The 57671-nt window shown below is 58.6% G+C and carries 50 protein-coding genes, 6 tRNA genes and 1 other annotated feature (1 of these 57 running past the window's edge); of the genes, 19 read left to right on the plus strand and 37 right to left on the minus strand.

Features of this window, described 5'->3' with window-relative positions:
• The first annotated feature begins 111 nt into the window (after window positions 1-111).
• The 3 genes from J3351_RS04130 (at window position 112) to J3351_RS04140 (ending at window position 3073) form a co-directional block, all read left to right on the plus strand.
• Window positions 112-1095, plus strand: coding sequence for a YifB family Mg chelatase-like AAA ATPase (locus J3351_RS04130; RefSeq protein ID WP_242699300.1), 984 nt, complete (start codon window positions 112-114; stop codon window positions 1093-1095).
• Between the two features lie 192 nt (window positions 1096-1287).
• Window positions 1288-1740, plus strand: coding sequence for a MarR family winged helix-turn-helix transcriptional regulator (locus J3351_RS04135; RefSeq protein ID WP_207697186.1), 453 nt, complete (start codon window positions 1288-1290; stop codon window positions 1738-1740).
• Window positions 1730-3073 (plus strand): MATE family efflux transporter, encoded by a 1344-nt coding sequence (locus J3351_RS04140; protein WP_207697187.1) that lies wholly within the window; start codon window positions 1730-1732, stop codon window positions 3071-3073. Before J3351_RS04135 ends, J3351_RS04140 begins: the two co-directional genes overlap by 11 nt.
• 71 nt (window positions 3074-3144) lie before the next feature.
• On the opposite strand, the gene J3351_RS04145 is transcribed toward J3351_RS04140, so the two are convergent.
• The 6 genes from J3351_RS04145 to J3351_RS04170 form a co-directional block, all read right to left on the minus strand.
• The gene (locus tag J3351_RS04145; RefSeq protein ID WP_207697188.1) at window positions 3145-4077 is read right to left on the minus strand and encodes a carbohydrate kinase family protein; all 933 of its coding nucleotides are present in this window, start codon (window positions 4075-4077) and stop codon (window positions 3145-3147) included.
• 88 nt (window positions 4078-4165) lie between these two features.
• Entirely contained in the window at window positions 4166-6211 is a 2046-nt protein-coding gene (locus J3351_RS04150) for a ComEC/Rec2 family competence protein (RefSeq protein WP_242699301.1), read from the minus strand.
• Between the two features lie 68 nt (window positions 6212-6279).
• Window positions 6280-6819 (minus strand): phosphoribosyltransferase family protein, encoded by a 540-nt coding sequence (locus tag J3351_RS04155; protein ID WP_117505307.1) that lies wholly within the window; start codon window positions 6817-6819, stop codon window positions 6280-6282.
• A gap of 45 nt (window positions 6820-6864) precedes the next feature.
• On the minus strand, window positions 6865-7197 hold the full coding sequence (locus J3351_RS04160; RefSeq protein WP_117476993.1) for a histidine triad nucleotide-binding protein: 333 nt from the start codon (window positions 7195-7197) through the stop codon (window positions 6865-6867).
• Window positions 7198-7379: 182 nt separating this feature from the next.
• A complete protein-coding gene (gene alaS / locus J3351_RS04165; RefSeq protein WP_207697190.1) occupies window positions 7380-10040 on the minus strand; it encodes an alanine--tRNA ligase in 2661 nt (886 codons plus the stop codon).
• 468 nt (window positions 10041-10508) lie between these two features.
• Window positions 10509-11222, minus strand: a complete 714-nt coding sequence (locus J3351_RS04170; protein WP_207697191.1) for a hypothetical protein — start codon at window positions 11220-11222, stop codon at window positions 10509-10511.
• A gap of 95 nt (window positions 11223-11317) precedes the next feature.
• Here J3351_RS04170 and J3351_RS04175 point away from each other — a divergent pair, with 95 nt between their 5' ends.
• Window positions 11318-12268 (plus strand): RluA family pseudouridine synthase, encoded by a 951-nt coding sequence (locus J3351_RS04175; protein ID WP_207697192.1) that lies wholly within the window; start codon window positions 11318-11320, stop codon window positions 12266-12268.
• A 63-nt stretch (window positions 12269-12331) separates the two neighbouring features.
• Here the strand turns inward: J3351_RS04175 and J3351_RS04180 are convergent, their stop codons facing one another.
• Both J3351_RS04180 and J3351_RS04185 read right to left on the minus strand, forming a co-directional pair.
• A complete protein-coding gene (locus J3351_RS04180) occupies window positions 12332-13078 on the minus strand; it encodes a nuclease-related domain-containing protein (protein ID WP_307862853.1) in 747 nt (248 codons plus the stop codon).
• A complete protein-coding gene (locus J3351_RS04185) occupies window positions 12979-13998 on the minus strand; it encodes an alpha-hydroxy-acid oxidizing protein (protein WP_207697194.1) in 1020 nt (339 codons plus the stop codon). Before J3351_RS04185 ends, J3351_RS04180 begins: the two co-directional genes overlap by 100 nt.
• Window positions 13999-14263: 265 nt before the next feature.
• Between J3351_RS04185 and J3351_RS04190 the strand changes: the two genes are divergently transcribed.
• The 4 genes from J3351_RS04190 to J3351_RS04205 all read left to right on the plus strand — a co-directional run bounded on the left by J3351_RS04190 (window position 14264) and on the right by J3351_RS04205 (window position 16588).
• Window positions 14264-14355: transfer RNA gene (locus J3351_RS04190), tRNA-Ser, on the plus strand.
• Between the two features lie 134 nt (window positions 14356-14489).
• Window positions 14490-15170 carry a gamma-glutamyl-gamma-aminobutyrate hydrolase family protein gene (locus tag J3351_RS04195; RefSeq protein WP_207697195.1) on the plus strand — a complete coding sequence of 227 codons (681 nt, stop codon included), beginning with the start codon at window positions 14490-14492 and terminating at the stop codon, window positions 15168-15170.
• A gap of 6 nt (window positions 15171-15176) precedes the next feature.
• Window positions 15177-15695, plus strand: coding sequence for an AAA family ATPase (locus J3351_RS04200; RefSeq protein WP_207697196.1), 519 nt, complete (start codon window positions 15177-15179; stop codon window positions 15693-15695).
• A 20-nt stretch (window positions 15696-15715) separates the two neighbouring features.
• On the plus strand, window positions 15716-16588 hold the full coding sequence (locus tag J3351_RS04205) for a hypothetical protein (protein ID WP_207697197.1): 873 nt from the start codon (window positions 15716-15718) through the stop codon (window positions 16586-16588).
• 49 nt (window positions 16589-16637) lie between these two features.
• On the opposite strand, the gene J3351_RS04210 is transcribed toward J3351_RS04205, so the two are convergent.
• From J3351_RS04210 to J3351_RS04230, 5 genes are all read right to left on the minus strand, one after another.
• Entirely contained in the window at window positions 16638-17513 is an 876-nt protein-coding gene (locus J3351_RS04210; RefSeq protein ID WP_207684514.1) for a hypothetical protein, read from the minus strand.
• A gap of 305 nt (window positions 17514-17818) precedes the next feature.
• Entirely contained in the window at window positions 17819-18784 is a 966-nt protein-coding gene (locus J3351_RS04215; protein WP_207697198.1) for a calcium/sodium antiporter, read from the minus strand.
• A gap of 75 nt (window positions 18785-18859) precedes the next feature.
• On the minus strand, window positions 18860-20158 hold the full coding sequence (locus J3351_RS04220; RefSeq protein WP_156059455.1) for a putative ABC transporter permease: 1299 nt from the start codon (window positions 20156-20158) through the stop codon (window positions 18860-18862).
• 70 nt (window positions 20159-20228) lie between these two features.
• Window positions 20229-21377: a lactaldehyde reductase gene (gene fucO / locus J3351_RS04225; protein WP_035394173.1), complete on the minus strand. Its 1149-nt coding sequence runs from the start codon at window positions 21375-21377 to the stop codon at window positions 20229-20231.
• A gap of 292 nt (window positions 21378-21669) precedes the next feature.
• On the minus strand, window positions 21670-22329 hold the full coding sequence (locus tag J3351_RS04230) for a GntR family transcriptional regulator (protein WP_005933151.1): 660 nt from the start codon (window positions 22327-22329) through the stop codon (window positions 21670-21672).
• Between the two features lie 293 nt (window positions 22330-22622).
• Between J3351_RS04230 and J3351_RS04235 the strand changes: the two genes are divergently transcribed.
• Together J3351_RS04235 and asnB are read left to right on the plus strand one after the other, a co-directional pair.
• Window positions 22623-23099 (plus strand): Fur family transcriptional regulator, encoded by a 477-nt coding sequence (locus J3351_RS04235; RefSeq protein WP_005933149.1) that lies wholly within the window; start codon window positions 22623-22625, stop codon window positions 23097-23099.
• Between the two features lie 13 nt (window positions 23100-23112).
• Window positions 23113-23375 (plus strand) — a binding site (T-box leader).
• 144 nt (window positions 23376-23519) lie between these two features.
• Window positions 23520-25094 carry an asparagine synthase B gene (gene asnB, locus J3351_RS04240; protein WP_207697199.1) on the plus strand — a complete coding sequence of 525 codons (1575 nt, stop codon included), beginning with the start codon at window positions 23520-23522 and terminating at the stop codon, window positions 25092-25094.
• Window positions 25095-25151: 57 nt separating this feature from the next.
• Here asnB and J3351_RS04245 read toward each other — a convergent pair whose 3' ends face one another.
• The 21 genes from J3351_RS04245 to J3351_RS04345 all read right to left on the minus strand — a co-directional run bounded on the left by J3351_RS04245 (window position 25152) and on the right by J3351_RS04345 (window position 47882).
• Window positions 25152-26021 carry a hypothetical protein gene (locus tag J3351_RS04245; protein WP_207697200.1) on the minus strand — a complete coding sequence of 290 codons (870 nt, stop codon included), beginning with the start codon at window positions 26019-26021 and terminating at the stop codon, window positions 25152-25154.
• On the minus strand, window positions 26015-26743 hold the full coding sequence (locus tag J3351_RS04250; RefSeq protein WP_207697201.1) for an ABC transporter ATP-binding protein: 729 nt from the start codon (window positions 26741-26743) through the stop codon (window positions 26015-26017). The genes J3351_RS04245 and J3351_RS04250 overlap by 7 nt, the downstream gene beginning before the upstream one ends.
• A complete protein-coding gene (locus tag J3351_RS04255; RefSeq protein WP_207697202.1) occupies window positions 26736-27116 on the minus strand; it encodes a GntR family transcriptional regulator in 381 nt (126 codons plus the stop codon). Before J3351_RS04255 ends, J3351_RS04250 begins: the two co-directional genes overlap by 8 nt.
• A 153-nt stretch (window positions 27117-27269) precedes the next feature.
• Window positions 27270-29414 (minus strand): polyribonucleotide nucleotidyltransferase, encoded by a 2145-nt coding sequence (locus tag J3351_RS04260; protein WP_207697203.1) that lies wholly within the window; start codon window positions 29412-29414, stop codon window positions 27270-27272.
• A 208-nt stretch (window positions 29415-29622) separates the two neighbouring features.
• Window positions 29623-29877: a 30S ribosomal protein S15 gene (rpsO, locus tag J3351_RS04265; protein WP_005933138.1), complete on the minus strand. Its 255-nt coding sequence runs from the start codon at window positions 29875-29877 to the stop codon at window positions 29623-29625.
• Window positions 29878-30024: 147 nt separating this feature from the next.
• Window positions 30025-30945: a riboflavin biosynthesis protein RibF gene (ribF, locus tag J3351_RS04270; protein ID WP_207697204.1), complete on the minus strand. Its 921-nt coding sequence runs from the start codon at window positions 30943-30945 to the stop codon at window positions 30025-30027.
• A 6-nt stretch (window positions 30946-30951) separates the two neighbouring features.
• The gene (gene truB, locus J3351_RS04275) at window positions 30952-31836 is read right to left on the minus strand and encodes a tRNA pseudouridine(55) synthase TruB (RefSeq protein WP_097772523.1); all 885 of its coding nucleotides are present in this window, start codon (window positions 31834-31836) and stop codon (window positions 30952-30954) included.
• Window positions 31836-32825 (minus strand): bifunctional oligoribonuclease/PAP phosphatase NrnA, encoded by a 990-nt coding sequence (locus tag J3351_RS04280; RefSeq protein WP_097772524.1) that lies wholly within the window; start codon window positions 32823-32825, stop codon window positions 31836-31838. Before J3351_RS04280 ends, truB begins: the two co-directional genes overlap by 1 nt.
• A gap of 17 nt (window positions 32826-32842) precedes the next feature.
• Window positions 32843-33232, minus strand: a complete 390-nt coding sequence (gene rbfA, locus J3351_RS04285; RefSeq protein WP_097772525.1) for a 30S ribosome-binding factor RbfA — start codon at window positions 33230-33232, stop codon at window positions 32843-32845.
• A gap of 137 nt (window positions 33233-33369) precedes the next feature.
• Window positions 33370-35847, minus strand: coding sequence for a translation initiation factor IF-2 (infB, locus tag J3351_RS04290; protein WP_097770980.1), 2478 nt, complete (start codon window positions 35845-35847; stop codon window positions 33370-33372).
• Window positions 35844-36221 (minus strand): hypothetical protein, encoded by a 378-nt coding sequence (locus J3351_RS04295; protein ID WP_005933129.1) that lies wholly within the window; start codon window positions 36219-36221, stop codon window positions 35844-35846. The genes infB and J3351_RS04295 overlap by 4 nt, the downstream gene beginning before the upstream one ends.
• Window positions 36208-36504: an RNase P modulator RnpM gene (gene rnpM / locus J3351_RS04300; protein ID WP_005933128.1), complete on the minus strand. Its 297-nt coding sequence runs from the start codon at window positions 36502-36504 to the stop codon at window positions 36208-36210. Before rnpM ends, J3351_RS04295 begins: the two co-directional genes overlap by 14 nt.
• A gap of 36 nt (window positions 36505-36540) precedes the next feature.
• On the minus strand, window positions 36541-37656 hold the full coding sequence (gene nusA, locus J3351_RS04305; protein ID WP_207697205.1) for a transcription termination factor NusA: 1116 nt from the start codon (window positions 37654-37656) through the stop codon (window positions 36541-36543).
• A 35-nt stretch (window positions 37657-37691) separates the two neighbouring features.
• The gene (rimP, locus tag J3351_RS04310; protein WP_097770978.1) at window positions 37692-38183 is read right to left on the minus strand and encodes a ribosome maturation factor RimP; all 492 of its coding nucleotides are present in this window, start codon (window positions 38181-38183) and stop codon (window positions 37692-37694) included.
• A gap of 178 nt (window positions 38184-38361) precedes the next feature.
• Entirely contained in the window at window positions 38362-38838 is a 477-nt protein-coding gene (locus tag J3351_RS04315; RefSeq protein WP_207697206.1) for a hypothetical protein, read from the minus strand.
• Window positions 38839-38872: 34 nt separating this feature from the next.
• Window positions 38873-39136, minus strand: a complete 264-nt coding sequence (locus tag J3351_RS04320) for a hypothetical protein (RefSeq protein WP_143405741.1) — start codon at window positions 39134-39136, stop codon at window positions 38873-38875.
• A 222-nt stretch (window positions 39137-39358) separates the two neighbouring features.
• Window positions 39359-40600, minus strand: a complete 1242-nt coding sequence (locus J3351_RS04325) for an aminopeptidase (RefSeq protein WP_207697207.1) — start codon at window positions 40598-40600, stop codon at window positions 39359-39361.
• A 498-nt stretch (window positions 40601-41098) separates the two neighbouring features.
• Window positions 41099-42520 carry a glycine--tRNA ligase gene (locus J3351_RS04330; RefSeq protein WP_207697208.1) on the minus strand — a complete coding sequence of 474 codons (1422 nt, stop codon included), beginning with the start codon at window positions 42518-42520 and terminating at the stop codon, window positions 41099-41101.
• A 239-nt stretch (window positions 42521-42759) separates the two neighbouring features.
• Window positions 42760-43245 (minus strand): 23S rRNA (pseudouridine(1915)-N(3))-methyltransferase RlmH, encoded by a 486-nt coding sequence (gene rlmH / locus J3351_RS04335; protein ID WP_097770974.1) that lies wholly within the window; start codon window positions 43243-43245, stop codon window positions 42760-42762.
• A 211-nt stretch (window positions 43246-43456) separates the two neighbouring features.
• A complete protein-coding gene (locus J3351_RS04340; protein ID WP_207697209.1) occupies window positions 43457-45706 on the minus strand; it encodes a DNA gyrase subunit A in 2250 nt (749 codons plus the stop codon).
• A gap of 184 nt (window positions 45707-45890) precedes the next feature.
• The gene (locus tag J3351_RS04345; RefSeq protein ID WP_097770972.1) at window positions 45891-47882 is read right to left on the minus strand and encodes a type IIA DNA topoisomerase subunit B; all 1992 of its coding nucleotides are present in this window, start codon (window positions 47880-47882) and stop codon (window positions 45891-45893) included.
• Window positions 47883-48208: 326 nt separating this feature from the next.
• Here J3351_RS04345 and J3351_RS04350 point away from each other — a divergent pair.
• The 7 genes from J3351_RS04350 to recG all read left to right on the plus strand — a co-directional run bounded on the left by J3351_RS04350 (window position 48209) and on the right by recG (window position 51955).
• Window positions 48209-48284, plus strand: a tRNA-Phe gene (locus J3351_RS04350).
• Between the two features lie 40 nt (window positions 48285-48324).
• A tRNA-Gly gene (locus J3351_RS04355) sits at window positions 48325-48400 on the plus strand.
• A 30-nt stretch (window positions 48401-48430) separates the two neighbouring features.
• Window positions 48431-48504: transfer RNA gene (locus J3351_RS04360), tRNA-Asp, on the plus strand.
• 36 nt (window positions 48505-48540) lie between these two features.
• Window positions 48541-48616, plus strand: a tRNA-Gly gene (locus J3351_RS04365).
• Window positions 48617-48645: 29 nt separating this feature from the next.
• Window positions 48646-48720 (plus strand) — tRNA-Cys (locus J3351_RS04370).
• A 104-nt stretch (window positions 48721-48824) separates the two neighbouring features.
• Window positions 48825-49829 carry a YhcG family protein gene (locus J3351_RS04375; protein WP_374222231.1) on the plus strand — a complete coding sequence of 335 codons (1005 nt, stop codon included), beginning with the start codon at window positions 48825-48827 and terminating at the stop codon, window positions 49827-49829.
• A 65-nt stretch (window positions 49830-49894) separates the two neighbouring features.
• Complete coding sequence (gene recG / locus J3351_RS04380) at window positions 49895-51955, plus strand: ATP-dependent DNA helicase RecG (protein ID WP_207697211.1); 2061 nt, start codon at window positions 49895-49897, stop codon at window positions 51953-51955.
• A gap of 85 nt (window positions 51956-52040) precedes the next feature.
• Here recG and J3351_RS04385 read toward each other — a convergent pair whose 3' ends face one another.
• The 3 genes from J3351_RS04385 to J3351_RS04395 all read right to left on the minus strand — a co-directional run bounded on the left by J3351_RS04385 (window position 52041) and on the right by J3351_RS04395 (window position 54591).
• Window positions 52041-52577 (minus strand): TetR/AcrR family transcriptional regulator, encoded by a 537-nt coding sequence (locus tag J3351_RS04385; RefSeq protein ID WP_097770970.1) that lies wholly within the window; start codon window positions 52575-52577, stop codon window positions 52041-52043.
• An 88-nt stretch (window positions 52578-52665) separates the two neighbouring features.
• The gene (locus tag J3351_RS04390; RefSeq protein WP_207697212.1) at window positions 52666-53175 is read right to left on the minus strand and encodes a transcription repressor NadR; all 510 of its coding nucleotides are present in this window, start codon (window positions 53173-53175) and stop codon (window positions 52666-52668) included.
• 57 nt (window positions 53176-53232) lie between these two features.
• Window positions 53233-54591, minus strand: a complete 1359-nt coding sequence (locus tag J3351_RS04395; protein WP_207697213.1) for an alpha-amylase family glycosyl hydrolase — start codon at window positions 54589-54591, stop codon at window positions 53233-53235.
• Window positions 54592-54787: 196 nt separating this feature from the next.
• Here J3351_RS04395 and glgB point away from each other — a divergent pair, with 196 nt between their 5' ends.
• On the plus strand, window positions 54788-56731 hold the full coding sequence (glgB, locus tag J3351_RS04400; protein WP_154276378.1) for a 1,4-alpha-glucan branching protein GlgB: 1944 nt from the start codon (window positions 54788-54790) through the stop codon (window positions 56729-56731).
• 140 nt (window positions 56732-56871) lie between these two features.
• Window positions 56872-57671 carry the beginning of a hypothetical protein gene (locus J3351_RS04405; protein WP_207697214.1) on the plus strand. The gene runs 1123 nt beyond the window's last position, so the window shows 800 of its 1923 coding nt (coding positions 1-800); its start codon is at window positions 56872-56874; its stop codon lies off the right edge, out of view.

The following is a 57671-nucleotide window of genomic DNA, read 5'->3' on the forward strand; positions in this document are numbered from 1 at the left end:
AAGAGTTGTCGCGCAGTTCGTCGGCGGAAAGCAAATGAATTGTGTGTCGTTTTTTTTAAAGATAACGCCACCCTCGAATTTCGCAAGGTAAGGGGTCGCCGGCGGCGTCGGATGTGTATAAGAGACGGGGATTTTGCGGACGTGATGGGCCAGCCGCTGGCCCGCCGAGCCATGGTGCTGGCAGCAGCCGGTGGGCACAACGTGCTGCTCATCGGCGCGCCCGGCACCGGCAAATCCATGCTGGCCAAGCGCCTGCCCGGCATCCTGCCGCCCCTGACCCGGGAGGAAGCTGTGGAGACCACCAAGATCTATTCCATTGCGGGCCAGCTGCCCAAGGGGCGGGGCCTGATTTCCGCCCGGCCCTTCCGCAGCCCACACCACTCGGCCAGCGCGGCGGCACTGGCGGGCGGCGGCACCACCTTCCGGCCCGGCGAGTGCAGCCTCGCCGACTGCGGCGTGCTGTTTCTGGACGAGCTGCCGGAGTTTTCTCGGGACAGTCTGGAAGTTCTGCGCCAGCCGCTGGAGGACGGCCAGATCACTGTGAGCCGCGCGGCAGGCAGCGCCACCTACCCCAGCCGGTTCCAGCTGGTGGCCGCCATGAATCCCTGCAAGTGTGGCTACTACGGCCACCCCACCCGTCCCTGCACCTGTTCCCCCAGTGCGGTGCGGCAGTACCGCAGCCGGGTGTCCGGCCCCCTGCTGGATCGCATCGACCTCTGTGTGGAGATGGACCCCGTTGCCTTTGACGAGCTCCACACCAGCACCCCCGCCGAGAGCAGTGCAGACCTGCGCAAGCAGGTGCTTGCCGCCCGGGCCGTGCAGGCCAAGCGCTATGCCGCCCCCGGATACGAGGGCGTGCGCTGCAATGCCCAGCTCACAGCCGGGCAGGTGCGGCGTGTCTGCCGGATGACCCCCGCCGCCGAGCGGCTTCTCCGCGCCTCCTACGACACACTGGGCCTTTCTGCCCGCGCCCATGACCGCATCCTCCGGGTGGCCCGCACCGTGGCCGACCTGGCAGGCAAACAGCTGCTGGATGAAGAGGCCCTGCTGGAAGCATTGCAGTACCGCGCGCAGGAAAAGGTGGAGACGTTCTGACCCGCCATTTTACCGCAGCGTCAACGTTTCTCATCCTCACATTTCACGATCTGATCTCTGTTTCAAAGAGTGCACTGTCCGCTTTCTGCGGGCGGTGCATTTTTGTTTGCAAAAAATGCTTGACAAATCCCGGCAGTTCCGTATAATTATCTACGGTAATTATCTTTGGTCACTATTTGAGGAGAAACCAATATGAACATCGCGCTGATCAAACGGATGATAGATGCCTGCTATCAGGCCAAGCGGGTGCGGGATCTGCTGCCTGCCCTGCCGGACGGGGTTCTGCCCTCCTTCATCCAATATCTGGATGCGATTCAGACACTGGAACAGCAGGGCATACAGGTCAAGGTCTCTGACCTGAGCGATGCGCTCAGCCTGCCCCGCCCCGGCGTGACCCGGACCGTAAAGGACATGGAAGCTCGTGGTCTTTTGACCAAGCATACCTCCCCTGAGGACGGCCGGGTGACCTACCTGACCATCACAGAGGCCGGGCGGGCGCTTTCCCGCAAATACGATGCGGAATATTTCAGCTCTCTTGTTCCGGCGCTGGAGGTCATCCCGGAAGAGGATGCGGAGACCATGATCCGCACCATCGAGATTTTTTATCAGATCATGGTCGAAAGGAGAGATTCCCTTGAAAAATGATAAGACCGATTTCACGCAGGGCAGCATCCTGAAAAAGCTGGCTCTGTTCATGCTGCCCATTCTGGGCGCACTGGTGCTGCAGGCCGCTTACGGCGCGGTAGACCTGCTGGTGGTGGGCCGCTTCGGCTCCACCTCGGGCCTGTCTGCCGTTTCCACCGGCAGCCAGGTGCTCAACCTTGTCACCTTTGTGGTCACCCAGCTGGCCATGGGTGTCACAGTGCTGATCGCACGGTATCTCGGCGAAAAGAAACACGAATTCATCAGCCCGGTCATCGGCGGCGCGGCGGTTGTATTCGCCCTTCTGGCCGCTGTGCTGTTCGGGGTTCTGGTGTTTCTGGCACGGCCCATTTCCAGCCTGATGCGGGCCCCGGCCGAGGCCCTTGACCTGACCACCAGCTATGTGCGCATCTGCGGTGCAGGCATCTTCTTCATCGTAGCCTACAATATGCTCTCGGCCCTCTTCCGCGGCATGGGCGACAGCCGATCTCCCCTGATCTTTGTGCTGGTGGCCTGCGTGGTCAACATCATCGGCGACCTGGTCCTGGTGGCCGGGTTCCATCTGGATGCTGTCGGTGCCGCCATTGCCACCGTGGCCGCACAGGCTGTCAGCGTGGTCTGCGCTGTTGTCATGCTGCTGAAAAAAGCTCTGCCCTTTTCCATCAAAAAGGCGGACTTCAGGCTGAACTTCCAGTGCAAAAAGTTTCTGGCCATCGGCCTGCCGCTGGCGCTGCAGGAGTTTTTGACCCAGCTCTCTTTTCTGGCCCTTTGTGCCTTTGTCAACCGCCTGGGTCTGGAGGCTTCCTCCGGCTACGGCGTGGCCTGCAAGATCGTCAATTTCGCCATGCTGATCCCCAGCGCCCTGATGCAGTCCATGGCTTCCTTCATCTCCCAGAACATCGGCGCAGGCAAGCATCAGCGCGCCCGGCAGACCCTGCGCACCGGCATCGGCATCGGTCTGTTCTTTGGCCTGTTCGTCTTTGCGCTGGTCTTGTGCAAGGGCGACCTGCTCTGCAGCTTCTTCACCACGGATGCACCTGTGATCGCCAACGGCTATGCCTACCTCAAGGGCTTTGCGCTGGAGACCATCCTCACCGCGATCCTGTTCAGTATGATCGGCTATTTCAACGGCAGCGGCAAGACCGTTTTCGTCATGGCGCAGGGCCTGTTCCAGACCCTGCTCGTCCGCCTGCCCATGGCCTACATTATGAGCATCCAGCCCAACGCCAGCCTGACCATGATCGGTCTGGCCGCTCCCACCTCCACAGCGGTGGGTGTGCTGCTGAATGTCTGCTTCTTCCTGTACCTGAACCGGAAGGAGAAAAAGCAGGGCTGAAGACCATCCATTTTCCTGACACCACAAAAGGGACGGCGTGGAGCACACGCCGTCCCTTTTTACTTGTTCTCTCAATCCACCACCGGGATATCCAGCCCGAACTCAAGGGGGCGGAAGCGGGGGCAGACATTTTCCGTGATGCAGATGACCGAGGCGGCCAGGCGGCTGCCGATCTCACAGGATTCAGCCAGAGTCTTGCCGTAGGTCAGGCCGATGACAGTTCCGGCAAAGAAGGCATCCCCCGCGCCGGTGGTGTCGATGACATCCACCTTTTTGGCGGGCACGATGCCGCACTCGCCGTTGGCGCGGGCAAACACAGCCCCCTTGCCGCCCATGGTCACCACCATGCAGGGGATGTTGGCGCTGTGCACATTGCCCACCAGCACCCTGCACATCTCCTCAGGCTCGAGATGGTCGTAATCGTCCGAGAAGAGCAGCCCAGCCTCCTGCTGGTTGCAGACAAAGCAATCGATCTGCTGCAAAAAGTCCCGGCGCTCCATGGCGATGCTCATGTTGGAAACGGCCGCATACACCTTTTTGCCGTACTTTTTGGCGTATTTCAGGGTCTGCTTGACCGTCTCCTTTTCAAGGTCCAGCTCCAGCGCGATGCTGTCGCAGTCGGCAAAGATCTCATCCCCCTGCTCGGCCAGCAGGCCGATGAGCGGTGTGGTATCCGGCCACTTGGAGATGGCGGCAGTTACATCACCCCTGTTGTCAAAGATGGCCAGCCAGGTGCCCATGCCGTCCGGTACCTTTTTGATGAACCGGGTGTTGACCTTGTGGTTCTCCAGCTTGTCAATAACATCCTGACCCATGCCGCTGTCATCGACAAGGCTCACGAAGGTGGGCCGGAGCTCCACGTTGGCGATATCCTCTGCCACGTTGCGGCTCACGCCGCCGTGGACCTGCTCCATTCTGCCCGCGTTGCGCCCGCCGGGGATATAGGTGGAAAGCGGATATCCCTTGATGTCCACAAACACTGCGCCGATGACTACGATGCCCATAAATTTCTTGATTCCTTTCCGGATTTTACTTTGATATCTTCTATTATATAACAGCTCTTGACAAAAAGCCAATTTTTTCTCTCAAAGCCTACTCTGCCCTTGAAAAACTGTGGCAGAGCTGCCCCGAAGAAAGAGCCTCCGGCATCCACCGATAATTGCTGCTCAGGCTCAGGATCGCATCATACTTCACGCAGTCCGGCAGGGCAGGCGAGGCCAGCAGGTAATCCGCCTGCACAGGGGCCGCAAGCGCAGCACTGCCGCTCAGGGTAACAAAGATCTGCCCGGCGGCGTGGATGCGGGCCACACAGCCGTTCCGGGTGCGGAGCACCTCCACCTCTGCCGGGCCGCAGCGGACACGGCGGGTGGCATAGAGCGCCATCCGGTCAACGGCAATGCGCTGTTCTGCCCCCATCCGCTGGGCGCTCCGGGGCCTGAGCCGCAGGTCGATCAGGCACTCCACCGTGCGGATATTCCGGCGTTCCAGCGTGGTCTCCACGGCGCACCGGGTCACGTCGCCGCCGCGGAAGAGGATGACGGCGCTCTCGTTCCGGCTGATGACCACCGCCGGGGCATTCCGGCTGCCCACCAGCTCCACCCGGACAACATCCCTGCTCAGGGCATTGCCGTTGAAAACAGCAAGCCCCGCCGTCAGCAGAAGGGCAGGCAGGGCCACCCGCAGACGTACCCTGTTATGGAACGCCAGCCAGCAGAGCCCGGCCAGCAGCAGGCAGACCACAGCGGCATAGGCGGTGTCGAACCAGATCTGTGCCCCGGGCCAGCCGGACACCCAGAGCGCCCAGCGATCCAGCACCTCTGCCAGAAATTCCGCGCAGCACGAACACACCCGCTGGGCCGGGGCCAATGCGGGCGCAAGCCCCAGCAGGGCCGCCCCCAGACCGGTGAGCAGGATGGGTTCCACCAGCCAGAGCACCGCCGCGCCGGACACCAGCGCGTACAGGCTGGTGCTCATCCCCCGCAGCACCAGCACCGGGAAGGTGGCCATGGAGGCGCAGGCCGAGATGCAGACCGTTTCCCACAGACTTCCCGCAAGCCTAAGCGCTTTCCGCTTCCAGAACCGGAGGCGTGGGCGCTTTTTCTTTGCCCGCTGTTTTTCCCAGGCTTCCTGACTGCGGCGCACCACGGCCCCACCGGCCAGGGTGCCCACCACCGCCGCAAAGGAGAGCTGAAAGCCCACGTCACAAACGGCGTAGCTGTTGCCCGCCGTCATCAGAACACCGGCCACGCCCAGCGAGGTCAGGGCATCCGGCGGGCCGTAGACCCAGACCCCCAGCGCACTGAGCCAGACGGCCCCCGCCGCGCGCAGAACAGAGGGCGTAAAGCCCGTCACGCCCACCAGCAGCAATGCCAGCACCGCACTGAACAGCGCCCTGACCCGGCGGCCGGTATAGCCGCGCAGTCGCTTTTTGCGGTTGGGCAGCAGCCTGCCCAGCACATCGCCGCACAGGATCGAAACGTGCATTCCGCTGACCACCAGCACATGGGAAAGCCCCGCGCCCCGGTAGGCCGTGCGCAGTTCCTTGGAGAGATGGGTGCGGTCGCCTGTAACCATGGCGGCCAGCACACCCGCCGGGCCGGAGGCCATCCCCTGCCGCAGGGCGGCGCTCAGCCGCTTCTGGAGCCGGGCCGTCCGGGCACGGAAGGAGGTGCTCTGCCCCAGCAGCGCAAAGCCTTTCTCATAAGCAGCGTTCAGGGCAATGCCATCGGCCAGGGCATTCAGGCGGGAGGTGTCATCGGGCATTTCCAGCGCAAAGCGGCCCTTGACCCGGTCGCCGGGGCTGCAGGTGGGCAGGCTGGCGCACTCCACCCGGAGGGAGGCCGCCTCCCGGTCCACCGTTTCCACCCGCAGGACCGCCCGCACCCTGCCGGGGAAATAGGAAGAGGTTGTACTCTCCACCTCCGCCTCCAGCAGGACACTGCGGCCATCGTAGGCGGTCTGGATCGCATCCCATTTTGCCTGCGTGGAGCCGGTCAGCACAAGGCCCAGCACTGCCCCCAGGATCAGGCAGATGCCATAGCCCCAGGCCGGACTTTTGCGCAAACGGCCCGCCAGCGCCCACAGCAGACCGGCAATAAAAAATGCCGCAAACGGCACAAAACGTCCCGTTTGCGGCAAAAAGGCGCACACTAACTCCAGCCCCAGCGTTCCTGCGCAGAAAACACAGAGCGGGCGGCGCATTTTACTTAGTGGAAGAACAGGGGCAGCGGCTCAAGGAAGATGATATCCTTGCGCTCGGCTGCATCGCCCTCGGCCAGAACAGCGGCCTGGCCCACGATGGTGCACTGGGTCTGCTCTGCCAGTGCGTCCAGCGCCTTCAGGGAGCCGCCGGTGGAGATGACATCATCCACCACAAGCACACGCTTGCCGCTCATCTTGTCCAGCTCCTTGCGGTCGATGACCAGCTTCTGCTTGCCTGCGGTGGTGATGGACTGATCCTCCACCACGACAGGGTCGGCCATATAGAGCTTTTCGCCCTTGCGTGCGCAGATGTAGGGCTTGCCGCTCTGGCGGCTCATCTCGTGTGCCAGAGGGATGCCCTTGGCCTCAGCGGTCAGCAGGATATCAAACTCGGGGCACTTTTTCAGCAGCTCGGTGGCAGCAGCCACGGTCAGCTCTGCATCGCCCAGCATGATGAAGGCCGCAATGTCCATGTGGTCGTTCACCTTGCAGATGGTCAGTTCACGGGTCAGGCCCGCAACATTCAGGGTATAGGTCTTTGCCATAACAATTCCCTTCCTTTTGTTCGATCCGTTATTTTTATGCGCGGCTCAGACGGGCAGTTTCTCGCCGCCCAGCACATGGAAATGCAGGTGCTTCACGGTCTGGCCGGCATCCTCGCCGACATTGGAGATCACGCGGTAGCCGTTGTCCAGGCCAACCTCTTTGGCCAGCTTGGCGATCACGGCAAAGATATGGCCCAGCAGGGCACCGTCCTCCTCCGTCAGGGCAGCGGCACTCTGGATGTGCTTTTTGGGCACAACAAGAAAGTGCACCTTGGCCTGCGGGTTGATATCGTAAAACGCCACGACCTGATCGTCCTCATACAGCTTTTTAGAGGGGATCTTGCCCTCGGCGATCATGCAAAACAGACAATCTTCCATGGGAATTGCTCCTTTCGATATTTATAAACAGCCTCGCCCTCTCCGCCACGGCTTACGCCGTGCCACCTCTCCCAAAGTGAGAGGCCTTGGCAGTACGGTAAACCTTCTGGTTTTGCCAAGGGCTCCCCCTTTGGGGGAGCTGGCGAACGAACGTGAGCCTGAGAGGGTGAGCCCGCTTTCACTCAGCCCAGCTGCTTCTCAACGATGCCCTTGACAGCGGCCAGAGCCTCGTCGATCTTGGTCTCGTCCTTCAGGCCGGCCATTGCAAAGTCGGGCTTGCCGCCGCCCTTGCCGCCTGCGATGGCGCTGATCTCCTTGACCAGCACGCCAGCCTTGAGGCCCTTTTCCTGTGCCAGCTTGTTCACGGTGACAGCCATGGTGACCTTATCCTCAGCCTTGCCCACCAGAACAGCGACCACAGGGTTGACCGCCTTATCGCGGATGGAGTCGCACATACCGCGCAGGGTGTCGCCGGTGGTGCCGGTGAAGTAAGCAGAAGCGATCTTCACGCCGCCGACTTCCTCGGCATTGTCGAACAGGCTGTTGACCTTGGAGGCGGCGACCTTGGCCTTGATCTCCTCCAGCTCCTTGCTCATGGCCTTGTTCTCGGCCATGACGGCCTCGGCACGGATGGGCAGAGAGGTGATGTTGTTGGCCTTCAGGGTGTTGGCCACGGTGTGCAGCATTGCCTCCTGCAGATTTGCACGGACGAGCAGGTTGCGGCCGGTGACAGCCTCGATGCGGCGGATACCGGCGGCAACAGAGGATTCGCTGACGATCTTGAAGCCGCCAATCTGGGCGGTGTTCTTGACGTGGGTGCCGCCGCAGAACTCGGTGGACCAGCCCTCGATGTTCACAACGCGGACGACCTTGCCGTACTTCTCGCCGAAGAGGGCCATTGCGCCCAGCTTCTTGGCCTCCTCGATGGGCATCTCCTTGACGGTGACGTTCATCGACTCGTAGATCTTATCGTTGACGATCTTCTGCACCCGGGCCAGCTCCTCAGGCGTGACGGCGCTGAAGTGGGTGAAGTCGAAGTGGGTGATCTCCGCATCCTGATAGGAGCCTGCCTGATGGACGTGGTCGCCCAGGACCTCACGCAGGGCAGCCTGCAGCAGATGGGTCGCGGTGTGGTTGCGGCAGACGGACATCCGGTATTCCTTGTCCACCTGAGCGTTCAGGTGGTCGCCCACCTTGACGATGCCGCTCTCCAGCACGCAGGTGTGGACGTAGTAGCCCTTGGGGGTCTTTTTCACGTCCAGCACACGCAGGCTGCACTCGGGGCCGGTCAGCAGGCCGTTGTCCGCCACCTGACCGCCCATCTCAGCGTAGAACGGGGTCTTGTCCAGAACCACCAGCACGCCGTCCTTTGCCTCCTCATCGGTGGCAATGGCATCGGTCAGGGTCTCCTCGTCGCTCAGGGCAACCACAACGCCGGTGTCGTTCAGGGTCTCATAGCCGGTAAAGACAGTGGGCTCAACGGTCAGGCCGCCGAACAGGTCCTCGCTCCAGCCGGAGATGTTCTTCTTCAGGCGCTCGGCACGGGCGCGCTCCTTCTGCTTCTTCATCTCAGCATGGAAGCCGTCCTCGTCGATCTCAATGCCTTGCTCGGCAGCGATCTCCTTGGTCAGGTCGAGGGGGAAGCCGAAGGTATCGTTCAGCTTGAACACGTCCAGACCCTTGAGCAGGTGCTGGTGTGCCTTTTCCAGGCCGTCGATCATGTTGTTCAGGATGTTCATGCCGGCATCGATGGTGCGGGCAAAGTTTGCCTCCTCGGTGCCGATGACCTTCTTGATATAGGCATCGTGCTCACGCAGCTCGGGATAAGCGGACTCGCTGGACTGGATGACAGTCTCCACCAGCTCCACCAGGAAGGGGCGGGAGATGCCCAGCATCCGGCCATGGCGGGCAGCGCGGCGGAGCAGGCGGCGCAGAACGTAGCCGCGGCCCTCGTTGGAGGGCAGGATGCCGTCAGACACCATGAAGGTGCAGCTGCGGATGTGGTCGGTGATGACACGGATGGAGATGTCATCCTTGGCGTTCTCACCGTAGGTCTTACCGGCAATGTGCTCCACATGGTGCAGCACGCTCTGAACGGTATCCACCTCAAACAGGTTGCCCACGCCCTGCATCACGCAGGCCAGACGCTCCAGGCCCATGCCGGTATCGATGTTGGGACGTGCCAGACGCTCGTAGTGGCCCTTGCCGTCGGCATCAAACTGGCTGAACACCAGGTTCCAGATCTCCATATAGCGGTCGCAGTCACAGCCCACGCCGCAGGTCGGCTTGCCGCAGCCGTACTCGGGGCCGCGGTCAAAGTAGATCTCAGAGCAGGGGCCGCAGGGGCCGGAGCCGTGCTCCCAGAAGTTGTCCTCCTTACCCAGACGCACCATGTGGTCCGGAGCAATGCCCACCTTCTTGGTCCAGATATCGTAGGCCTCGTCGTCCTCTTCGTAGACAGAGATGTGCAGCTTATCCTTGGGGATAGCCATCCACTCGTCGCTGGTCAGGAACTCCCATGCCCAGGGAATGACCTCCTCCTTGAAGTAATCCTGGAAGGAGAAGTTGCCCAGCATCTCAAAGAAGGTGCCGTGGCGGGCAGTGATGCCCACACGCTCGATATCCGGAGTACGGATGCACTTCTGGCAGGTGGTCACACGGTGGCGGGGAGGCTCTTCCTGCGCCAGGAACCACTTTTTCATGGGGGCCATGCCGCTGTTGATCAGCAGCAGGCTGGGGTCGTTCTTCGGCACCAGCGGGAAGCTGTCCAGACGCAGGTGGCCCTTGCTCTCAAAGAAGCTCAGGTACTTTTCACGCAGTTCATTCAAACCGGTCCATTGCATAGGTTTTCTCTCCTCAATTGTCCTTGGCGTTTGCACGTCAGTTTTTATGATGTTATGGCAGAGGGGCGGGCAGGCGCAAAAACAAAAACAGCCCCATCCCAAAAGGGACGAGGCTGTGTAAAACTGCTCCGTGGTACCACCCAAATTGCAAAGGATAAAACTGCTTGTCCCCTGCCGCTTTCGGCGCGGTAACGCTGCGCTGCGTCCGACTTGTTTCGCCGGAAGCTCCGGGGCGGCACGAAACGAGACCTGCCGGAGCGCCTTGCAGCTGGGAGCGCTCTCTCTGGGCGGCGGTGTGCATTTCTGACCCCATCATTGCCATCTGTCATAATTCACGTTTTGCCGCAAAGGCGCATATTCGTCCTTTGCGTACACTTAAATTATAGCATAGGCTCTGCGTTTGTCAACTCTTTTCCGGCAAAAACCTTTCCTCATAGACAAGGCAGGCCAGCGGCAGCGCCTGAGAAGTCACGGCACCCAGATGCGGCGCACTTCCTGCACCTTGCCGCCCTGCACCACCAGCGTGGTATTATACACTGTCCAGTTATCCGGGTCTGCATTGATGGCAGCTGCCACGGCAGAAGCCCCGGTGGTCTCCACCGCTTCGGCCTGCGGGTCAGCAGAACTGTCCTTCAGCACCACGTCCTCGGCCAGCGGCAGCGTCTTTTCGCCCATCTCATAGTAGACAGGATAGTCGTCAAAGGTCATCGTGCGGTAGGTGTCATCGTCCAGCAGCAGGTCAAGACCGTCCTGCTCCTCCATGCCGCCGTTGATGCTTACAAGATGGTACCGGTCATTCTTCTCGATGCTCTTCACTGCAACGGTCACAAACTGGTTCCATGCAGCACCCTCCTCGTGGAGGGTGATTTTGTCGCCAACAGCAAGGTTTTCAACATCCTCTTTTTTATAGAGGTCATAGCTGAAGATCTTTGCGGTCAGGCTGCCCTCCTGCACACCAGAGGTGATCTCCGCTGGAATAAAGGTGACCGTATCCTCCCTGTCGAGGTCATCCAGCGTCCACGTCAGCATGTTGATGGGCTCTGTCACACCTTCCTCAGCCACATGGGAGGAGGCCGGCACTGCACTGGATGCGGGGGTGCTGGCGGGGGCACCGGAGCTGCCGCAGGCCGTCAGTGCGATGCCCGCAGCCAGAACAGCCAGAATCTTATATTTCAGGTTCATAAAAGTACCTTCTTTCTTGACGCGGTAGATTTATTCCGCTACAATAAAAACGATTCAAAGACACATTCTATTTCAAGATAGAGAGGAAAATTTCCGTGAAAATCTTAAAAGTAAAATGTCTGGCCCCCACCCGGCTCGACAACTATCTGATGCAGCAGTTCCCGGCACTGAACCCGGGCCGCCTGAACAAGGCTCTGCGGGAGAACAAGATCAAGCTGAACGGCAAAAAGCAGCCCCTTTCCACCCGCGTGATGGCGGGCGACGAGATCAAGCTGTTCATCCTGGACGAGGTGCTGGATGCCGACAAGCGGGTGGAAGGCCCGGCGTGGAAGAACGCCCGCGGCCCGGCACAGGTCATCTACGACTGCCCGCAGATCCTGGTGGTGAACAAGCCTGCTGGCCTTGCCGTGGATGGCCCCGAAGACGACACCCTGCTCAACCGTGCTCTGCTCTACCTCAACCAGCAGGGCGAGTACAAGGAGAACGATCTGTACACCCCGGCCCTCTGCCACCGGCTGGACACCGGCACCAGCGGCTTGGTCATCATCGCCAGGACCCCCGAGGCCGAGCAGCTGTTCCTTGAGGTCATCAAGAACCGCGAGGTCAAAAAGACCTACCTCTGCGTCACCTTTGGCCGCCCCACCCCGCCGGACGGCACCCTGGGCGGCTACCTGCTCAAGGATGCAGACCGGGGCATCGTGAAGATCGTGCCCGACAAGCAGCCCGGTGCCAAGGACGTGGAGACCCAGTATGAGACCGTTGCCGTCTCCGGCCGTCTGGCCCTGCTCAAGGTCCGGCTCATCACCGGCCGCACCCATCAGATCCGCGCCCACATGGCAAGCATCGGCTGCCCCATCCTTGGCGACAGCAAGTACGGCAACAACACCGCCAACCGGGAGCTCAAGCTCAAGTATCAGGCTCTCTGCGCCTGGGAGCTCGTTCTCCCCCGCTTCACCTCCCCCGACTTCGCCGACCTCTCCGGCAAGACCTTCCGCGCACCGAAGCCCTGGTATTACCAGCAGGTGCTGGATGGAACGTTGAAGTAATTTTTTGATATGCAGCAAAAAGCGGCACCTCTCCGTACAAACGGAAAGATGCCGCTTTTTCAGTTATATTTTATACTTTTCTTGGATATTTCGATTGTGCGCTTCCTTTTCTTCCGGAGAAACCTCAGTATATGGCAACAATATCCTGTAAAGATTGTCAATATCTTCATTTGACAGCACTCTGCCGTAATACATTGCATTTTCTAAAACACTTTTTAAAAGTTCTCGACGCTGAATCACATAATAATTTGATTGACTCAATCGAACATCCTTCAACGTGCAATCATTTCCAAAAACAATGTAAGAATAAATATTTACATCCTCATTCTGTATAATTTTCTGAAGTGCACGTATATGTGTATCATTTTGCCATAGAGGATTGTAGAACTTATATTTTTTTGTTCCACCCCTTCGATCAGAAAAACTTTGCGTCCAGTACTTCTGATTTTCACTGCCAAATATCCAGCCACTGTAATTTTTAGATTCAAAAACATAAATACCGGATTCGTGCAGAAAAATCAAATCAACTTCCGCCGTTTCTCCATTGCCTTTCGGAAGATAACAGTTCGGCAGGGTAGCTTTATATCCGTCCACTTTTTGAAGGATATCATAAATTCTATCTTCGCCGTACTCACCTTTTCCTTTTACACTAAATCGTGCTATCAGAAAAAGTATCAGGCCAACTATCAAACACCCCCAGACCATAATCTTTAAACTCTCACCATGTCCTGGGTGATCTCGGCCAGGGAGTGCGCGCCGCACATCTGCATGGTATCGGCCAGCTCGGCGGCGATCTTGTCGATGTAGCACTTCACGCCTTCCTCGCCGCCGCCGTAGACTGCGGTGACAAAGGGGCGGCAGATGAGCACAGCGTCAGCGCCCAAAGCCAGCGCCTTGAACACATCCACGCCGGAGCGGATGCCGCCATCCACCAGAATCTTCACACCGCTGCCTTTGAGGGCTTCAGCGATCTCCGGCAGAACCTCGGCGGTGGCGGGGCACTGATCCAGCACACGGCCGCCGTGGTTGGAGACCACGATGGCAGCAGCACCGGCCTCCTTGGCCTTGAGGGCCCCCTTGACGGTCATCACACCCTTGACGATGAAGGGGCGCTCGGCCAGCTTGACGATCTCGGCCAGCTCGGCGACGCTCTTGCTGCCGGCGGGCGGGGTCATATTTTTCAGGAAGGGCAGACCGGCGGCATCCACATCCATGGCAACGGCAAAGCAGCCGCTGGCCTTGGCCTGCTCCATCTTGGCCTTGACAGTGTCGATGTTCCAGGGCTTGATGGTGGGCACGCCGCAGCCGCCTGCAGCGCCAATGGCCTTGGTGGCCATGGTCATCACGTCGGGGTTGGTGCCGTCACCCGTAAAGGCGGCAATGCCGTTTTCGGCACAGGCGCGCACCAGCACGTCATTGTAGGTCATGTCGGTGTAGGTGTCGGAATAGTGGAGGTTCACCGCACCCACAGGGCCTGCAAAGAAGGGATACTTGAAGGTTTTGCCAAACAGCTCCACACCTGTGTCGGGGGTGCCGTTCTCGCACAGGGTGTCCATGTTCACCCGGATCTCCGCCCACTTATTATAATTGCGGATGGCCGTATCGCCCACGCCCTTGGCACCGGGGCCGGGGATCTGGTTTTTGCAGGCCACACCGTTGCACACGGGGCAGGCCTTGCAGTACTGCCCGATGCACTGGCGGGCATTGTTCAAAACATCAGCGTAATTCATATCGCATCCTCCTGTTCAGGCTCTCTTTTTCGAGCGGAACCTGCAAATTCCAACCGTTCTCTGCCCACATCATAGTCCGTTTTTATGGGTTCGTCAAGGGGATTATCAGGTTCTGCTTTTTTAAACGAAAAAACGTATGGCGCAGAAACGTTGATTTTTAGATTTTTCAAATTTTTTCAAAAAAATCCTTGACAAAAGTCATCCTTTCAGGTATTATAGTGGAGCGCTGAGGGCCACGGCCCGAAACGCTGAAAACTGAAGATGTGGAAAGATGGCTGAGTTGGTCTAAGGCGCACGACTGGAAATCGTGTAACGTGTCAAAAGCGTTCTGGGGTTCGAATCCCCATCTTTCCGCCAGAAACCCCGGAACGAATGTTCCGGGGTTTTTCTGTTGTTCAAACCTCTCAGTCCCGCCTAGGAGAGGTGGCATCCCGAAGGAATGACGGAGAGGTTTTATCTATAGGGATCTGTAAGAGAGAAAGGGAAAGTCAATGTCTATTACGATTGCAATGCCGCGCATGGTGCCGAACCAGCTGCTGGCAGAGGCCCACGCAAAATATCCCGAAAGCCTTGCCCGGGCCGGGGCAGAAATGCGCTGGATCGAGCTGGACGACCCCGAAAAGGCCGTGCAGGATGCGCTGGCCTGTGACGGCCTGCTGCTGCCGGGCGGCGGCGATATCGACCCCAAATTCTATGGGCAGGAGCGCATCCCCGCCTGCGGCGAGCCCAACGTCCTGCGGGATACCGCCGAGCCGCTGCTGCTGCGCGCCTTCCTTGCCGCCGACAAGCCGGTGCTGGCCATCTGCCGGGGCATCCAGCTGATGAATGTTGCGCTGGGCGGCGATCTGTATCAGGACATCAAACCTTTTGAGCACGTCCCCCACAACGACCATTGGGGCAAGATCCACACCGTCACCGTGCGGCGGGATACCCTGCTCTCCCGCATTCTGGGGCAGGATACCGTACTGGTCAACAGCCAGCACCATCAGGCGGTGGACAAGGTCGCCCCCGGCCTTGTGCTGTCGGCCCTGAGCGAGGACGGCATCGTGGAGGGCATTGAGAAGCCGGACGCAAAGTTCTGCCTGGGCGTGCAGTGGCACCCTGAGTGGCTCAGCGCTGCCGACCCCGCCATGCAGGGGATCTTTGATGCCTTTGTGGCGGCCTGCCGGTAACGCCCTATGAAGATTGCGATTTTAGGCACCAGCGGCAGCGGAAAATCCACCCTTGCCCAAACACTGGGGGCCACCTATCATGCTCCGGTGCTGCATCTGGACACGGTGCATTTCCTGCCCGGATGGGTAGAGCGCCCGCTGGATGAGGAAAACGCCATTGTCCGCCGCTTTCTGGACACGCACGAAAGCTGGATCATCGATGGCAACTATACAAAGACCTGTTATGACCGGCGGCTGGAAGAAGCAGACCAGATCATCGTGCTCTGCTTTGACCGTTTCACCTGCCTGAGCCGGGTACTGAAACGCTGGTGGAAAAACCGGGGAAAAGTGCGCTCTTCCTCCGCACCGGGCTGCGAGGAAAAAATAGATGCGGAGTTCCTATGGTGGGTCCTGCATCAGGGCCGGACCCCTGCCAAACTGGCCGGATACCGGCGCATTGGTCAGCAATATCCGGAAAAGTTTGTTTTTCTCAAAAATCAAAGACAACTTGAACGATTTTTAAGCTCTGGATCGTATTCCTTATAAAGAGAACAGGAGGTTCTGCCATGAAATCTTCCAAAAAGCGTTCCCGCGCCGTGGTCACGGTGGTGGCCTGCATTCTGGCGGTGTGTCTGGTGGCTGCGCTGGTCCTTTTCAGTCTGGTCAACAGCAAAGTCCGTGCCTTACAAAAGGGTGCGGCCTTTGAACTCAGCTATAACATCACCGCACAGGACAGTTCCAGTACCCCGGCCCTGTACAATATTCTGAAACAGGTGGGTGCAACTTCCGGCGATGTGGCCGGGCTGTATTCGCCGGGTCAGCTGCAATTGTACCTGTACCCCTCCGGCGGGCTTGCCCGCGCCGAGACCGGCGGCACCGACTTTTTCACCGACCTCTATATTGATGCCAACGATACCTATTTTGATGCCGGGCGGCTCTACCGCACCCTGCGGGATTCCATCGCGGACAGCGCGCCGCTGGTGGGTGCGTTCCTGCCGGAGTGGTCTCTGCCCAACTACATCACACAGGCCCAGCTGGCAAAGATCCTCGGCGTGCCCAACACGCAGGTGGCCATGCAGGAGATGTCCGGCTATACCCTGACCCTCAGCCGCCAGTGTATCGTCCACCCCGATTATGCCAAAAAGGGCTACATCTACTATCAGTTCCCGTCTGAGGGGGAGGATGCGGCTGTCCTTGTGGTGGGCCTGCCGCTGAAGTCCCTGCTCTTCGATGACACCATCCCCGTGGATGTGCATGTGGAGATCCCCGCCCACGGTGTCAACGCAGCCCTGAGCGGCACACTGAAAGCCGGTGTCAACAGCCTTTCGGCTCCCGTCAGTGTCATTTCGGACAGCGACATCGATTCCATCGTCCAGCTCCGGGAACGTCTGGAGCAGTTTGCCGATCTCATCAACACAGCGTTAAAGCGTGTGCAGTAACAAAAAAGCAGAGCCGTGCAGCGTTTGAACTGCACGGCTCTTATCTATCTCAGCGCTTATGCTCAATGTGTTCCTGGATCCATTTGCCGCCATCACCGCTGCCCACCGCACTGTTATAGACAATGCCGGTCAGCTCACTGGTCAGGTCGGACTTCATCTTTTTGTACTCCTGCTCTGCCTGATCCGCAACGCTCTGATCGCGGCCATTCTCCCGCAGGTACTGGCGCAGCTCTTTCAGGATGGCGTTGAACTCCTTGTCACACTCGCCCTGAACACCGGTCAGCTTTGCGGTTTTGGACACCACGATGGAGACCTTCATCCCCAGATTGCGCTCCTCCACCGGGTGGGAGATATACTCATCGTAGGCTTCGTAGATCACGCCGTAGAGCTTGGATTCCGTCTGCTTCTTCAGGTTCTGCAGCTGGCGGATGTAGCTGTCGATCCTGGCATCCACCTCATTCTCCGAAGCAGCGGAGCTGCCGGAGGCATGGCTGCTGCCGGGGGCCTGACTGCTGGCCGCATGGCTGCCGGAAGCCGCAGAGGACGCGGGCACCGAGTGTGCGGCACTGGAACCGGACACTGCGGAGCTCACACTGTCCGCCTTGCCTGCGCTGGCGGCAGAGGAGGCCTCACTGGACGAAGCTGTCTCCGAAGAGGAAATGCCAAGTTCCTCTTCCAGCTGTTCCAAAAAGGACGAAACCGGGGATTCTTCCGTCACCTCACTGCTGACGGCGCTCTCGCTGGAGGCGGCGGCGCTGGAGGGTTCCTCAGCTTCCCCGCCGGACAGAGCGGAGGACGGCACAGAGCTGGCCTGTGCCTCGGACACAGGGGTGCTTTTCCGCATCCCTGTCAGGATCAAAGCAGCTGCCACGGCCACCACAAGAACGATGGCCGCAGCCAGCTGATAAAGCTTCTTTTTCTGCATCTGGTACAAAATTCTCCCACTTCAGATTTCGTTCCCGGCCTTTTGCCGCGCAGGAACAGGTCTATCATATCATCCCCGGGGGAGAATTTCAATGGATAAATCGTGAAAAATGTCGCCTAACTGCCTTTTTATAACCGGATTTCGTCCCATTTCACAGCCTGCCGGAGACTCGGTCAGCCCCTGCTGCGGGGACAGAAAAAAGGCATCCCCGCACTTCACGGACGAGGATGCCTTTCTCAAAACGGTTTTCTGCCCCAAAGCGCCCGCTCCGGCGTGGAGCCGGGCCGGGTCTCCGGCGCAGAGGCTTACATTCCAAACTGGACGGCGCAGAAGGCTGCATAGATGCAGAGCAGCAGCACGCCCTGCCAGCGGGAGAGCCTGCCCTTGAGCAGAGCGGGCACAGTCAGGAGGAGCATGACCGCGAACATCACGGGCAGATCCATGACCAGAGAGGAATTGATGCCCATGATGGTGGAGTTCTGCGGGATGCTGAAGGGCGACACCGTGATGGACATGCCGCTGACCAGCACCAGATTGAACACGTTGGCACCGATGACATTGCCCAGCGAGAGGGAGCCGTGGCCCTTTGCCAGCGAGGTAATCGCCGTGACCAGCTCAGGCAGAGAGGTGCCCAGCGCCACAAAGGTCAGGGCAATAACGGATTCCGGCACGCCCAGCGCCTGCGCGATCAGGGTGCCGTTGTCCACCAGCAGGTTTGCGCCCACAGCAATCAGGGCTGCGCCGAGGATGAGCAGGCCGATCTCCTTGGCAAAGGACATTTCCTTTTCCGGCTCGTCCTCATCTTCTTCCGGGGCGGGGGCGTTTTTCATAGCCAGCACATTGCAGACCATGTACGCCACGAACATTGCCAGCAGCACAATGCCGATGGGGCGGCTGAAGTAGCCGGTGGTGTAGGCCACGCCCGCATACAGGGCCGCTGCCACAAAGAAGAACAGCACCGGCACCCGCAGGCTCTTGGGGTCCACCTTGCCCGGGCGGACCGCAATGGTGATGGCCGCGATCAGGGCCGCGTTGCAGATGACCGAGCCAATGGCGTTGCCATAGGCGATCTCGCCGTGGCCGGTCATGGCCGAGGTGGTGGAGACCATGACCTCAGGCAGGGTGGTGCCGATGGACACCACCGTGGCACCGATGAGCAGCTCCGGCACCTTGAAGCGGCGGGCGATGCCGGTTGCACCGTCCACGAACCAGTCGCCGCCCTTGATGAGGCAGAGCAGGCCCACGATAAACAATAATACAGGGATCAGCATATAAAATCTCTCCTTTTTAATCCAAAAAGTATTATACCTGTTTCCCCTGCAAAACGCAAGCAAAATCGTGTATTTTTACCCAGCCTTCTCCACCTTTTTGGCGTTGGGGTAGATGCGCTCCATCCGGGCATTGTCAAAATGCTCATCCAGCAGCACATCCACCGCATTGGCCGGAGCCGCGCCGCTGGTGCGGGCATCGTAGCGGGCCAGCGCCAACGCACTGGTCACAAGGTTCACGGCCATGAATACAGCCAGCAGGGCGGTCATCCAGGGGCGGATCCTGCGCTTGACCGCCTTCATCCCCTTTGCCACCAGCGGGTAGCCATAGCGGATCCAGGTCACGGCCGCAATGCCCCAGAAGAAGCAGTACAGCAGGTTGATGCGCCCGCCCAGATTGAACTTGAAGCCGCTGTAATCCCAGAACACGGTGCCGAACAGCAGCTCTGTCACGGCGCTGCACACATACTCATACGCACCGCCCAGGATCACACCGAACCAGAAGATGCGGCTCTCGCTCTTCTGTTCGCCGCCCCGCAGCAGGATGGCGGCCAGCACCAGCGCCAGCCCCCACACCACGCTGAACGGGCCCCAGACCAGGCTGGAACGGCTCATCCAGACCCCGGCGGTGATGCGGCAGAAGATGGTCTCCACCACATCTCCGAGGAAAGCCCCGATGACAAAGAGCCAGAGCAGGTCGGCAAGGGAGAGCTGCTTTTCGGCACTGGTGGTAGGCTCCGGACGGGCCGCAGCAGGGTACGCCCGCTGGATCCGCTTTTCCACGCTGGCGGTAATTTTCTGCCGCAGCCTCTCCGAGCCCCTGCCCAGCTCCCGATTCAGCTGCTCGAGCCGTGGGTGGCGGTTCGCATACCGGCTGACCACCACCATGGCAGAGATCTGGTCGAGGACGGCCAGCGCCATGCCGACCCACACCACAGCATGGAACAGCAGCGGCGGCAGGTGGGCGCAGAGCCGGAACAACAGGTCGTTGCCCCAGCGGACTGCCGCCATGCCCAGCAGACCCCACAGCAGGGAGTATTGCAGGCAGACATAGCCGTCCAGATTGAACTTTTTATCGGAGTAGTCCCACCAGCGGCGGTGGTGGATCCGTTCCAGCAGCTTGGCGGTCAGCCACTCCACCACCGTGGCATAGATCATGCTGCCGAAAAACAACGCCGCCAGGCTGGTGCGCTGGTCGTTCAGACCGATGGTGATGAGCACCCCTGCCGTGCCGTACACAAAGCAGAAGGGGCCGGAGGCCACGCCGCGGTTGGTGAACCGGCGGCCCTTTGCAGTTGCAACAACGGTCTCGCCTACCCAGCCTAAAAAGGAATATACCAGATAAATTACACAAAGAGTATAGAGATTCAGGCTCATAGTGCTCCTTTCCCGGAACAAAAAGGGGCCGGGAAGCGGTGTTCCCGACCCTCTTTGTTCAGTTTACGAATTACAGCTGGCTCTTATACAGTGCCTCGATCTCCTCCACGCTGGTATCGCGGGGGTTGCCGGGGCGGCAGGCATCTGCAAAAGCAGACTCGGCCAGGAAGTGGATGTCCTCTTCCTTCAGGATGCCCTGCAGGTTTGCGGGGATGCCCACATCCGCGCTCAGCTGCTTGACGGCGGCGATGGTGGCATCGGCGGCCTCGGCATCGTTCATCTCATCGATGCCCTTCACGCCCATGGCCTTGCCGACTGCGCGGTAGCGCTCCCCGGCAACGGTCTTGTTGTACTCCAGACCCACCGGCAGCAGGATGGCGCAGGCCACGCCGTGGGGGGTATCATACAGAGCGGACAGGCCGTGTGCCATGGAGTGGACGATGCCCAGACCCACATTGGAGAAGCCCATACCGGCAATGTACTGGCCCAGAGCCATGCCCTCGCGGCCCTCCGGGGTGTTCTGCACGGCACCGCGCAGGTTCTCGCTGATGAGCTTGATGGCTTCCAGATGGAACATATCGGAGATGGTGCAGTGGCCCTTGGTGATATAGCCCTCGATGGCGTGGGTCAGAGCGTCCATACCGGTGGCGGCGGTCAGGCCCTTGGGCATGGAGGACATCATATCGGGATCGACCACAGCGATCTCGGGGATATCGTTTGTGTCCACGCAGACGAACTTGCGCTTCTTCTCCACATCGGTGATGACGTAGTTGATGGTGACCTCAGCCGCAGTACCGGCGGTGGTGGGCACGGCAATGGTGAACACAGCGTGCTTCTTGGTGGGAGCCACGCCTTCCAGAGAGCGCACATCCGCGAACTCGGGGTTGTTGATGATGATGCCGATGGCCTTTGCGGTATCCATGGAGGAGCCGCCGCCGATGGTCACGATGCAGTCTGCCTCAGCAGCCTTAAAGGCTGCCACGCCGTCCTGCACGTTGGCGATGGTGGGGTTGGGCTTGATCTCGCTGTAAACAGCGTAGGCGAAGTTTGCAGCATCCAGCAGGTCGGTGACTTTCTTGGTCACGCCAAACTTGATCAGATCAGGGTCAGAGCAGACAAAAGCCTTCTTGTAGCCGCGGGCGGTCAGCTCGGGAACGATGTTCTCAATGGCACCGTGGCCATGGTAGGAAATGGTGTTCAGAACAATGCGGTCAGCCATAATTATTTTCCTCCAAATCATTCTGCCCGCCTGCCAGCGGGCTCTCTCTGTTGTTAAGGATACCACATTGTTAAACAATATTCAATGTACTTTTCTTTTGATTTCTATGAATTTTTTACACTTTCCAGCAAAAGAAAACGCTGTACCACTCCCTCAGTCTCGCATTCGCTCGACAGCTCCCTCTCGGAGGGAGCCTTAACGCGGCGGCCAACGCAAAAGCCTCCCTCTGAGAGGAAAGTGGCATCGCATCAGTGATGCCGGAAGGAGTGATACAGCGTTTTTATCGTTTCATTTACCACAGCCGGATGACCTTGATAACTCCCTCGGCCTTATCGCGGGCCAGCTCAAGGTGATGCTGCAGCGCATCGGCGGCGGTGTTCCAGTTGTCGCTCAGGGCGGCATTCAGAATTTCCAGATGCTCCTCACAGGTCTGATCCTGATTGATCATGCTCACCTTGCCGGTCATAATGCGGAAACGGGTGTTCAGGCCGGTGATGCGGTCATAACCAGAGCGCAGATATTTGTTGGGCAGGCTGCTCATCAGCAGCTCATGGAAATCATCGTCGGATTTGCAGAAGTCGTCGATCCGCTCGGGGTGGTGCATCAGCTCAGTGTAGGCCTCCAGCTGCTCCCGGGGGATCAGGTTGCCGTAGGTGCGCAGGGCGTAAGGCTCCACCAGCAGGCGCATCTCGAACATGCTGTGCACGTCCTCTTCGGTAATGCCGGAGACCATCAGCCCCTTTTTGGGCAGGATGGTGATCAGCCCCTCCTGCTCCAGGCGGCCCAGCGCGTCACGCATGGGGGTGCGGCTGATGTTGCCCATCTCAGCGCAGAGCTTCTGCTCGTTCAGAAATTCGTTGGGGCGGTACTCGCAGTTCAGAATCTTCGTTTTCAGGTACTGGTAAGCCTGCAGCTTCAGGCTGAGCTTTGACTGGGAATCCATCTCTTTCATTGTTCTATCTCCTAGTTCGCAAGCAGGACCATTCAGGCAGCAATCAGTCGCCCGCCGGACAGCTTGTATCCCTTAAATAATCCAAGTAATCATTAATATTATTATCACATATCTGGACAATGTTTACAAGACTTTTTTGAAAACTTTGGGAGCTTTTCCGTTTTGAACAGATATCATGCATTATTTTGCTATAAATTGAACAGTTTTTTTGTGCTTGTCGCCAGTGTTTCGTTCTTGTTTTGCATCAAAGGATAAATTGTGGTACACTTGACCCAGAAAGGAAGGCTGATACCATGGCAGGTCGCGGGGGGTACAACACCAAAACCCGGCAATTGATCCTGGATTATCTCATCAACAACCGCCAGCACGCGGTCAGTGCATCCAACATTCTGGAACATCTGGAGGCAGAGGGGGCCAGCCCCAATCCCACCACGGTGTACCGGTATCTGGACAAGCTGGCAGGCGAGCAGCGCATTATGAAATATGTGGCCGATAAGGGCGAAAAGGCCGTGTTCCAGTATGTGGACGAGGGCCGCCACTGCCGCGAGCACCTGCACCTGAAGTGCGTGCAGTGCGGGCGCATTTATCACCTGGACTGCCACTTTATGGATGAGGTGCGTGCTCATCTGATGGCGGAGCACGGCTTCACCCTGCAGTGCGAGGGCAGCGTTTTGTACGGATTGTGCCGCAGCTGCGCACAAAACAGCCCCCATCCGGGGCAGACCGCACAAAAATGCGAACACTGTGTTGACACGGACAAAGAGCCGTGATACAATGCAGGCAGGAAAAGCGTTGATCGGGAAAAGTAAGTGCTCAAGGTTCTTTTGCAGCGAGTGCGGGCCGATGGAAGCCGCACAGAGAATGAGCCCCGAACGAACCCCCGTGAGCTTCCCCCTGAACCTGCTTCGGGCAGTTAGTAGGGGCCGACGGCAGCCGCTCGTTATCGCGGCAGTGCTTTCAACGGGGAGAGTACACAAAAGTGACTGGTGTGTTCGCGCACCGGTAATTTAGGTGGCACCACGGATACGGCAGCATTCGTCCTAGCAAATGGGATGAAGGCTGCCGTATTTTTTTATTTGCAAAAACCTCTCAGTCACCGGGAAACCTGCCTCTCCTATCAGGAGAGGTGGCAATGCGAAGCATTGACGGAGAGGTTTAGAGAGAGAGGGGTAAGAAATATGTGTTGTGTTATGGGTTACACGGGGCACGACCTGAGTGCCGCCAAATTCAAGGAGTATCTGCTGCGCACCGTGATGCGCGGGCCGGACGACCAGCGTGTGGTGGAAGGGCCTTTTGGTCTGATGGGCTTTGGCCGCCTTGCCATCATGGGCCTGACCCCGGAGGGGATGCAGCCCTTCTACCGCGGTGCCGACTGCGTGGTCTGCAACGGTGAGCTCTACGGCTTCCGCTTTGAGAAGGAGATCCTGAAGCGCCGGGGCTACAAGTTTGCCTCCGACTGCGACTGCGAGATCCTGCTGCCGCTGTATTACGAGTACGGTCTGGATATGTTCCGCCACATGGACTCCGAGTTTGCGCTTATTCTGTATGATTCCCGCAAGGATCGGTTGATCGCAGCCCGCGACCCCATCGGCATCCGTCCGCTGTTCTACGGCTATTCCAAGTCCAGCCACCAGATTGCCTTTGCCTCCGAGATGCAGAACCTGATCGGCTGGTGCGACGACATCCGCCCCTTCCCCATCGGCAGCTACTACTGCGATGGCCGCTTTGTCCGCTATGAGGACATTGCCGACGTGCCCGCTCCCATGGAGGATGACATGGAGACCATCCTGCGGAACATCCGCGAAAAGCTGATCGCTGGCGTGGAAAAACGTCTGGATGCCGATGCCCCTGTGGGCTTCCTGCTCTCGGGCGGTCTGGATTCCTCGCTGGTCTGCTCCATTGCAGCCAAGAAGCTGGGCAAGCCCATCCGCACCTTTGCCATCGGCATGGACACCGATGCCATCGACCTGAAATATGCCCGCCAGACCGCCGATTATCTGGGCAGCGAACACCATGAGATCATCATCAACCGGGACATGGTCATCCAGAGCCTGGAGGAGGTCATCCGACTGCTGGGCACCTGGGATATCACCACCATCCGCGCCAGCATGGGCATGTACCTGCTCTGCAAGGCCATCCACGAGCAGACCGATGTGCGCGTGCTGCTGACCGGCGAGATCTCCGATGAGCTGTTCGGTTACAAGTACACCGACTACGCCCCCACCGCCGATGCCTTCCAGCAGGAGAGCCAGAAGCGCATCCGGGAGCTGTACATGTACGATGTCCTCCGGGCCGACCGCTGCATCTCCGCCAACAGCATCGAGGCCCGCGTGCCCTTTGGCGATCTGGATTTTGTGCGCTACGTCATGGCCATTGACCCCGAAAAGAAACTGAACAGCTACGGCAAGGGCAAGTACCTGCTGCGCAAGGCCTTTGAGGGCGACTGGCTGCCCCCGGAGATCCTCTGGCGCGAAAAGGCCGCCTTCTCCGATGCCGTGGGCCACAGCATGGTGGACGACATCAAGGAGTACGCCGAGGGCCTGTACACCGATGAGGAGTTCCAGCTCCGCCGGGCAAACTACTCGGCCCACTGTATGCCCTTTACCAAGGAGAGCCTGTTCTACCGCGAGATCTTCGAGAAATACTACCACGACCAGAGCCGCACCATCGTGGGCTTCTGGATGCCGAACAAGGCATGGCCCGGCTGCAACGTCAACGACCCTTCTGCCCGTGTGCTGGCAAACTACGGCGCTTCCGGCGTGTGATCCTTTTTCCAGACAGCAAAAGACGGTGTGTCCGCTCCGGGCACACCGCCTTTTTGTTTACTCCAGGTTCAGTTTATTTTTCATCAGCCACCGGGTCAGGAAGAAGTAGGCCGCCGCGAAGGCCGAGGTCACAACAAAGCAGAACAGGTAGCCGGAGCCGGCCCCGAACGCTGTGGTCATGGTCTGCATCGGGGTCATTCCATAGGTCACACCGGTCACGTTCACATCGGCCACCCGATAGGTAATGTCCATGAACAGGTTCACGTGGTTCGTGCCCAGCAGCTTGTCGATCTGGTTCTCCACGATGTTCAGGCCGATAAACGCGAGGATCCCGGCCACCATCACATGCTTGGGGAATTGATGGGCGATCATACAGGCAGCGTAAACGCAGAGGATGAGGCTTGCCAGCCGGGCCAGATTGATGAGGATGGTCCAGAACGTCACCAGCCAGAACCTCGCGCCCAGTTCCCCATACAGCATCCCCCACAGCTGCATCCACCTGTCCCAGTTCTCCGTGCCGAGGACTTCCGCGTCCAGCACACCGATGCTGACCATCCCTGTGATGCAGACGATGCCCACAAGGCCGCTGCACAGCACCCAGACCATGCTGGTGAGGAGCTTGGAGAGGATGAGCTGGTTCTCATTGACCGGCAGCGTGTGCATCAGGTAGCCTTCCCGGCCCAGCAGGTTCTGATAAAAGCGCTGGATGGTGTTCACGAAGCAGAGCACCGCGATGGCAAGGATGACCGAGACATACACGATCATCAGAATCACTTCGAGATTCTGGAAGCTTGTGCTGTGAGCCAGCGCGTGTTCCTGCCGGAAGGTCACGCCCAGCACCACGCTCAACAGCGCCAGCGCCAGATACAGCCCGAAATACAGGCGTTTCGTGGCCTTGAACTCATATTTCAGCAATTGTTTCAGCATTTGAATACCTCCCGGAAATATGCATCGACGCTCTTGCCCTCGGTCTCGCGGATATCATCCACAGCGCGGTGAGCAAAGATTTTGCCGTCCTTCAGGAACACGGCCTCGTCCAGCACCGGCTCAATGTCCTCGATGAGGTGGGTAGAAATGACAACGGTCGCGTCCTTGCTGTAGTTGGAAATGATGGTGTTCAGGATGTAGTCCCGGGCCGCAGGGTCCACGCCGCCGATGGGCTCATCCAGCAGGTAGAGACGGGCGTTGCGGCTCATGGCCAGCACCAGCTGAACCTTCTCCTTGTTGCCCTTGGAAAGGGTCTTGAGCCGGGCCTTGGGGGCGATGTTCAGCCGGGCCAGCATCTCATTGGCCTTGTCGGCGTCAAAGCCGATGTAAGCCTTGGCCTGACTGGGCGTGCCGTAAAAATCCCGGAACATCTCCACCAGCTCCTCCACCCGCATCCAGTCGGGCAGCCAGTCGGCGTCTGGCAGGTAGGAGACCAGCTCCTTGGTCTCCGGGCCGGGGGCCATGCCCGCGATCCGGATGCGGCCTTCCGTGGGCTGCAGCAGACCATTGGCCAGCTTGAGCAGGGTGGTCTTGCCGCTGCCGTTGGGGCCCAGCAGCCCTACGATGCGGCCAAAATCCAGCTCCAGATCGATACCGTCCAGCGCGGTCTTTTCCTTTCCGTATACTTTTGTTAATTTTTCACAGGTCAGCACCTTACTCATGGGCTTCTACCTCCTCTGTATCCCAGTGCTCCAACAGGGCTGCCGCCTTTTCCGGCGTGTAGCCGATGCTGCGCATCTTCTCCAGAAAATCTGCCGCGATGTCATGGGCGGCGGCAGCCCGCAGTTGTTCGATCAAATTCGTATCCTCCGTGACGTAGCGTCCGCTGGTGCGCTCGGTGCGCACAAGGCCCTCACTTTCCAGCTGGGCCAGAGCCCTCTGCATCGTGTTGGGGTTGACCCCGGCAGCTGCGGCCAGATCCCGCACCGAATCCAGATGGCCCCCCGGCGGGTAGGTGCCCGCCAGAATTCTGGCTTTGAGCCGTTCCACCAGCTGGGCATAGATCGGGCGGCTGGCATCAAACTGTTCACTCATTCTGCTTTGCCCTCCTTATGTGTTGCTGTATTAAGCAGCTAATACAATAATACACATTTTTGCATTTCTGTCAAGAGGAAACCCAAAAGTTTTTTCGGACAGCAAAAAGGGACCCCGCAGCCAACCGGCTGTGGGGTCCCTCTGATTTATGGATTACTGCTGCTCCTGCGCGGCGCGCTTGGCTTCCAGCGCCAGAATGGCATCGCGGCGGCTCAGGTTGATGCGGCCCTGCTGGTCGATGTCCGTGACCTTGACCACGATGGCATCACCCACGGCGACCACATCCTCCACGCGCTCCACACGCTTGGTGTCCAGCTTGGAGATGTGCACCAGACCTTCCTTGCCCGGTGCAATCTCTACAAAGGCACCAAAGTTCATCAGGCGGGTGACCTTGCCCTTGTAGATGGCACCGATCTCGGGGTCCTCCACAATGGTCTTGATGGTGAAGATGGCGCGCTTTGCATCCTCCTGATCCACGGCGGAGACGAACACATGGCCGTCCTCCTGCACATCGATCTTGCAGTTGCAGGTGGCGCAGATGTCCTGGATGACCTTGCCGCCCTTGCCGATCACGTCCTTGATCTTATCGGTAGGGATCATCATGCTGAACATCTTGGGAGCCCAGCGGCTCAGCTCCTCACGGGGCTGTGCGATCACGGGCTTGATGATCTCGTCCAGGATGTACAGGCGGCCCTTGCGGCACTTCTCAAAGGCCTCGGCAATGATATCGTAAGTCAGGCCGTCGATCTTGATGTCCATCTGGATGGCAGTGATGCCCTTGCGGGTGCCGCCCACCTTGAAGTCCATATCGCCGTGGAAATCCTCCACGCCCTGAATGTCCAGCATGGTCATCCAGCGGTCGCCCTCGGTGATCAGGCCGCAGGAGATGCCGGCAACAGGTGCCTTGATGGGCACACCGGCATCCATCAGGGCCAGCGTGGAACCGCAGATGGAAGCCTGAGAGGTGGAGCCGTTGGAGCTCAGGACCTCAGAGACACAGCGGATGGTGTAGGGGAACTCCTCCAGAGAGGGCAGCACGGGAACCAGAGCGCGCTCTGCCAGTGCGCCGTGGCCGATCTCGCGGCGGCCGGGGCTGCGGGGTGCGCGGGCCTCGCCGACAGAATACGGCGGGAAGTTATAGTGATGGATGTAACGCTTGGTCTGCTCGTCGGTCAGATCGTCCATCAGCTGGTTGTCCTTGGTGCCGCCCAGGGTGCAGGTGGTCAGCACCTGGGTCTGGCCGCGGGTGAACATACCGGAGCCGTGGACCCGGGGCAGGATGCCCACTTCGGCAGCCAGCGGGCGGATCTCGTTGATGCCGCGGCCATCCACGCGCTTGCCCTCATCCAGCAGCCAGCGGCGGACAACGTACTTCTGCATCTTGTAGCTGACAAGGTCGAGGTCTGCGTCAGACAGATCGGGGTACTCCTCAGCGATCTTGTCCATGATGGGCAGCAGAGCAGCATCCCGCACATTCTTGTCGTCGGTATCCATGGCGGCCTTGAAGTCGTCCAGGTACTTGTTCTGGATGGCGTGGAACACGTCCATATCCAGACCCACCACCTGGAAATCGATCTTCGGCTTGCCGCGCTCTGCAACGATGCCGTTGATGAAGGTGATGATCTTCTTGATCTCAACGTGGGCGGCCTTGATGGCATGGAGCATGGTGTCCTCGTCCACCTCGTTGGCACCGGCCTCGATCATCACGATCTTGTCCATGGTGGCGGCAACGGTCAGGGCCAGGTCACTCACCTTGCGCTGCTCCTGGGTGGGGTTCAGGACGATCTCGCCGTCCACCAGGCCCACCTGAACACCGCCGATGGGGCCGTTCCAGGGGATCTCGGACACAGCGGTGACCAGAGACGCACCGATCATGCCGGCGATCTCAGGGCTGCAATCGGGGTCCAGGCTCATTACGGTCATGGTGATGCAGACATCGTTGCGCATCTCCTTGGGGAACAGCGGGCGCATGGGGCGGTCCACCACGCGGCTGGTCAGGATGGCGCGCTCACCGGGGCGGCCTTCACGGCGCATAAAGCTGCCGGGGATGCGGCCTGCGGCGTAAAGCTTTTCCTCATACTCCACGTTCAGGGGGAAGAAATCCACACCTTCGCGGGGCTTGGGGCTCATCACAACGTTGCACAGCACGCAGGTCTCGCCGTAGCGGATCAGGGCGCTTGCGTTGGACAGGCCGCACATCTTGCCCATCTCGACCTTGAACGGACGGCCAGCCAGCGTGGTCTCGTAGACCTTGAAGTTTTCAAAGGTCTCTTTGCGGGAACCAAATTCAATTGCCATTTGGTTTTGCCTCCTTTGTCCTTTTGCGGTTTATCTTCTTATCTTCCAAAAGGCAGCGGCCAGCGCATCATAGCAATAAAGCCAACGCCCGTGCCTTTTACAGCACAGGCGCTCGATTTACTGCTGCAACGCGCAGCAGCGGCCTGTTGTTCCTCAAAAAAGAGCAAAGGGCAGGCACCACATTGCGGTACCTGCCCTCTGTTTTCTATTACTTACGCAGACCCAGGGTTGCGATCAGAGCACGGTAACGCTCGATGTCCTTCTTCTGGAGGTAGGCCAGCAGATTGCGGCGGCGGCCAACCATCTTCATCAGACCACGGCGGCTGTGGTGATCGTTAGGGTTCTTCTTCAGGTGCTCGTTCAGCTCGTTGATGTGAGCGGTCAGCAGAGCGACCTGAACCTCGGGGGAGCCAGTGTCCTTCTCGGTCAGAGCGACTTTGGCCATAACTTCCTGCTTGTTCATAGTAACAGTACCTCTTTATAAAATTTTATTTGCCGTCGGCACAGAATGCGGGAAAACGGTACTCCCAAATGGGCATACTCCCAGCCCCGTGCCGCGGTAACATGGCTAGTATAACAGAAATCCGTGCAAAAAGCAAGAAATATTTTACTATGATTTCGCAAAATATGCCTTGGCACGCCGGGCCGCATGGTCGATGCAGGCCTTCAGCTCGTCCAGGGTATCAAACTTTTTGCTGGGGCTCAGGTAGGCGTAGAACTCCACCACCGGGTCGGTGCCGTAGAGGTCGCCGGAAAAATCCGGGATAAAGGTCTCACAGGTCACCTTGGTCTCGTCCGAATTGACAGTGGGCCGGGTCCCCAGGCCGGTGGCCGAGGGATACCAGGTATCACCGATCCGGGTGCGGGTGATGTAGATGCCATAGCGGGGCATCTGGAAGCCCGCCGGGTAGATCTGGTTGATGGTGGGCACGCCCAGCGTGTGGCCCAGACCCGCCCCGTGCTGCACCGCGAAGCGGATGGCATAGGGCATCCCCAGCATGGCGTTGGCGGCAGGCACATCGCCGCCCTCCAGTGCCGTGCGGATGCGGGTGGAGGACACCGGCTTTTCCTCAAACTGTGCCATAGGCACCACCACGACCTCCACCCCCAGCGGGGCGCAGAGCTCCTTCAGCAGCTCGGGGGTCCCGGCGGCCTTGGCACCAAAGGTAAAGTTTTCGCCGCAGAACAACGCCCTGGCGTGGCAGTCCTGCACGATGCCGTACACGAACTGCTCCGGGGTCATGGCGCGGATCTCCTCAAACTCGGGGCAGAGGTAATACTCCACACCCAGGCTTGCGATAAGGGCATGCTTATCCTCGGTGGAGAGCAGACGGCGGCCCTTCATTTTGCTGTCAGCGGGCAGCTTGAAGGTGAACACCGCCGGGGCAGCGCCGTGGGCCTTTGCCCACTCCACTGCTCCCTCAATGACGGCACGGTGGCCGATGTGGATACCGTCGAAGTAGCCCATGGCAACAGCAGTGCCGCCCTCATGTTCCAGCGCCAGCGGCGACAGAGATGAAACGATTTGCATTGGTCGTCAGTTCCTTTCCACGAACAGCTTTTCCACCTTGAGCACACCGTTCACCACATTGGCAAGACCCAGAAACTGCCCTCCGGCGTTCCGCACGCGGTAGCGGCCGTCGGCAGCGGGATAGCGGCTGGTGGGGCACCCGTTGTAGAGGTGCTGCTCCACCCGCTCGTCCGCCACCAGCAGCGGCAGGCTGGCGAACACGCTTTCCACCGGCAGCATCAGAGCCTGCAGGGCCTCCGGCCCCGCGTCCTTTGCCGCCTGGATCTCTTCCAGCGTGTGGGCATCGGCTTCTGAATACACCCCGGCGGCCACGCGGCGCAGGGCACTCATGGTGCCCTTCTGGCCCATGGCTTCGGCAATCTCCTCCAGCAGCACCCGGATATAGGTGCCCTTGGAGCACTTTACGGTCAGGGCATACTCGTTTTCCGCAGGGCTGCCCTCGTACCGGATGTCCAGGATCTCGATCGGCCGGGCCTTGCGCTCCACAGTTTTGCCCTCCCGGGCCAGCTTATAGAGCGGCTGACCGTTGATCTTGACCGCCGAGTACATGGGCGGGGTCTGCATCCGGGGGCCGAGGAACTGCGGCAGAACGGCCAGCAGCTCCTGCTCCCCTGCCGTTACCGGGGCGTTCTCCAGCACAGTGCCGGTCACATCCCCGGTATCGGTGCGCTGGCCCAGCCTGAGGACAGCGCGGTAGGCCTTGGTGTGGTCCAGCTGCAGATCAACTGCCTTGCTGGCCCCGCCGCAGAACACCGGCAGAACACCGGTCGCCATGGGGTCCAGCGTACCGCTGTGGCCCAGTTTCCGGGTGCCCAGAATGCCCCGCAGCTTGGCAATGACATCAAAGCTGGTCCAATCGGTGGGCTTATCAACAATGAGGATCCCCTGCATCATGCTTCCTCCTGCGGTGCATCAAGAACAGCTTCCACCTCAGAGAGGATCGCGCTCTTGGCGTTGTCAAGGTTGCCCAGCAGCTCACAGCCCGCCGCACGGGTGTGGCCGCCGCCGCCCAGACGGCGGGCAATGGCACAGGCATCCACGCCCTTGGCGGTGCGCACGCTGATGCGATAGCTGCCGCCGGGCTGCTGGCGCAGGGTCAGGCCGACCTTCACGCCCTCAATGCTGATGGGCAGGCTGGTCAGCTCTTCCAGATCCGCAGGGTCTACCCTGCTCTGCTCGATCTCATCCCGGGTCAGGTAGATGAGGGCGCAGCGGCCATCCAGATGATATTCCAGATGGTTGCGGGCGATCCGCTCGGCTTCCATCCGCTCCCGGGACTTGGTGTCAAACAGCAGGGTGTTCAGCTCCTCCACATGGGCACCGGCCTCCATCAGCTTGGCAGCAGTGATGTGGGTGCTGGCCTTGGTGGAAGAGAACTTGAAGCAGCCGGTATCCGTGGACAGGCCGGTATACAGGCAATCGGCAATGTGGGGGGTGATCTCCACATGCATGGCACAGATCACCTCATACAGCAGCTCTGCCGCAGCGGCGGCGCTGCCGTCCAGCAGCGTGAACTCGGCGTAGCCGCTGTTGCCTGCATGGTGGTCGATGCACAGGTCCACATGGCGCGTGTACTGGGGAACGCCGTTGCCCTCGCCAAACAGCTGGACGCTGGCAACATCCACAGCCACCACGATCTGCGGCTCAAATTCGCCCTTGAACAGGCGGGGGTTGGTAAATGCGTACCGGCCGGGGATGGGGTCGGCGCAGAGCACGGCTGCGTGTTTTTCCAGTGCAAGCAGCGCATAGTAGAGCGCGCTGCCGCAGCCGACCGTATCACCATCCGGGTTTTTGTGGCACAGAATCAAGATGTTATCTGCAGCAAGCAGCTTTTCTGCCATCTGCTGTACATTCAGCTGTTCTGTCATCCCATGTTCCATCCTTTCCGCAAGGCTGATTATTCCTCGGTCTCTTCCGGCTGGCTGGTTTCCTCAGCGTCACCGTTCACGTTCAGCGTGCGGAGCAGCTCATTGATGTGGGCTGCGTAGGCGGCACCGTCGTCCTCCACAAAGATGAAGCGCGGAGCCTTCCGGATGTGCATCTTCTTGCTGACCTCGGTGCGCACATGGCCTGCGGCACGGTTCAGTGCCTCGATGGCGGGCTTGGGGCCGTCCTCGCGACCCATCACGCTCACATAGACCTTTGCAACATCCAGGTCAGGTGTCACATCCAGACGGGTGACGGTCAGCAGACCGCCCTCCAGGCGGGGGTCCTTCAGCCGTCCGATGATGGCAATGACCTCGCGCTTCATATCCTGGGCAAGACGACCCATATTTTTCTGAGACATAAATTTCTCCTATAATAACCTCTCCGTCATTGCTTCGCAATGCCACCTCTCCTGATAGGAGAGGCAAGCACACGCCCTGCCCAGCTCCCCTGCCAGGGGAGCTGGCGAGCGGATGCGAGCCTGAGAGGTTTTTTCAATTAGTCCCGATATTCTTCCATCTTGAAGGCCTCGTAAACGTCGCCTTCCTTGACATCGGCAAACTTTGCCAGCGTAACGCCGCACTCGTAGCCCTCGGCCACTTCCTTGGCATCATCCTTGAAGCGCTTCAGAGATGCGATCTCGTCCTCCGTGATGACGATGCCGTCACGGACAACGCGCACCTTGCTGTCGCGGGTGATCTTGCCGCTGGTCACGCGGCAGCCTGCAACGGTGCCCACGTTGCTGATCTTGTAGACCTGACGGACCTGCAGCTCGCCCAGAGCCACCTCGCGGAACTTGGGAGCCAGCATACCCTTCATAGCGTCGGTGACATCGTTGATGGCATCGTAGATGACGCGGTACATCCGCATCTCGACCTTGGTGGCAGCGGCTTCTTCCTTGGCCACGTTGTCGGGGCGGACATTGAAGCCGATGATGATGGCGTTGGAGGCATCGGCCAGGTCAACGTCGGACTTGCTGATGGCACCGACACCGGCGTGGATGACGCGGACGCGCACCTCATCATTGGAGATCTTCTCCAGGCTCTGCTTGACGGCCTCGGCGGAGCCCTGCACATCAGCCTTGACGACAATGGCCAGCTCCTTCATATCGTTCTGTGCCATCTGGCTGAACAGGTTATCCAGAGTGACCTTCTGGAAGGAGGAGAACTGCTTCTCCTTGGCAGCGGCAATGCGCTGCTCTGCCAGCTCACGGGCCAGACGCTCGTCGGCAACGGCCTCGAACAGGTCGCCTGCCTCGGGCACAGCGGTCAGGCCGGTGATCTCCACGGGGGTGGAGGGGCCTGCATCGTTCAGCAGCATGCCCTTGTCGCTGCGCATGGTACGCACACGGCCCACAGCGGTACCGGCAATGATGACATCACCGGCATGCAGGGTGCCGTTCTGCACCAGAATGGTGGCGATGGGGCCCTGGCCCTTGTCCAGACGAGCCTCAACAACAGCACCCTTGGCGCGGCGGTTGGGGTTGGCCTTGAGCTCCATGACCTCGGCCTCCAGCGCGATCCGCTCCAGCAGGTCGTTGATGCCCATGCCGGTCAGTGCGGAAACGGGGATGCAGGCCACATCGCCGCCCCAGTCCTCGGTGATGATGCCGTACTTGGTCAGGCCTTCCATCACGCGCTCGGGGTTTGCAGTGGGCTTATCCATCTTGTTCATGGCCACGATGATCTTGACATTGGCAGCCTTGGCGTGGTTGATGGACTCCACGGTCTGGGGCATGATGCCGTCATCGGCGGCAACGACCAGAACAGCGATATCGGTCATGTTGGCACCGCGGGCACGCATGGAGGTGAATGCCTCGTGGCCCGGCGTATCCAGGAAGGTGATCAGGCTGTCGTTGATCTTGACCTGATATGCACCAATGGCCTGGGTGATGCCACCAGCCTCGCCTGCGGTGACATTGGTCTTGCGGATGGCATCCAGGATACTGGTCTTGCCGTGGTCAACGTGGCCCATGACACAGACAACGGGAGGGCGCTCCACCAGATCCTCGGCGGAATCCTCCTCCTGGGTGAACAGGCGCTCCTCGATGGTCACATGCACCTCGTGCTCGACCTTTGCGTGGAACTCCTCAGCCAGCAGAGATGCGGTATCGAAATCGATCACATCGTTGATGGCGTGCATCTCGCCCATCTGCATAAACTTGGCAATGACCTTGCCGGCCTGCTGCTTCAGGCGGGCAGCCAGCTCGCCGACGGTGATTTCATCGGGGATCATCACCTTCAGCTGTGCATTGCGGGCCTTTTCCAGCTGGATGCGCTGCAGGCGCTCGAACTCGGTCTCGCGCTTGCCCTTCTGGAACTGCTGACGCTGGCGCTGGCCGCGCTGGGTGAACTTCTGCTTGTTGCCCTGCGGGGTGGGCTTGCGGCGGTTCTCGGTGTTCTTGGTGGAAGCCAGATCGTCGTAGCGGGCATCGAAGCGGTCCACGTTCACATCCACGGTGCGGGTATCGACCGTCACCTGGCTGTCCTCGCGGCGGACAGAGACGGACTGAGCCGGGGCAGCAGAGGCCTTGGCACCGGTCTCGCGGGCCAGCTCGCTCAGGGAGACAGTCTTCTCCTCGCGCTTCTTGTGCTGCTCATTCTTCTTCTCGCCGTGCTTATTGTTGTTATTGTTTGCCTTGGGCTGCTCTGCCTTTGCGGCAGGGGCAGCGGGCTTTGCCTCGGGCTTCTTCTCAGCAGCCTTGGGCTCGGCCTTTTTCTCCGCAGGCTTCTCGGCCTTTTTCTCCGCCTTCTTTTCAGGCTGGGCAGGCTGCTTTGCGCTGTTCAGATACTCGTCCAGGCTGGCAACGCTGTTGTCCTTGCTGAATTTCTCCAGCAGGTAGTTCAGCTCGTTCTCTTCCAGGGTAGAGCTGTTCTTCTTGCCGGTGCTGCCCATGGCAGCCAGCTCATCCAGGACCTTCTTTGCAGAAACATTCAGGTCCTTTGCAAAATCGCTCACTTTATATTTTACGGTCATTCGCTCATATCCTCCTCATTTTTGATTGCCCCGCAGTCCGAAAGACGGTCAAAGCAGAGCTTTGCGAGGTTGCGGTCAGTCACCGCGTAAACAGCCACAGGCTTGCGGCTGATATCGGCCAGGCGGTCCTGGGTCAGCGGCATGGAGATCACGTCCACCAGGTCGCCCACAGCGTAGTTCAGGCGCTGCACGGTCTTGGCGCTGGCATCGGACGCGACCATTACCAGCCATGCCTTGCTCTTGACGCAGGCATCTTCCACGGCATCAAAGCCCATGGTCAGCGCGCCTGCCTTGCGGCAGAGGCTCAGCGCCTGAAACAGCGCTTCTTCCGGGGCCATTTTGGGCTTTTCGGGGGTATTGTTATGCTTCGCCATTCGGCTGGGCCTCCTTTTCCACGTCGGCCAGCTGTGCGGCCAGCGCATCGTAAACCTCGGCGGGAACCGGCTGCTCAAAGCAGCGCTCCAGCGCCTTTTTCTTTTTGGCCTTTGCCAGACAGGCCGGGTCCGGGCAGAGGTAAGCGCCGCGGCCCGGCTTCTTGCCCACGGGGTCGATGCTGATCTCGCCGCTGGGGGCGCGCACCACCCGCACCAGTTCCTTTTTGGGGCGGCTGGTCATGCAACCGATGCACTGGCGGGCAGGGATCTTTTTTTGTGCCATCCGGTTTCCCTCCTTCAGGTGCGGTCACAGCCGCTCTTACTCAGCGTCCTCGGTCTTGGGCTCGGCAGCCTTGGGCTCCTCGTCCTCGCCATAGTAGCCGCTCTCGGGGCGGATGTCGATGTTGTAGCCGGTCAGGCGGGCGCACAGGCGGGCGTTCTGGCCCTTGTTGCCAATGGCCAGACTCAGCTGCTGGTCGGGCACGGTGACGCGGCAGGAGCGGGTCTCGCCGGGCAGCAGCTCGACCTTGAGCACCTTGGCGGGGCTCAGGGCTGCGGAGATGAACTCGGAGACATCCTCACTCCACTTGACGATATCGATCTTCTCACCGCCCAGCTTCTCGACCACAGCGGCCACACGGTCGCCGTGGGGGCCGATGCAGGCAGAAACGGGGTTGACGTTGGCATCCTTGCTCCAGACAGCCATCTTGGTGCGGGCACCGGCCTCGCGGCTGATGGCCTTGACCTCAACGGTGCCGTCATAGATCTCGGGCACTTCCAGCTCGAACAGGCGCTTGACCAGGCCCGGGTGGGTGCGGCTGATCATCACGCGGGCACCGCGCTCGCCGCTGACCACGTCCACAACGTAGACCTGCAGGGTCTGGCCCTCGGTGTAGGTCTCGCCGGGCACCTGCTCGTTGCGGGGCAGGATGGCCTCGCCGCCCTTGCCCAGGTCCAGGGCCACGATGCCCTTCTCGTTGTCCACACGGGTAACGGTGGCCTGGATGATATCATGGGCGCGGGACTGGATCTCGCTCAGCTGCTGGCTGCGCTCGGCTTCCCGGATGCCCTGACGGATGACATGCTTTGCGGTCTGGGCGGCAATGCGGCCGAAGTCCTTGGTCTTGAGGGGGGTCACAACGCGGTCGCCGACCTCATAGCTCTTGCGGATCTTCTGGGCCTCGGTGATGCCGATCTCGGCGTGCTCATCGTACCAGTCCTCATCGGCGACAACGTTCTGCACCAGAGCGACGTTGAACTTGCCGTTGTCGGGATCGATCTCCACCAGAACGTTGTCGTCCTCGACCTCATAGTTCTTCTTGACAGCGATCACGATGGCAGCCTTGATCTTCTCGATCAGGTACTCTGCGGTGATGCCGCGCTCATGCTCCAACATGGAGAGAGCTTCAAAAAAATCATTGTTCGCTGCAGCCATTTTTCGGGTTCCTCCTAAATATCATTCTTTCTCTTTTAATCAAACAGGTCCTCGTCGTCACACAGGCGCACCGTGCTGACGGCGGAAAGCTCGAACTGCATGGGGCCGGCCGGGCCTTCGAGCGTGATGGTATTGCCTTCGCGGGAAGTCAGGAGGCCGGAAAACTCCTTAACACCGTTCTCGTTGGCCCGGTACAGCCTGACGCTGATCTTCTGGCCCCGAACGGCTTCGTAGTGCTCCGGGCGGGTCAGCTTGCGGCCCAGGCCGGGGCTGCCGACTTCCAGATAATAGCTCTGTTCAATGGGGTCCGCCTCATCCAGGATGGGGTCCAGCGCATGGGAGACATCGGCACAGGTGTCGGTGTCCATGGTAGTGCCGTCCGTTTTGTCGATGAGGACACGGAGATACCAGTCCGGCCCTTCCTTTTCAAAGACCACGTCCCACAGGCGCAGGCCCATGCCCTCCACAGTGGGGCGGACAAGCGCTTCGACTCTCTGGGCGGTATTTCCGCCAGACTGCTTCGCCATAAAAACCTCCAAACAAACAAGAAACGCGGACCTTGCGGCCCACGTTTCAGTAAAAGTTATATCGTACTATTAGAATATAGCATACTTCCGGTAATTATGCAAGGGGGTTTCGTGAAATTTTGCCTTATCCTTTGCCGTACCACAGCACTTCAAGAATCAAAACCTTCTCACAATCTTCTTATGCATCATAGGTTTCCACTTCTGTTTTTGTATCTCCACACTTGGTACAGACATAATAATAAGTCACCTTGATAAAATCTCTTCCAATCGGCATATTCCGGAATTCCTCCCGGACAACCTTATCAAGATCATAATTATGCTTGCAGGTATCAGGTATAATCGGTTCCGGGGATACATCACGTGCTTTTTGTTCTGCCGCTTCAATCAAACGGAACATTTCGCTCGACTGCTGCGCCACATGCTGATTTACATACGCTTCCACTTGCGTAAAATCATAGCTGGAAGTTCTTGAAGTTTCAACAAGTTCTTCTGTCTTTTCTTTTCCCAGAACCAGCTCCAGCATACTGTCAATCCGTTTCTGGGTCTCTGTTTCAAAATATTGATCGATTCTGGAGGTGTCAAACGCCGCAAAAGCCGTTGCACCAACAGATATAACCAGTAAAAGGCTTAATAGCACCGCTGTCAATCGTTTCATAGTTTGCATCTCCTTTCTCTTACCCATATTAATATCACTTATACGTGGTCACAATATATTCTGCACCGCAATTTGTGCAGACATAATACTCCGTAGTAACCGTATATGTTCTACCCGTCTTCGGGTCCGTTTCCGATACACTTGTAGCATACTTAAAGCTATACAAATGGCTGCATACATCCGGTATAATCGGTTCCGGAGATAAATCATGCGGAGCGATATTTCCTTCTGCAAAAGAAATCACGCCCATCGTACATACCATAGCCAAGGTCAATAGGAACATCATCAAACGCTTCATAGCATTTCCATCCTTTCATCTTGTCTTGTGGTTCGGTCAAAGTGCACTTTTTATAGTAAAAGTATAACATCCCCTTTTTTTGATGTCAATATTTTTCTTTCATGTGAAATATCTTTTGTGCATTCATACAATTATCGAGTTTCTAGTCGTTCTAAATAAGCAAAAATCCTTACAGACTAATCACAGACTGTAAGGATTTAACGAATTATTTATATTGAACGATTACAGCACCCAGACACCGTTCCGGAACAGTTCCACCACACGGCCGTCACGGCACTTGCCGGTGATATGGCTGTCCTCTGCACCGATCATCACATCCTCATGGATGGTGGACTGGTTCATGCCGCGCTCTTCCAGCTGCTCCTTGGTCAGGCCGGTGCCGCCCTCGGTGGTGCCGGGGTAGCTGGCACCAAAGGCGATGTGGCAGGCAGCATTCTCATCGAACAGGGTGCTGTAGAACAGCGCGCCGCTGCGGTTGATGGGGCTGGATGCGGGCACCAGTGCCACCTCACCGATATGGCGGGCACCCTCATCGGTATCCAGCAGCCGGCCCAGCAGGTCAGCGCCCTCCTCGGCTCCATGCTCAACGACCTTGCCATCCTTGAAGGTAACATGGAATCCCTTGATGAGCTGACCATTGAACACATAGGGCTTGGTGCCGTAGACGATGCCGTCCACCTTATCCTTGTGGGGAGCGGTGAACACTTCCTCGGTGGGGATGTTGGGCAGGAAGAACACGCCCTTCTCGTTCTTGCTGCCGGCGCTCTCCCAGCTGGCCTGTTCGGCCAGGCCCACGGTCAGGTCAGTGCCGTTGGCGCTCTCAAAGTGGACGCTCTCCAGATCAAGGGCATTCATCTTCTCACCCAGACTGGTCAGACGGTCCAGATGTGCCTTCCACTCGTTGACGGGGTCACCGCCGGTCACGCGGCAGACATCAAAGATGAGCTGCCACAGCTTCTCGATGGCGGCATCCGTATCCAGCTCGGGGAACATCTTCTTTGCCCAGGGGGCGCTGGGCATGGCGGCAATGGACCACTGCACCCTGTCATTCATGGTGTACTCCCGCCAAGGAGCCATAAATTTCCGGTTGGCGGCGTTCACACGGCTGATCTTGGCACCATCCAGACCGGCGTAGACCTCGGGGTCATCCGCAATGAGGTGCAGCACGCAGACACTGCCCTCGCTCTCTGCGTAGTCGAGGTAGCGGCGCAGCTGGTAGGGCTTGCTGTCGGTCAGGGCTTCCTCGCTGCCCAGCTCCATCCGGGTGCGGGATACGGCATTGTCGCTCCAGTCCACCTGAACATCACGGGCACCGGCCTCAAAGCCGCTGCGCACACACAGGCGGGCCAGCGGGGCAGCCTCCAACGGGCAGCGGATGATCATGGTCTGGCCCGGCTGAGGGTTCACGCCCACCCGGACGATAAAGTCAGCGTATTTTTTGAGCAGTTCATCAAAGTTTTTCACAAAAGGTTCCTTTCTGCCGCAAGAAACGGCATGGTTGTTTTGCCCTAAGTATACCCTCTTTTTTCAATTCTGTCCATCGGATAAAAGAAAACAGACGCTTCCGGCGTTGAAAAACGGGGAAACGTCTGCTATACTAACCTTGGGAGTGCTGTCCACATACGGTAAGCGGTCTAACCTTTCCGGCCCAAGCGTCGGGGAGGCGAATATTTTTTGTCGTGCCCCTGACGCTCTGCTGCGAAAGGGGTGATGCTCTATGACGCTATTGGAAACTTTAGCCCTGCTGACGTTGCTTGCAACCGTCGGCTTTGGCGTGTTCGATATCGCATGGAAAATCTTTACACACAAAAAATGACCGCCCTCAGCGTCCAAACTTGAGCGGTCATTCTTTGTGAATAACTTGCCGGGAAGGTACTGACCGTTTGCCGGACAGCACTCTCTTTATCTATAATATACCACAGCCCCGCCGAAATTGCAACGGCGGGGCTGTTTTTATTTGGATCAGAACTCGATCTTGCTCTCGATATAGCTCTTGAGCTCGGAGATGGGCATACGCACCTGCTCCATGGTGTCACGGTCGCGGACGGTGACGCAGTTGTCAGCTGCGATCCCCTTGGCCTCGTCACCCACGGTGTCGAAGTCCACGGTGATGCAGTAGGGAGTGCCGATCTCATCCTCGCGGCGGTAACGCTTGCCGATGGAACCGGTATCATCGTAGTCCACCATGAAGTACTTGCTCAGCTCGTTACGAATCTCCATGGCCTTGTCGCCCAGCTTCTTGCTCAGGGGCAGCACAGCACACTTGTAGGGAGCCAGAGCCGGATGCAGACGCAGGACGGTGCGGACATCTTCCTTGCCCTTGGCATCGACCAGATGCTCCTCATCGTAAGCCTCGCACAGGAAAGCCAGTGCCACACGGTCGCAGCCCAGAGAGGGCTCGATCACGTAGGGGATGTAGTGCTCGTTGGTCTCGCTGTCGAAGTACTCCAGGCTCTTGCCGGAGGCCTCCTGATGGCGGGTCAGGTCGTAGTTGGTGCGGTCTGCAATGCCCCACAGCTCGCCCCAGTCGGTGAACGGGAAGGCATACTCGATATCGGTGGTGGCACGGCTGTAGAAGGCCAGCTCTGCGGGCTCGTGGTCACGCAGGCGCAGATGCTCCTTCTTGATGCCCAGGCTCAGCAGCCAGTTCTCGCAGTAGTTCTTCCAGTAAGCAAACCACTCCAGATCGGTGCCGGGCTTGCAGAAGAACTCGCACTCCATCTGCTCGAACTCACGGGTGCGGAAGGTGAAGTTGCCCGGGGTGATCTCGTTGCGGAAGGCCTTGCCCACCTGGCAGACACCAAAAGGCAGCTTGCGGCGGGTGGTGCGCTGGATGTTGGCAAAGTTGACGAAAATGCCCTGTGCGGTCTCGGGGCGCAGGTAGCAGGTAGAAGAGCTGTCTTCGGTAACACCGATGGCAGTCTTGAACATCAGGTTGAACTTGCGGATGGGGGTGAAGTCATGCTTGCCGCAGACAGGGCAGACGATGTCCTCGTGGTCGGCGATGAACTGATCCATCTCATCAAAGCTCATGGCATCCACATTGACCTCGGGATGCTCCTCACCGATCAGCTTATCGGCGCGGTGGCGGGCCTTGCAGGCACGGCAGTCCAGCAGGGGGTCAGAGAAGCTGGAAACGTGGCCGGTGGTCACCCAGGTCTGGGGGTTCATAATGATGGCAGCATCCAGGCCCACATTGTAGGGGCTCTCCTGGACAAACTTCTTCAGCCATGCTTTCTTGACGTTGTTCTTGAACTCAACGCCCAGGGGACCGTAGTCCCAGCTGTTGGCAAGACCGCCATAGATCTCAGAACCGGGGAACACGTAACCACGGTTCTTGCAAAGATTGACGATCATATCAAGGGTCTTTTCGCTCTGTTCCATTGTAATAACATCCTTTCCGTCCGCGGCTGGCTTGCCGTGTCGTGTGTGTTGTTTCGGGCAGCTTTCCCCACTGCCGCGTATCTCTACTTTACCATGTTTTCTTATTTTTGTAAAGCAAAAGGCCGCTGCATTTCTGCAACGGCCCTTTCTTTCTGAGAAACAGGCGGGGTGACGTTTCCCGCATCTCCTAACACCGGGCGACGGCTGCCTGTTCCGTCCTCTGTTTCTCTTTGCAAGTTTTACTTATGATACTTCATACCGGCATTGATGGTACAGGCCCGGTAGATCTGTTCGGTCAGCACCAGGCGGGCCAGCTGATGGGGCATGGTGATGCGGCCCATACTGAATCTGAGGGCTGCGGCTTTCTTCACTTCATCGGACAGGCCGTGGGAGGAGCCGATGACGAACGCCACATCCCCTGCCCCGCTGTTTGCGCGGTCGGCCAGGAACTGCGCCAGCTCATCGGAGGAGATCTGCCTGCCCTCAATGCACATGGCAACGATGGCAGCACCCTTGCGCACATTGGAGAGGATAGCTTTTCCTTCCTTCTCCAGTGCTTTTTTCACCACAGCATCGGAGGCATTTTTCTCCTCGATCTTTTCCTCCGGCAGCTCGATGATCCGGAATGCCGCAAAGGCAGCCAGACGCTTCTGGTACTCTGCCACGCCCTCGGCAAAATATTTTGCGTTCATTTTACCAATACAGATCAGGTCAATATTCTGCATTACAGCTTCCTCTTTTCAGGATAAACGATTTAAAATTGTCTCCGCTACTGCTTGAACTCCCTCAGTCACGGCTTACGCCGTGCCAGCTCCCTCGGAGAGGGAGCCTCTGGCGAAACCGGATACTTTGCAATTCAAGCAAAAGCTTTCCCGCCATGCCAAAGGCCCCATCCTAGAGGGGGCTGTCGAGCGAATGCGAGACTGGGGGAGTTTTTTACAGCATTGTCAGCTGCTCGCCCTCGTCCTCGGCGCGGATGAGCGCGCCGGTGGCGGGCAGGCTGCGGACACGGTAGCGGTGGGGGTTGGCAAGCTCCAGCGTTTCCGCCGGGACGACAGATGCAATGGTCTGGCTCTTTTTCAGGGTCACAACAGCAACACCCTGGCTGTCGCGGGTGGTCTTGGCAGCGATCTGCGCCGTGTTGACCAGCAGCATCCGGCCTGCGCTGGTGCGGATGACCAGCTCCGTGTCCTCGGGCAGGAAGAGCAGCTTTGCCAGCGGCTCCTTGTCGGAGTAGGCCTTGAGCAGCTTGCGGCGGTTCTGCTTGGTGGCGTAAGAGGCCAGCGGGATCTTTGCGCACTTGCCCCCCGCAAAGAAGAAAAGGACATAGCCGCTGTAATCGCCCGTGATGACCATAGCGAGGATGTTCTCGCCCTCATCCATTCCCAGACGGCCCGGCAGGTAGATGCCCATCTGGGCCACCTTGCCGTCCTCCAGCTCGTTCAGGCGCACCTTGTACACCTGCTGTTTGTCGGTAAAGAAGAGGGCCTCCACATTGTTCCGCGTCTCCACCTGATGGATGATCTCATCGCCCTCTTTCAGCTTGTGGGCACCGGCGGTGCGCAGGCTCTGGGGCGGGATCTTTTTCAGGTAGCCCTCACGGGTGAAGAACACGGTAACGGGATAATCCGGGATGGATTCCTCTTCGGCACCGCTCTCCTCCTCGGGCAGATCATACAGGATCTCGCTGCGGCGGGGCTGGGCGTACTTTTTGGCCACATCGTTCAGCTCATTGATGATGATGCGGCGGATGCGGGCAGGCTTTGCCAGAATATCGTTCAGGTCGGCAATGTCCTTTTCCAGCTGTTCGATCTCACCCGTCCGCTTGAGGATATACTCCCGGTTCAGGTGACGCAGCTTGATCTCAGCCACATAGTCGGCCTGCACCTCGTCGATGCCAAAGCCGATCATCAGGTTGGGCACCACCTCGGTCTCCTCCTCGGTGGTGCGGATGATATGAATGGCCTTATCGATATCCAGCAGAATGGCCGCAAGGCCCTTGAGCAGGTGGAGCCGCTTTTCCTTGCCGTGGAGATCATAGTAGGTGCGGCGGCGGACACACTCCATCCGGAAGGCTGTCCACTCCTGCAGGATCTCCCGCACGCCCATGACCCGGGGCTGACCGGACACCAGCACATTGAAGTTGCAGCTGAAGCTGTCCTCCAGCGGGGTGGTCTTGTAGAGCTTGGCCATCAGCTTTTCCGGGTCCACGCCGCGCTTGAGGTCAAGGGTCAGCTTGAGGCCGTTCAGGTCAGTCTCATCCCGCATATCGCTGATCTCTTTGATCTTGCCCGCCTTGACCAATTCGGCGATCTTGTCCATGATGGCTTCCACAGTGGTGGTGGGCGGGATCTGCGTGATCTCCAGCATATTCTCGCCGGGCACCACATTGTACCGGGCACGCACCTTGATGCTGCCCCGGCCATTCTCATAGACCTCCCGCATCTGGGCCTCATCGTACAGGATCTGGCCGCCGCCCACGAAATCCGGGGCGGGCATGGTGGTGGAGATATCGTGTTTGGGATCCTTCATCAGGGCCACGGTGGTGGCGCACAGCTCTGCCAGATTGAAGGAGCAGATGTTGCAGGCCATGCCGACTGCAATGCCCAGGGTATTGTTGGCCAGAATGGTGGGGAAGGTCACGGGCAGCAGGGTCGGCTCGGTGGTGGTTCCGTCGTAGTTGGGCACAAAGTCCACGGTCTCCTTATCGATATCCCGGAACAGTTCCTCGCAGACACCCTCGAGCTTGGCCTCGGTATAACGGGCAGCGGCGCAGGACATATCCCGGCTGTACGCCTTGCCGAAGTTGCCCTTGCTGTCCACAAAGGGCACCAGCAGGCTCTCGTTGCCCCGGCCCATGCGCACCATGGTATCGTAGATGGCGGCATCACCGTGGGGATTCAGGTGCATGGTGCTGCCCACGATGTTGGCCGACTTGGTGCGGGCACCCTTCAGCAGACCCATCCCGTACATGGTGTACAGCAGCTTGCGGTGGGCGGGCTTGAAGCCATCGATCTCGGGCAGGGCGCGGGAAACGATGACGCTCATCGCGTAGGGCATATAGTTGGTCTCCAGCGTGCTGGTGATGGGATCTTCCAGCACACTGCCCGCGTTCAGGATCTCAACGCCGTCGCCCAGCTGCGGGCGGACAGGCCTGGTCGTTTTTTTGGTTGTTCGTTTTGCCATTTTTGCTCCTCTATATCAGCATCTATATCCCGGATCCAACCCCTCAGTCTCGCATACGCTCGACAGCTCCCCTAATAGTGGGGCCCTTGGCATAGAGGGGAACTCGCAGGGCGTTCCGCAACGCCAGGGCCTCCCCTACTAGGGGAGGTGGCAATGCAAAGCATTGACGGAGGGGTTTATCTCGTCAGCTCACATCCAGATCATCCAGATATTCCGCGCCGTGCTGTGCAATATGTTCTTTGCGTCCGGCAAGGTTATCTCCCAGCAGCAGGTCAAACACCCGGGCCGTTTCCTCCACGTCCGTGGGCAGCACCTTGATCAGGCGGCGGCTCTCGGGGTTCATGGTGGTCAGCCACATCATCTCGGGGTCATTTTCGCCCAGACCTTTGGAGCGCTGGATGGTATACTTTTTGTCGCCGATCTCCTTCAGGAAAGCTGCCTTTTCCGGCTCGGTGTAGGCAAAATAGGTGTGATCCTTTGTGGTGATCTCATACAGCGGCGATTCCGCGATATAGACATAGCCCTCGTTGATCAGAGTGGGGGTCAGCCGGTAGAGCATGGTCAGCACCAGCGTGCGGATCTGGTAGCCGTCCACGTCAGCATCGGTACAGATGACGATCTTATTGTAGCGCAGGTTATCGATGTTGAAGGTGGCAAGTTCCTTGTTATGCTTGCCGCCCAGTTCCACGCCGCAGCCCATGACCTTGATAAGGTCCACGATGACATCGGACTTGAAGATGCGGGCGTAATCGGCCTTCAGGCAGTTCAGGATCTTGCCGCGGATGGGCATGATGGCCTGATATTCACTGTCGCGGCTCTGCTTGACCGCGCCCATAGCGGAATCGCCCTCCACAATGTAGAGCTCCCGGCGGGAAGCATCCTTGGTGCGGCAGTCCACGAACTTCTGCACCCGGTTGGCCAGATCGATCTGGGTGGAGAGCGTCTTTTTGATGCTCTGGCGGGTCTTTTCGGCGTGCTCACGGCTCTGCTTGTTCACCAGCACCTGCTGGCAGATCTTCTGGGCCTCCTCCGGCTTTTCAAGGAAGTAGACCTCCAGATAGTGCTTGAGGAAATCAGTCATGGCCTGCGAGACGAACTTGTTCGTAATGGCCTTCTTGGTCTGGTTTTCGTAGCTGGTACGGGTGGAGAAGCTGGACGAGACGTAGACCAGGCAGTCCTGCACATCCTGGAAGCTGATGGCGCTCTCGCCCTTCTTATAGAGGTTCTTGTCCTTCAGGTATTTGTTGATCTGGTAGACAAAAGCCGTGCGGACGGCGTGCTCGGGGCTGCCGCCGTGTTCCAGCCAGGAGGAGTTGTGATAGTATTCCAGCAGCTGCACCTTATTGGAGAAGCAGAAGGCAGCGCTCATCCGCACTTTATAATCCGGCTGATCCTCACGGTCACGGCCGGAGGCCTCGCTTTCGCAGCTGAACACCGGGGTCAGGGTATCCTCTCCTGCCACCTCCTGCACATAGTCGGCGATGCCGTTCTGGTAGCACCAGCTCTCCTTCCAGGGCTTGCCGGTGGCGGGGTCCTTCTCCTTTTCGTCCGTAAAGTTCAGGGTCAGGCCCGCGTTGACCACGGCCTGACGGCGCAGCACATCCTTATAGTAGCTGCCGGGCACGTCAATGTCCGTAAACACCTCATCGTCGGGCTTCCAGTGGATGATGCTGCCGGTACGGCGACCCTTGTAGGGTTCCTTCTGCAGGCCGCCCACGTTCTCACCCTTTTTGAAGTCGAGGTGGTAATGAAAGCCGTCGCGGTAGATATCGGCGGTCATCCAGGCAGAAGCGTACTGGGTGGCACACAGGCCCAGGCCATTCAGGCCCAGGCTGAACTCGTAGTTATCCTCGCCCTCACCGTATTTGCCGCCCGCGTACATCTCACAGAACAGCAGCTCCCAGTTGTAGCGGCCCTCGCCGTTGTTCCAGTCCACGGGCATACCGCGGCCAAAGTCCTCCACGATCACGCTGCCGTCCTTGCAGCGGGTCACATTGATGGTATCGCCGTGGCCATCGCGGGCTTCATCGATGGAGTTGGAGACGATCTCAAAAATAGAGTGGGCGCAGCCCTCCACGCCGTCTGAGCCAAAGATGACGGCCGGGCGCTTGCGCACACGGTCGGCACCCTTCAGCGAAGTAATGCTTTCGTTGCCATATTCCTGTTTTCTTGCCATGCTGTCCTCCGGGCCTGTTCTCTTGTAATGAGCAGGTCGTCAAATCAAAACGCCTTTGCTCTTTCCCTTATAATAAGTATAAGCGATGTGTAAAGAGCAAAAGCGTCGGTGTTCTTTTCTTTTATTAAACCATAGGTTGTATTACTTGTCAATTTCTTCGGGCAGATTTCTTGTCCTCCTGATTCGGCAGAAAAAAGCCCAGAAAGTCATTCTTATTTTGCGCGTTGAAACGCATAAAACGAAAAAAGTTTCAGTTTTTTTCAAAAATTTTGAATTTACCCCTTTACAAAATCAAAATTTCAGGTATAATAATCATCGTCCGGTGCGCCTCTGTAGCTCAGTCGGTAGAGCAGGGGACTGAAAATCCCCGTGTCATTGGTTCGATTCCGATCGGAGGCACCACCTTTCAGAAGAACAAGAATTACTCCTGTTCCTCTGATATGCGGCCGTAGCTCATCTGGTAGAGCGCCACCTTGCCAAGGTGGAGGTAGCGAGTTCGAGCCTCGTCGGCCGCTCCATAACGGAGTGGTAATAATCACTCCGGATATGGCCCGGTAGCTCAGTTGGTTAGAGCACCAGCCTGTCACGCTGGGGGTCGTCGGTTCGAGCCCGATCCGGGTCGTCTTTCCCTGTGGTGCAAGGGTAAATGCACCAATATGCGGCCGTAGCTCATCTGGTAGAGCGCCACCTTGCCAAGGTGGAGGTAGCGAGTTCGAGCCTCGTCGGCCGCTCCAAATGGAGTGGAAATATTCACTCCAAATATGGTGACGTGGCCAAGTGGTAAGGCAAGGGTCTGCAAAACCCTCATCCACCAGTTCAAATCTGGTCGTCACCTCCAAAAGTTCCCGGAAGCTGCGGCTTCCGGGATTTTTTGTTTTGCTTTTCTTTTCCTCGTTCCCGTGTTACAATGGGGATACTATTTTTGCGAAGGGGGCCGGCAAAGTGCTCTTGAATTCCAGCGAATATCTGAATACCGTTGAATCCATCAAGCAGGAAATTCGCGCGGCGCAGTATCGCGCATCTGTCAGTGTCAACCGGGAGCTTCTGCTTCTCTATCATACGATCGGCAATACGATCAATGCACATAAGACCTGGGGCAGCAAATTCATTGAAAGCCTTTCTGCCGATATCAAACTTGCTTTTCCGGACGCTTCCGGTTATTCCGTTCGGAACTTGAAGTATATGGCAAAATTTGCACTTGCTTACCCTGACGAGGAATTTGTGCAACAGCCTGTTGCACAAATTCCGTGGGGACACAATACCGTTCTCCTGGATAAGCTTTCCTCACCAGAAGAACGCCTATGGTACGCTGAAAAAGTTATTGAAAACGGTTGGTCTCGGAACGTTTTGATTCATCAGATCGAGAGCGGATTATATCAACGTCAGGCCATTGCATCAAAAATCACAAATTTTGAAGCTCGTCTGCCCGCCTCGCAAAGTGAGCTTGCCTTGCAAACGATGAAAGACCCCTATCTCTTTGATTTTATCCCTTTGAAAGAAAATATGCTTGAGCGGGATATCGAGCAGGCTCTTGTCAAAGATGTCACCAAACTTTTGCTGGAGCTGGGCACTGGCTTTGCTTTTCTGGGCAACCAATATCATCTGAATGTCGGCGGTGATGATTTTTATATCGACCTGCTGTTTTATAATCTGAGCCTGCGCTGTTATGTTGTGATCGAATTGAAAACCGGTGAATTCAAACCAGAGTATGCCGGACAGCTCAATTTCTATCTTTCTGCGGTAGATGGATTACTGAAAAAAGAGCAGGATCACCCTTCCATCGGCCTTCTTCTCTGCAAAAGCAAGAACGATCTGGTTGCAGAGTACTCCCTTAAAGATATGAGCAAACCCATCGGAGTCAGCGCATACCGTATCACAAGCTGCCTGCCGGAAGAGTTTGAAAAGCAGCTGCCTTCTGTTGAGGATCTTCAAAAGCGAATTTTGTAAGGCAGATTTTTCCCCGTTCCCGTGTTACAATGGGGATACTATTTTTGCGGAAAGGAGGGCCTGCCATGCCCGCTGAACATCACACCACCCTGACCCCGGACACGCCGGTGCGCTACCTCAAGGGCGTGGGGCCCAAGACCGCCGAGCGGTTTGAGAAACTGGGCATCGTGACACTGGCCGATCTGCTCTGCCACTATCCCCGGCGGTACATCGATTTTTCCCGTCCCTACTCCATTGCCGAGGCCCCGCCAGACACCGAGTGCGTGGTGAAGGCCGAGGTGTTCGCCAAACCTGCCGGGCGCATCCTGCCGGGCGGGCGGCGGATGGAGCGCATCACCGCCGGGGATGATGTTTCCAGCCTGGAGATCACCTGGTTCAACAATCCCTATGCCACCCAGAAGCTGGAGCTGGGGCAGGAATACTATTTTGAGGGCATCGTGACCGGCGGGATGCTTCGCCGTCAGATGGTCAACCCGCAGGTGCGCACGGCGGCACAGATCACCGCCGCTCCCTTCGAGGCCGTTTACCCCCAGACCGAGGGGCTTTCCAGCACCGTGATTGCAAAATGCATCCGGCAGCTGCTCCCCCATGCGGAACTCCTGCCCGACCCGCTGCCAGAGGAGATGCTGAAAAAATACCGCCTGCTCTCCAAGGCCGATGCCGTGCGGGCCATCCACTGCCCTGCCACGGAGGAGGAGGCTTTTGCAGCCCGGCGGCGGCTCATCTACGAGGAGCTGCTGGTGCTCCAGTTGGGCATTGGACGAATGAAGAACCGGGGCAGCGCCTCCACCGGTGCACCCATGCAGCGGCTCGACCCGTCCCCCTTCTGGGCATCGCTCCCCTTCTCCCCCACCGGTGCCCAGCGCCGGGCCGTAGACGAAATTCTGACCGATCTGTCCGGCAGCACCTCCATGAACCGCCTTTTGCAGGGCGATGTGGGCAGCGGCAAAACGCTGGTTGCCGCCGCCGCCATCTGGGCCTGCATCCGCAGCGGATATCAGGCGGCCCTGCTGGCCCCCACCGAGATCCTTGCCGCCCAGCACGCAGAGAATCTGAACCGGATGCTGGCCCCCTTCGGGATGCGTGTGGCCCTGCTGACCGGCGGCATGAAGGCCGCCGCCCGCCGCACCACGCTGGCTGCCATCCGCAGTGACGAAGCCGACCTTGTGGTGGGCACCCACGCCATCCTGAGCGAGGGCGTGGAGTTTGCCCGGCTGGGTCTGGCTGTGGTGGACGAGCAGCATCGCTTCGGCGTGCGCCAGCGCGGAATGCTGGCCGAAAAGGCCGCGAACCCCCATCTGCTGGTGATGAGCGCCACGCCCATTCCACGCACATTGGGCCTGCTGATCTACGGTGATCTGGACATTTCCATTCTCGATGAGCTGCCCCCGGGCCGCAAGCCCGTCAAGACCCGGTGCATCACCGGAAAAAAGCGGCGGGATCTCTACGGCTTTCTTGACCGGGAGATCGGAGCCGGACGGCAGGTATATATCGTCTGCCCCGCCATCGAGGACACGCCGGACGGCGGGCTGAACGCCGTGAAGAGTTACTACGAGGACATTGCCAAAGCCCTTCTCCCCGACCGCCGGGTCGGCCTGATGCACGGTAAGCTCAAGCCAAAGGAGAAAGCCGCTGTAATGGACGATTTCAAAGCCGGCCGGCTGGACGCACTGGTATCCACCACTGTCATCGAGGTGGGCGTGGATGTTCCCAACGCCACCGTCATGGTCATCGAGAATGCCGAGCGCTACGGCCTGAGTGCCCTGCACCAGCTGCGGGGCCGCGTGGGCCGGGGTGCCGCCGAGAGCTGGTGCTTCCTTGTCAGCGACAACACCGCCGAGAGCGTCCAGAAGCGGCTCAAGTTCCTCTGCTCCACCTCGGACGGCTTTGCCGTGGCGCAGTTCGACCTTGAGACCCGCGGCCCCGGCGACTTTTTCGGCAGTCGCCAGCACGGCCTGCCCACCCTGCAGATCGCCGACCTGATGAATGACACCCGCACCCTTCACGCCGCGCAGGCCGAGGCCGCCGCTCTGCTGGCCGCAGACCCCCTGCTGGAAGCGCCGGAGCACAGCCTGCTCGCCGCGCAGGTCGAACAGATGTTCACAAAGGCTGGAGCCATGAATTAAAACAATAAAAAGAACCGGTTTCCATGTATTTTAAATGAGAAAGGCTCCTGCAAAAGCAGGAGCCTTTCTCATTATTACGATTCTGTCATCGGTTCAGGCTTTGCGCCGCTTTGGCGATCACAGCCAGCAGATCGACCAGATGTTCCACGTCCATCTGGCCGCTGTTGTTGGCAAAGGCATAGAAGCAGCCCTGCACGCAGAAGGAAAGCAGGATGCCCCGGTCGGGGTCCGCTGCAAAGGTGGGGTCTTTGGCCGCCAGACGGTCTCGCAGACCCTTTTCAATGCAGTTGGCAAAGATCCCCTGCCTTGCCCCGGAGAAAAGGATGTTCACCGCCTCCTGGTTCTGAACAAAGGCATGGAACAGTTCACGGGTCAGCTGCTCTGTGTGTGCAGCGGTAAGCCCCACATTGGGCACACTGTCCAGAATGACATGGATGAGCTTGTTCTCCAACCGGCTGGACAGCTCATAGATATCCTCATAGTGGGCATAAAAGGTGGATTTGTTCACCTTGGCCAGTGTGCACAGGTCTTTGATCCTGATCTTCTCCAGCGGCTGGCGGGCACGCAGCTCCATGAATGCCTTTTCGATGGCGCGGTCAGTCTTTTCAATGCGGATGTCCAAAATAATCCACCACTTTCATTGTTTCGTTGGATATCCAACGCTTTTCGTTTTTCGGGGATAGACAGTTTGTTCGAGTTTTCTTACAATATCAATAGAGAATCCCTTTCTCTCTCAGCGCGGCTTCGATCCTCTGGAATGTTTCTTCATCCGGGCAGCGAAGGGTGTGCAGATGTACGCCGCCGGTCATCCGGCTGAGCAGGCACTCCGGGGTATTGGCTGCCTGAGTGATAAAGGTGTCCACATCGTATCGGCTGGCGAGGTTCAGGTTGCCCCGCAGTTCGCCGTAAAGCGGGTTTTCCACCGCCACATCGACCACCACGCCTCCCTGATCCACCACCGTGTAAAGCTCGGTGCGCATCTCATCGGCGGTCTTGTGCACACAGGCCAGGATGCCGGTGTAGCCGCCGGGGGTCGGGTGGAACTGATACCCGCGCGGGGTGGCCTCGATTTCGGCCCCGCCTGCCCGCAGAAGGGCCACGTCCCCCACCACGATCTGGCGGCTGACCCCCAGCTTTGCGGCCAGTGCACTGGCACTGATGGGTGCGCTGGCCCCATGAAGCTGTTGCAAGATCTTTTCCCGGCGCTGTGCTGCGTTCATTGTTGTTCCCCCTGTCAGCATTTTTCCCTATTATAATAGTGCATGACAGGTGTCCTGTCAATCCAGACGCAGGACCGTGGCGTAATTGGAGGGCAGCTGGACCTTCATCCGGCCAGATGCAAGGCTGACCATCACATTCTCAGCGCCCACGGTATCGGCCAGCAGGTCCGTTGCAGCGTTGGCCTCCACCGGCAGCTGGAATTCCATCTCAGCCGGGCCGTCGCCGTTGTTGAATACGGCCACGAGGGCTTTTCCATCCAGCACCCGGGCAAAGGCATAGCACTGAGTGGTCAGCTGGAGCTCCTTCACCTCGCCCCAGCTCAGGGCCGGGTATTCGGCCTTCAGCCTGCCCAATGCGGCGTACACACTGGTGACGGGGTTGGTGGTCAGGTCATCCCGGAATTTGTCCAGCTCCAGGCAGGGGCGCAGGGGCCAGTCACTGCCCCACTCCTTTTTGCCCTCGATGCCAAATTCGGAGCCGTAATAGATGGACGGAATGCCCCAAAGCGTGTATACTAGAATTGCAATGTGCCGGATGTGCGCCTTGTTCCGCAGTTTATTGGGCAGGCGCTCCACATCGTGGTTGTCCGAGAAGGTATAAAGCCGGGTGTCGTGGCAGAGCCCCTGCAGACGGCGCATGGTGTGTGCGATCTCAAAATAGTTGTGGTCGTTGTGGCCGCTCCACAGGCCCTTGTGCAGCTCATAGTTGGTAACGGAATGGAGCATTTCAGGGTTGGCCCAGCGGCTGTAATCGCCGTGGATGACCTCGCCCATCAGCCAGAACTCAGGCTTGACCTCGTTGGCAAGGCGGCGCAGGCCCTTCATAAAGTCGAAGTCCAGCACATCCGCTGCATCCAGCCGGATGCCGTCAATGTCGAATGCATCGACCCAGAAGCGGATGGTGTCATAATGGTAGTTCTGCACCTCGGGGTTGCGCTGGTTCAGCTTGACCAGCAGGTTGAAGCCGCCCCAGTTGCCATAAGAAAAGCCGTCGTTGTACTCGTTGTTGCCCCAGAAGTTCACATCGCAGAACCAGTCCTTATAGCGGGCGTTCTCGCGGTTGGCCTGCAGGTCTTTGAAGGCAAAGAAGTCCCGACCCACATGGTTGAACACACCGTCCACAATGACCTTCTGGCCCCGGGCGTGGCAGTTGGCCACGAACTTCCTGAAATCCTCGTTGGTGCCCAGGCGGCGGTCCACCCGGCGATAATCGATGGTATCATAGCCGTGGGAGCCGCTCTCGAACAGCGGGCCGATATAAATGGCCGTGCAGCCCAGGTCTTTGGAGGCGTGCTCGGCCCAGGCGTTCAGCTTTGCGAACGCGCCCGGTGTGGGTTGGCCGTCGTTTTCGTGCGCACAGCCGCACAGGCCCAGCGGATAAATGTGATAAAAAACTGCGGTATCATACCATGCCATAGTTACTCTCTCCCATATCATTTCTTCTGCCGCCCAGCAGCGGCAGGCTCAGTATACCACAAACTCCGCCAATTGTGTGGATGTTTGATAAATTCTCTACATAGTCTCCGTTAAAATCAGCAAGTGTGACGATTTTGATCAAAAATTATTGGTAAATATGACCGGGTGTATCCCGTTGAGAAAAGGAGAAATCTGCATGAACTTTCCCACCATCGACCGCTCGTTCTTTGCGGGCGAATGCTTTGATGCCTACCGTGTGCTGGGCGCGCACCCCTGCCGGGATGACTTTGGGCAGGAGGGCTGGCGGTTTGCCGTGTGGGCCCCGGGGGCTGTGGCTGTGGAGATCTGCGGCGGCTTTGACGGCTGGGGGCCGGGCGTTCCCATGCAGAAAGCCGACACCGGCGTGTGGAGCGGCTTTGTGCCCGGCCTTGCCGAGGGAGAGCTGTACAAATACCGCATCCACGGCAAGGATGGCAGCACCGTGATGCGGGCTGACCCCTACGCCTTTTCCACTGAGCTGCGGCCCGGCACGGCCAGCAGGCTGGCCCGGATGGACTTTGCCTTTGACGATTCCAGCTGGATGGAGCGGCGGGACAAGTGCCGCAACCTGCCCCTGAACATCTACGAGCTCCATGCAGGCAGCTGGAAGCACAAGCCCAACGCCACCCGCGAGGACGGCTCAGACGGCTGGTACAATTACCGGGAGCTGGCCCGGGAGCTGATCCCCTGGCTGCTGGATCACCGCTTCACCCATGTGGAGCTGCTGCCGCTGGCAGAACATCCCTTTGACGGCAGCTGGGGCTACCAGACCACCGGTTACTTCTCTGTCACCAGCCGCTACGGCGACCCCGCCGACTTTGCAGCCTTTGTCAACGCCTGCCACCGGATGGGCATTGGTGTCATCATGGACTTTGTGCCCGTCCACTTTGCCGCCAACGGCGACGCGCTCGCCAACTTTGACGGCACCCACCTCTACGAGTACGACAGCGATGTGGGCCACAGCGAGTGGGGCACCTGCAACTTCAACTATTACCGCCGGGAGGTGTGCAGCTTCCTGAACAGCGCCGCTGCCCTCTGGATGGATGTCTACCACTGCGACGGCATCCGGATGGATGCCATCTCCCGCGCCCTTTATTGGCAGGGCGACCCCAACCGCGGCGTGAACGAGGGCGCTGTTACCTTCCTGCGGAACCTGAACCACGGCCTGAACGAGCGCTGGCCCACCGGCATCTACACCGCTGAGGACTCCACCAACTTCCTCAAGGTCACCGCCCCCACCCGCTACGACGGCATCGGTTTCGATTATAAGTGGGACATGGGCTGGATGCACGACACGCTGGATTATTTTGCCACACCCTTTGGTGAGCGGCCCGATGCCTACCACAAGCTGACCTTCAGTATGCAGTATTTCTACAATGAGCTGTATCTGCTGGCACTCAGTCACGACGAGGTGGTGCACGGCAAAAAGACCATCATTGATAAGCTGTGGGGCACCTACGAGGAAAAATGTGCCCAGCTGCGCACCCTTTACTTCTACATGTACACCCACCCGGGCAAAAAGCTGAACTTTATGGGCAATGAGCTGGGGCATTTCCGGGAGTGGGATGAGAAAAAGGAGCTGGACTGGGGCCTGATGAAGTATCCCTTCCACGACAGCTTCCAGAAATATTTTGCCGAGCTGGGCCGCCTGTATGCCACCGAGCCCGCCCTCTACGACGGCGAGTACAACCCGAACTGCTTTGAGTGGATCGCCTGCGAGAGCCGGGACGAAGGCGTGTACGCCTGGCTGCGGAAGGGCGCGGGCCAGACCATTCTCTGTGTGATGAACACCCAGAATACCGCCCATAAAAAGTTCCCGCTCTACTTCCAGTACCCCTGCGCCGCCGATGAGCTGCTGAACAGCGAGGCTGCCTGCTGGAACGGTGCGGACCGCAGCCGCACCAGACACCTGCACACCACCGATGGCGGCGTGTACGGCCGGGACTACACCCTGAGCGTGGATCTGCCCGCCATGGGCAGCCGGATGTACCGCATCACGCCGGAGACTCCCCACCCGGAAGCCGCGCAGGCCTCTGCCCGCAAGGCCGCCGCCCAGAAGCGCAAGGCCACCATCGCGGCAAAGCAAAATTCCAAAAAGTAATATCGCATTCAAAATATCCCGTCTGCTGAAATGCAGGCGGGATATTTTATCTTCCGGGGGCCTGCCCTCTTGCCTGCGCCGCCCGGAATCATTATACTGTAAGCTGTAATATTGTGGTTCAAAACCGAGGAGCATGTACAATGTCAACGATACTTTCTGAAAAGAAGACCCTTTCGCCCTGGGCAAAAGGCGGCATCGGGCTGGGTGCCGGAGCACTCCTGCTGGTGCTGGTGGGCCTGCTGTTCCCCACCGCGGCGGCGTTCTTCCCGCTGGTGAGCCTGTGGTGCAGCTGTGTGCTGTTCTACGGCGCGCTGTGGGTGCTGCACACTGCCGGTGTGGAGCTGGACTTCTTCCACCGCGCAGCCATCATCGCCTTCTGGGCCGGAGCTGTGCTCTACTTCTATTGGGCGCTGGGTCGGCGGCAGTTCATTTACGCCTGGGATTATGTGAACTACATTCAGAAGCAGTTCAATACCGAAGCGGCTTTTGCGCTGGGTCCGGTGGCTGGTTTTAAGTATATCATAAGCACATTTTCTGAAGACTACACCAATTTCATCACTCTGTTCACCGAGTTCCCATTCTGCCTCACCGCAAAAACGGGTGACAGCTACGCTTTTGCGCAGGTTTTCTGTGTGCTCCCCAGCCTTATGCTGATGCTGGCTGGTCTCACGATCAAAATCGGGCAGATTCTGGAGGTCAAGAATAAGTTCTGGTATTTTATCATCGGCTTTTCCTGGGTGCTGACCTATCCGTTCCTGCGAATGAGCGCTATGCTGGCACAGCCGGACTGGTTCGGTCTGATCTTCGCTTTTGCCATTCTGCTCCTCACATTGGACTACCGTTTTGAAAAGCTGGAGCCGGGGCGGTTCGTGCTCATCTTCCTGGCAACGGCCGCGATTATCCTGAGCCGCCGCTGGTACTTATATTTTGTGGTGGGCTA

The sequence above is a fragment of the Faecalibacterium sp. Marseille-Q0746 genome (genome assembly GCF_017377595.1).
Classification (GTDB): domain Bacteria; phylum Bacillota; class Clostridia; order Oscillospirales; family Ruminococcaceae; genus Faecalibacterium; species Faecalibacterium duncaniae.

Bases quoted from the DNA above. Each gene is read 5' to 3' on its own strand.
- recG (WP_207697211.1), top strand. From the start codon at position 49,895: ATGCCCGCTGAACATCACACCACCCTGACCCCGGACACGCCGGTGCGC.
- J3351_RS04250 (WP_207697201.1), bottom strand. From the start codon at position 26,743: ATGAGTAAGGTGCTGACCTGTGAAAAATTAACAAAAGTATACGGAAAG.
- J3351_RS04340 (WP_207697209.1), bottom strand. From the start codon at position 45,706: ATGGCAAAACGAACAACCAAAAAAACGACCAGGCCTGTCCGCCCGCAG.
- J3351_RS04135 (WP_207697186.1), top strand. From the start codon at position 1,288: ATGAACATCGCGCTGATCAAACGGATGATAGATGCCTGCTATCAGGCC.
- J3351_RS04145 (WP_207697188.1), bottom strand. From the start codon at position 4,077: ATGGGCATCGTAGTCATCGGCGCAGTGTTTGTGGACATCAAGGGATAT.
- J3351_RS04315 (WP_207697206.1), bottom strand. From the start codon at position 38,838: ATGAAACGATTGACAGCGGTGCTATTAAGCCTTTTACTGGTTATATCT.
- J3351_RS04160 (WP_117476993.1), bottom strand. From the start codon at position 7,197: ATGGAAGATTGTCTGTTTTGCATGATCGCCGAGGGCAAGATCCCCTCT.
- J3351_RS04200 (WP_207697196.1), top strand. From the start codon at position 15,177: ATGAAGATTGCGATTTTAGGCACCAGCGGCAGCGGAAAATCCACCCTT.
- nusA (WP_207697205.1), bottom strand. From the start codon at position 37,656: ATGGCTGCAGCGAACAATGATTTTTTTGAAGCTCTCTCCATGTTGGAG.
- J3351_RS04220 (WP_156059455.1), bottom strand. From the start codon at position 20,158: ATGAGCCTGAATCTCTATACTCTTTGTGTAATTTATCTGGTATATTCC.
- rlmH (WP_097770974.1), bottom strand. From the start codon at position 43,245: ATGCAGAATATTGACCTGATCTGTATTGGTAAAATGAACGCAAAATAT.
- J3351_RS04395 (WP_207697213.1), bottom strand. From the start codon at position 54,591: ATGGCATGGTATGATACCGCAGTTTTTTATCACATTTATCCGCTGGGC.
- fucO (WP_035394173.1), bottom strand. From the start codon at position 21,377: ATGGCTGACCGCATTGTTCTGAACACCATTTCCTACCATGGCCACGGT.
- rbfA (WP_097772525.1), bottom strand. From the start codon at position 33,232: ATGTCTCAGAAAAATATGGGTCGTCTTGCCCAGGATATGAAGCGCGAG.
- truB (WP_097772523.1), bottom strand. From the start codon at position 31,836: ATGCAGGGGATCCTCATTGTTGATAAGCCCACCGATTGGACCAGCTTT.
- asnB (WP_207697199.1), top strand. From the start codon at position 23,520: ATGGGTTACACGGGGCACGACCTGAGTGCCGCCAAATTCAAGGAGTAT.
- J3351_RS04205 (WP_207697197.1), top strand. From the start codon at position 15,716: ATGAAATCTTCCAAAAAGCGTTCCCGCGCCGTGGTCACGGTGGTGGCC.
- J3351_RS04345 (WP_097770972.1), bottom strand. From the start codon at position 47,882: ATGGCAAGAAAACAGGAATATGGCAACGAAAGCATTACTTCGCTGAAG.
- J3351_RS04215 (WP_207697198.1), bottom strand. From the start codon at position 18,784: ATGCTGATCCCTGTATTATTGTTTATCGTGGGCCTGCTCTGCCTCATC.
- J3351_RS04170 (WP_207697191.1), bottom strand. From the start codon at position 11,222: ATGAACCTGAAATATAAGATTCTGGCTGTTCTGGCTGCGGGCATCGCA.
- ribF (WP_207697204.1), bottom strand. From the start codon at position 30,945: ATGCAAATCGTTTCATCTCTGTCGCCGCTGGCGCTGGAACATGAGGGC.
- J3351_RS04330 (WP_207697208.1), bottom strand. From the start codon at position 42,520: ATGGAACAGAGCGAAAAGACCCTTGATATGATCGTCAATCTTTGCAAG.
- J3351_RS04195 (WP_207697195.1), top strand. From the start codon at position 14,490: ATGTCTATTACGATTGCAATGCCGCGCATGGTGCCGAACCAGCTGCTG.
- infB (WP_097770980.1), bottom strand. From the start codon at position 35,847: ATGACCGTAAAATATAAAGTGAGCGATTTTGCAAAGGACCTGAATGTT.
- J3351_RS04255 (WP_207697202.1), bottom strand. From the start codon at position 27,116: ATGAGTGAACAGTTTGATGCCAGCCGCCCGATCTATGCCCAGCTGGTG.
- J3351_RS04280 (WP_097772524.1), bottom strand. From the start codon at position 32,825: ATGGAACATGGGATGACAGAACAGCTGAATGTACAGCAGATGGCAGAA.
- rpsO (WP_005933138.1), bottom strand. From the start codon at position 29,877: ATGAACAAGCAGGAAGTTATGGCCAAAGTCGCTCTGACCGAGAAGGAC.
- J3351_RS04390 (WP_207697212.1), bottom strand. From the start codon at position 53,175: ATGAACGCAGCACAGCGCCGGGAAAAGATCTTGCAACAGCTTCATGGG.
- J3351_RS04320 (WP_143405741.1), bottom strand. From the start codon at position 39,136: ATGAAGCGTTTGATGATGTTCCTATTGACCTTGGCTATGGTATGTACG.
- J3351_RS04295 (WP_005933129.1), bottom strand. From the start codon at position 36,221: ATGGCGAAGCATAACAATACCCCCGAAAAGCCCAAAATGGCCCCGGAA.
- J3351_RS04260 (WP_207697203.1), bottom strand. From the start codon at position 29,414: ATGGCAATTGAATTTGGTTCCCGCAAAGAGACCTTTGAAAACTTCAAG.
- rnpM (WP_005933128.1), bottom strand. From the start codon at position 36,504: ATGGCACAAAAAAAGATCCCTGCCCGCCAGTGCATCGGTTGCATGACC.
- J3351_RS04155 (WP_117505307.1), bottom strand. From the start codon at position 6,819: ATGGCAAAGACCTATACCCTGAATGTTGCGGGCCTGACCCGTGAACTG.
- J3351_RS04210 (WP_207684514.1), bottom strand. From the start codon at position 17,513: ATGCAGAAAAAGAAGCTTTATCAGCTGGCTGCGGCCATCGTTCTTGTG.
- J3351_RS04235 (WP_005933149.1), top strand. From the start codon at position 22,623: ATGGCAGGTCGCGGGGGGTACAACACCAAAACCCGGCAATTGATCCTG.
- J3351_RS04245 (WP_207697200.1), bottom strand. From the start codon at position 26,021: ATGCTGAAACAATTGCTGAAATATGAGTTCAAGGCCACGAAACGCCTG.
- J3351_RS04185 (WP_207697194.1), bottom strand. From the start codon at position 13,998: ATGAATTACGCTGATGTTTTGAACAATGCCCGCCAGTGCATCGGGCAG.
- J3351_RS04130 (WP_242699300.1), top strand. From the start codon at position 112: ATGTGTATAAGAGACGGGGATTTTGCGGACGTGATGGGCCAGCCGCTG.
- alaS (WP_207697190.1), bottom strand. From the start codon at position 10,040: ATGCAATGGACCGGTTTGAATGAACTGCGTGAAAAGTACCTGAGCTTC.
- rimP (WP_097770978.1), bottom strand. From the start codon at position 38,183: ATGGCGAAGCAGTCTGGCGGAAATACCGCCCAGAGAGTCGAAGCGCTT.
- glgB (WP_154276378.1), top strand. From the start codon at position 54,788: ATGAACTTTCCCACCATCGACCGCTCGTTCTTTGCGGGCGAATGCTTT.
- J3351_RS04230 (WP_005933151.1), bottom strand. From the start codon at position 22,329: ATGAAAGAGATGGATTCCCAGTCAAAGCTCAGCCTGAAGCTGCAGGCT.